Genomic DNA, 57671 nt, shown 5'->3' with positions numbered 1-57671 from the left:
CAACACGTAATCGACGTCCTCGCCGCCTTTCACAGTCCCTTTGATGGTTGCGCTGGATTTGCCTTTTGGGAATTGCACGGGTTTGCTCGCCGCCTCGGCGGTGGCAAGTAGGCTCAACGTTAACACGATGCCGGTGAGCAAGCTGAGTAATTGGGTCATGGTGTACTCCGTTGTTTCAAGTTAGCGACGATTAGGGACAATCAAGCCGGTCGTTGCGGACTATAACATCCGCCGGTAATGTCAATTGGTCACGTTTGTTACCGCTACAAACGGGGATAGCGCCCGAAAACCGTAAGCGCTAGCCACCGGTAACCACCGCTTCGGGGATTTCGTAGCGTTCCTCATTTCCGATTCGAATCAAAAACAAATCGCCGGAGCGCTCGAATATCAACGTCAAATTGTCGTCGTAAAAAGCCGGCTGACCGGAAATGAACTCGATACGCCGCTCGCCGCGGCCGTTACGATTGATCCGGACTTCGGCATTGCCTGCGCCCTTGCGAACAACCCCAAACGGGCAGCGGCCGGTCGGTGGGCCGAGCTCCAACGCACAGGGAATATGGCCGCTAGCGTGAAATGCAAAGAAACTTGGTCATTTAAGTCTCCGCTGGGTTTCGCGTTGCTCTACTCAGCCTACGGCCCTGCGATTGAGCCGAACGTGCTTAATCCGGCGATCAGGAAATTTCGTGTCGTAGCCCGTATTAAGCAACGCGGAACACAGGATCGAATTAAAACCCAACCGGATTGCACGATAGAAATCCGCGCCGGATTCCGAGTCGTCAAATCCCGGATTCCGCTTACGCTCCATCCAGGCTACTTGCTAGGCGGGCCGCGGCTATCCCGTGCATGCAGCAAAGCCGACCACCCGTCGAAACAGCTACGGCTCTGGCCAACCTGTTTGGATTGACTCAGTTGCAAGCATCGGCTGCCGTGTAGACGATGGACTGGTAACGGCCCTCGTTTGTAACGATGGATACGCACGCGCCGCTGTGGTTTTCCCGCCAAAACTGGGTTGGCGTGTCAACCGAGGAGGACGAGCGCGAAAAGTGGTAGCCGCGCCGCGATAACTCCCCTTCAGCCTGTCCGGCACGGGCACCCACCATGTCGGACAAACTGTTTGGCGTTTGTCCGAAGTGGCTGTTGTTTCCGTTGCTGTATTGGTTGTTGTAACGCTGGTTATGCTCGGAATTATGCTGTTGATCGTGATGCCGCCCGTAACGGTTACCCGGGGCATTTTCGCAATCATGCCGGCCTTTCAGATGTATCTTATGAACTTTGTTGTTCTCTTCTTCGAATTCATAACACTCATTTTTTTGCTCGTTAAACCACCAACTGTGCGAACCTTCCCGGCCGTATTCGCCGTATCCGCGATCACGCAATTCGTTTTCCGCTTGATAAACGTTTTTGCCCTTCAAGTCGTAGACCAGGATGGTTTTAAGCTCCTGACCAAGATTGTGGTTATAAGAACTTCCGTTCGAATTATTCGGATTGACAACACAGCCGCTCATGCTGATCAAAGCAGCAGTGGCAGTGACGATTATCAGGGGTTTAAAGCGGCGCAGCATAAGACTCTCCTGGGGTTACGGTGAAGGTAGTAGCGAATTGCCAATCGTTTTCTTGTCGGGTCAAGCTTGGTCGGCAAGGACCATTTCGCCAAGTTTTGAACGACGTTAACAAAGAGTCTAGTCCATGTTCAGAGTCGCCCAAAGTCGAGTTTCTTCCCGTCGGCTAGCGCCGATTTGACCTTTTAGCCGCAGCGGGAAACGCTGATTAAATCTTCCGTGACGACAAGAAAGACTCGCAGCATCTCGGCCTGAATTGGCGCATCAACGACAAAGGCAAACCCGGCAACAACCTGTCGCACAGCCAGCGTAAGCACAACCGGAACTACGCGTCGAGCAGAGCCTGGGTCGAGCCTATTTTCCGGATCATTAAATACCCATCAAGGCACAAGTGCCAATTCGGTTTCCACAAGCGCCCTTACCGGGGCTTGGAGAAAAGGGGGCTCAGGTCAATTGGCTGGAGGGCTTGGTGAATTTGTATCTGCTGGCATATTCCAGTCCAAACCAGCCACCCATTCCGATTGAAAACCGCCACCGGTTCCGATTAAAACTCAGCCATCGATTCGGTATCGTTACGCCAGTTTCGAATGACTGCTTTTAGACGTGGCAAATTGGCACAACCGACCCTTTGCTGCCTACCGCCTAACGTGATTCAATGGCAGCGATTGAATCATTACCTGTCATAGCCGCCTATCATTGATGATATACAGAACTTTCTAATTCCTAGTTGGGCGACATGATTCAACGTATTTGCCTATTGGCGCTGTTCTTCCTAAGTGGGACTCTTGCGGCTCCATGTGCGATCTCGCAGCAGAATCCGCCGGAACCTGAGTCCCGTGCTAAATACCGCAAGTGCGAGATGCAGCAGCGAATTTTTGATGGTTACTGCTGGCTCTCCATGGTCGATCTCATTTCGAATCCCGAATTGTTCGATGGCCAAAAGGTCTTAGTGCAGGGGTACGTCCACAGGGAGTTTGAAGGTAATGGCGTCTACCTTCACAAAGACGATTTTCTATATGGTAACAGTCACAATGCGCTGTGGCTTAATATGGCTGGTGCTATTAATCTCCATAAGTGCCAAGACACCTATGCCACGATAAAGGGAACCTTCAAGGCCGGGCTAGGTGGGCACTTTGATATGTATTCAGGTGTGCTTGACCACATCACAGAATGCACCAAGGTCAAATTACTGCGGTGAGCAGGCAACATGTTGCCCAACCAACGGGTCAACTTGACCGGCAAAAGCTACGCTCCTATCGTCGCTACGCTTTCGCCGGCAAGTTACCCTTATCGTTAGACCTCTATGGACGACTCACTCAATTCTCCAGATCCACGCTACGGTGCTTGGAAGTTCATTCACGAGATTGAGCTTGAGGACATGCGCGCTCATCCGGTTTGGCTTTGGTGTATGCAGCTAGGCTTGCCCGACGAGGACGATGGGCCGATTGGTGGCGACGAGACTTCGATGCGACCACTGCTTGAGTCTGATGTCGTGCCTTTGGACCACATTGCACCACCGCTCATTTTGCTGCGCGTCGATGGCACAGACTTTCACGCGTCCGGGCTTTACGACACCAAGAAGAGGATTATGGAGTCCATCTCGGTATTCGCGCATGGAGATGTCAGCGCGCCAGCACGCGTTCCAGATTTGCCAGAGCCGGTTATTTACGTCGCTGTTCCGTCCATCGGAGGTCGTCGCGACGTTCGGTTTCGTTCAGAGAGCAGGAGTTCAGATGAAGCGACACAAGAGGTCTAACCATGCGCTGCAGCGAACCCGGGGTGAGCGTCGCGGTTGAAATCATTGCGTCCTGTGGGCAGGGTCGCTGAGCTTGGGTCGTTAGGTGCTCTATGTTATGAAGCAGGTACTCCCACATATCGACATTGGGTTTCACGAAAGCGGCAGAGTATTGTTGGTCATCGGAGACTACGATTTATTTGATTTCATCGATGACTATTTGACTGAGAAATGCGATCTCCTGTACGAATCAAGGAGTTCAGCGGAGAGGGTTGGTGGTGAGGTTATCACCATGTACTTTCCGGCTGGTGTTGATGCAGCAGAAGTGGAGAAATGCCTCTCAAAGCTTTCGCCCGAAGAAATTGAAGAGATTTATCAGCTCAATAATCGGTAATCAATCGGTGGCAAATTGAATAACGCACCTAACCCTACGCTCGAGTTCGCCCCCTTTGGGGGCTGGGACGCGCCTTCGGCGCGCCCCTCAGCTACACGTTAAACGAGCAATTTCTATCATAAACCGGCCATTCAGAAATCAACCACGAAGGTCGCAAATTGGCCGATCCAAGGCGTTCAAAATCTGGCTGGGTTTGAATCAAAAGCGATGACGGCGATCCAACCTGAATGCCCGGCTGTTTTGATCGAACGGCCGTACGGCAGATAAACGATTGGCGTAAGGTGGATTCGCGAAACAATCCACCATTGATGTCTTGCGATATACCTGCGCCATTTGATCTTGCACTTGGTTTGGATTTTGGCGGATTGTCGCCACGCTCCGAATCCGTCTATGAACTCCTCCCGTTTTGCAAGCCGATCACTTCGAATTTGCTGGAACGCCGTCGTAGTTTGCTTGATTCCGCCCCTCACGATCTGGCATTTGCCGCGCCAAGCAAGTGCTGCAAGGTTGCACGTAGTTTGGCGGGATTGACCGGCTTGTGCAGCAACGGAAAGCCGCTGGCATCGGCCTCGCGTAAGCGTTCGGGACCGGTATCGCCGGTGACGACCAGCACCTCGAACCGGTAGCCCAGTGTTTCCCGCAAATCACGCGCGAAATCGATCCCGGAAACGCTATCGGCCAGCCGATAGTCGGTAATCAGCAAGTCAACCGCCGAATCCGCCCGCGCCAGCTCATCCAAAGCTTGCGACAAGGATGCCGCCGCCAAAACCCGGCAACCCCAACGCGACAACAGGCCGCTCATGCTCTCCAGCACACTACTATCGTCATCCAGCAACAACACCTGCTTCCCGGCCAGCAGCGTGGTCGCCAGCAGCGGATGGCCGGCCTGAGCCTGAGCCGGGCGCGACGCAGACTTTAGCGCCAACGGCATCCTCAGCGAAAAGCACGAGCCTTTGCCCAGGGCAGAACGCACCTGGAGCGGATGGCCGAGCAGCCGCGCCAGCCGTTTGACGATGGCCAATCCCAACCCCAAACCCTGCCGGCGATTGCGGCCGGCGTTGTGTAGCTGGTGAAATTCGACGAAGACTTCGTTTAACTGGTCCTCGGGTATACCACGTCCGGTATCGATCACCTGAATTTCCAGTTCCGCTCCACGCAGCCGGGTACCGACCAAGACCCGGCCGTTCTCGGTATAGCGCAGGGCATTGCCGATCAGATTGCGCAGCATCCGCTCCAACATCGCCGGATCGGTCACCACCGGGTATCGGCCGGGCCGGAAGTGCACGGTATTACGGTTTTCCTGAGCCAAAGGCTGAAATTCGGCGCGCAGCCGCTCGAACAACTCGGCGAGATCGCAGGCTTGCAGTTCGGGCGTGACTACGCCGGCGTCCAGCTTAGAGACATCCAGCAGGGCGCTCAGCATCGAATTGACGGCGTCGATAGCGTCATCGATCCGATCGATCAAGTGCGCCGTGTTCTCGCCGCGAACCCGCTCCGACAATTCCCCGAAAAACAAACCCAGCGCATGAATCGGTTGACGTAAATCGTGGCTGGCCGCGGCCAGAAACCGGGTTTTGGCGGCATTCGCCCGTTCCGCGTCGCGCCGGGCATTCTCCAGAGCCAACTCGCGCTTGATCAGGTTACTGATGTCGGTAAACGTAATCACCCGGCCGCCGTGACGTAACAGTACCTGCAGAATTTCGTATACCGGGCCGCCGGGCAGATGGTAATGGGCCGGGCCTTGGGCGCTGACCGGCAGCGGCGGATTCGCCGCAGCCAACAACTGCGCCAAGTTCTTGCCGGGTTCGACTTGGCAGCCGACCGCGGCCAAGGTATCGCTGAACCGCGCATTCCACATCCGCAAGCCATCGTTCTCGTCCGACATCGCGATGCCCTGCCCCATGTTTTCCAGCGCGGTTTCCAACAAGGTCGATTTTTCTTCCGATTCCTGGCGCAGCGCGACATTCTCGAAACTCAACTCCAGCGCGTGGTTGAGCATGTTGGAAAATTTTTGTGTGTAGTAGTAGCTTAACAGCGGTAAAAACGAAATCGTGATCGCCGCGGCAACGAAATGTTCGCCGCCGTAATAGAGCAACTCAAAGACAAAAGTCAGGCCGATCGGTATCGACAGCATCAAGACGGCCGGATAGTAAGCAAACCAGCTCATCATCGCGCCTACGGCCTGGATAATCGGCGGCAAGCAGACCAGCAACACATTGGCGGGGTCGTCGATATCCAGAAACAGAACGATACACAGTATCCAGCCCAAGCTGGTCAGCGCGCCGGCCGATAACACCAACATTTTGTACAGCGTGATGTTTGCCGCCAGGCGCTGCTTGCGGGGCCGGTAGTAATGCAAAATCGACCAACGCGATAAATGGGTCAAGGATGAAAACACAAACCATGCCAGCAATTGATTGTGCGGCGCGGTATGCCACAGATCGATCACGATCAGCACCGGGAACGGCAGCATTAACAGCACGGAATTGCTGATCGCGGTCGTCACCCACAACCGCTCCACTTCGATTTCGTTTCGATATTTGGATTCTATGGCAGACATGCGTTTAACCTCGTTTCAATCGCACGGCATTAACCGATTTACCAGCGTTTGCCGGCAGTGGAGGCTAACGATTATCGCAAGCGGATAGTGATATACCAATCAACATACCCAATAATTCGAGGCCGCCGGAGCTTGGTGTATTGATCCGACCTTGCGCTGTTTTTATGTCCCTTCGCCCTGAGCCCTTCGACTGCACTCAAGGCGACCGGTTAAAACATATCAGAGTCGATTCAATGGCGATCGACCTTACCCGGAACGGTCGACTTATTTCGGCGAAGTCGGCCCACCCCCGTCCGGTAACGGGCCGGTATCGCCGTCGCCGTCTCCATCCCATTCCCTGGCACGGGTCGAGCCGGCGAAGAACTGGTAGCGTCTGCGGAACAACATCGCATGAAAATCCTCATCGTCCGCGCCTTCCCAGAAATCCGGCACCGGACGCACCGGTACCGCCGGCGGCGGCGGCACCGGAATGGCTGGCCTGTCGCCGCGCGGGCTGGCACGCAGAAACGGCTCCAGATCGTTGGCTTGCGCCATGCGTTCGCCCATATCCGGCGGGTTATTCGACAAAAAGCGTTTGGCAATCGTTTTCAGGATAGAGGTATGGTCGAAGGTTTTTTTGGCGACGCTGCCGCGCTCGACCCAAGGCGATACTACCAAGGCGGGTACCCTGGGGCCATAGCGGTCCATACCCTCCGTGGTCGCGGCACCGGAAATCAGCGGCGCTGTTGGCGGCGACACGTGATCGAAAAAACCGCCGTGTTCGTCGTAGGTAATGATCAACAAGGTTTTGTCCCAACCCGGCCCGGCCATCAAGGCATTGACCACTTCTCCGATCAAACGCTGGCCGTGGCCGATATCGGTGGGAGGGTGGTCGTCGGCGCCCGGCGGCGCATCGATGAAGTCCGGGTCGATAAACGTCACCGCCGGCAGCGTGCCGTTGCGCGCGGCAGCATAAAAGCCATGCTCCGGATCGCGCGCATCCAATACCCGGTCATTGTCGAACACGTAACGGTCGAACAGCCGGAGAAAACCATAACCGTGTTCGTAATAGCGCCAGGACACACCGGCCGCACTCAGGTGTTCGAAAATGGTTTTATCGTCGGCCAAGCGGGCACCGCCGGAAAATTTGGGATTGCCCACCTCAAACTTATTGGCGGCGTTGCGGCTCAAGCGGCCCGTGACTTGGTAAAAACGGTTCGGAAAGGTTGGCCCCGGATGTGCGCAAAACCAACGGTCGCAAACCATGAACTCCCGCGCCAAGGCATCGAATACCGGCACTTGTGGCGCCTGATAATAGCCCATCACCTTGCCCGAATCGGTGCCTTTGGCGGCAAATTTTTCGGCAAAACTGGTGACGAAACCATCCATACGGCCCTTTGGCGGGTTAGCGTCGTCCCAGTTGACCTGGGTCTTGACGCAGGTAAAACCGTGGCAAGGGTCTTCGATGAACAGCGTACCGGGCAACGGAAAAGACGGGTAATCGACGCCGTTGTACGAATTGGTTTCGTTGCCGTTCAGGCCGTCGATGTCGCTGCGAATCCGGCCGTCGGCGCCGCCTTCTTTACTCAGATAACCCAGCATGTGGTCGAAGGATCGGTTTTCCATCATCAGCACTACGATATGGTCGATGTTGGCCAACCGGCCGGGCGGCAACGGCGGCTGCGGCGTTTCCGGGATCGGCGGGCGCTGTTCGCCGCCCAAATAGTCGATCAACAGCCGGCTGCCGTCGCACCACGCCCCGACCACCGCAGTATCCTTGCCCAGCAACCATTCGCTGAGGTAGCGGTTCAGGCCGGGCTCGTGGCCGCTCGCGGTCCGTCTACCCTTCGCCAGTTGCACCAGTATTGCTGCGCCAATTTCAGTGAACAGTTTTTCGACTTTCTTGATGATCAGACTATCTCCGGGGACCCAATCAAAGTCTATGTCGACACGGATGAATTCCTTGTAAAGCTTCACTCGCAAATCGTCCCGCAGCGAAGCTTTAGCGCCGACCGAACCGGTCGCCTTGAATACCTTGCCTCTGAATTCGACGACTGCCAGCATAAGCCTGCTATCCAGCGCCTTGTATTGAACGCCAAGCAGAGCCTGCTTCACCAAGTCATCGAAGCCGGCGATATTCAATAGCCGTTGCTCGCCATCAAGCATCAGCGGTACGGCAAAATTAAATTTCAGTTTTTTGATGTTGACGTCGGGTAACCATTCGATCTGGATTTCCGGCTCCACGCCTTTGGTCTCGAACTCAACTTCGATGCCGATCTCAGCGGGCGCACCCGGTTGCGGCGAACCCATGGTCAAACGGATGCGATCGGTACCTAAGTCGTTGATCCGAACAAATTTGCCCCCAATACGTTTCTTGGTTAGCAGGCGCCGGGTGCCGTAAACCTCGTCCTCAAAATGCACGAACACCCAGTTTTCGCCGAATTGGCTACCGGAGAGCCGCACTTGAAACAACATGCGTTCCCGCAAATTGACAAACTCGTCGAATTTGCGCTGAAACAATGCCAACGGTAACAGCCGTTGTCGTTTGATGCCGGCATCCCGGTAATTGGGGATACCCATAGCCGCCATCAGCTGCCTTACCGATAGCGGCTTCGGCAATTTGTAGGGTTTCGCCAGTTGCCGAATACTGACGGATGAGCCGGTTATTAATCCGCTACTGCGTAAACTAGGCATGTTCGCCTCCTTAAAGTTGGTTATTGCAAAGCAATCAAAACCGGCACCAAGCCCTTACCGCCTTTCAACGGACGCAAGGCTTTACCGATGACCGCGCCAAAAGCGCTGAGGGCGTCGCCGGCTTTCATCGCATGGCCCGGCGTCGGCGAGGTAGTCAGTAAGTCGCCGACGGCAATGTCGCCGAACTCGGCGTCGACCTTGCAATACACCTTGCCCATCAACGCAATCGGCTTGCGCGGCTTGCCGGTCGGTTGTTTGTCCAGCACGATGCCGGGCCGGTAGTCGCCGGCGCCGGATACCACGCCGGCCACCCGTTTGTCGTAAGCTTGACTGCTGGGATGCAGCGCACCGTCGTCGCCCAACACCATCACGGTGCCGGCCTCGACTTCGCTGTCGCAGATGTCGAAATCCTCGGCGCAGTCGGCGTTCAGTAAACGGATATCGCCTGACACTTCGACGTCGCCGTTGAAGGACGAGGTGTCCGCCAACACGCTAAACCGCGGGACCTTGTTGGGAAAAGCGCCGGTGATCAGAATCTCCGCGGCAGTGCTGCGGCCGTCGCTACCGATACCTTCCAGATAGATGCGGTTATCGTTCAAATTGTTGCCGATCAACAATTGGCCGCCGCCGCTGCCGCTCAAATCGAAAATCAAGGGGCTGCCGGCGATCTTGGCCGCTTTGGCGTTCACGGTAAATTGCGGGATCGGCTGGGTGTAGCGCCCGGTGATCAACAGCTCCGCCGCATGGCCGTTGCCGTCGGAACTGAATCCTTCCAGATAAATTTTGTTGTCGTCGCGGTTGCAGGCAATATGCAACTGCCCACCGCCAATCGGGCTAAGATCGAGCACGATACTGCCGTTGCCCTTCAAGTTGATGCTGTCGCCGTTGGCCGACAATTGGGTGCTGGGATTGCCGTTTAACACCAGATTGCCGGCGACGTCGAGTTTGCCTTGCGGGACCGCGGTACCGATACCGACCCGCTCGGCAGATAGACTAAGGGAACTGCGAGCACCGTTTTGATCGGTTACCGCTTGAGCTTGGTCGCTCAGGGCGTTTTCTAGCTGCAAATTGGTCGCCATGGTTTTACTCCCATAGAAATAGATGGATACAGGCCGGAAACGGCCGAAAACGTTTGGCTAGCGCACTGCCCTTACTGCAACGCAACCAACACCGGCACCAAGCCTTGGCCATCCGCAAACGGCCGCAACGCTTTACCAATGACGGTACCGAAGGCGCGTGCGGCGTCTCCGGCTTTCATCGCATGGCCCGGCGTCGGCGAGGTAGTCAGTAAGTCGCCGACGGCAATGTCGCCGAACTCGGCGTCGACCTTGCAATACACCTTGCCCATCAAGGCAATCGGCTTGCGCGGCTTGCCGGTCGGTTGTTTGTCCAGCACGATGCCGGGCTGGTATTGCCCGGCGCCGGACACCACGCCGGCCACGCGCTTGTCGTAGGCCTGGCTGCTGGGATGCAGTGAGCCGTCGTCACCCAATACCATCACGGTTCCGGCTTCGATATCCGCATCGCAGATGTCGAAGTCCTCGGCGCAATCGGCGTTGAGCAGGCGAATATCGCCGTTGACGGCAATGTTACCGGCCACGTGCAAGGCTTCTTCCGGGGTTTGGGTACCGATGCCGACGTTACCGTTAGCGTTGATCCGCATCCGTTCCATACCGCCTTGCACGTCGTCCACCCGGAATACCAAGCCGTTTTCCAGGTTGCCGGCACGTACGTCGATGAATCCGGACTGGTAGACTTCGCCGATAGGACCGCCGAACAGACGCATGCCTATCTGGCCTTGGTCGGTTATCCCGCCGAAATACAGATTGCCATGCTCGCCAGCTACAGGCGCTGGCAATTGCACATTGCCGGAACCCAGCGTCAGCCGCTGGCTGGCATGGGTTGTACCGATGCCCACATTTCCGGTCGCTTTAACCAATGAAATCCCTCTATCCCACTGCCAGGTGCCATTCGCATCGTCGCCGGTGATATGCAGAAAATCGCCACCGGCATGGGTTCTGGTGTGGAAAATATAGCGATAGCCGTTGGCGTCGGTGCCGGCCACAATGTCCGCGCTGACGTGCAGTTTGGCTTTCGGGTCGGCGGTGCCGATGCCCAACCTATCGCTGGAAATATTAAGAGAACTGCGGTTGCCGTTTTGGTCGGTCACCGCTTGAGAATTCGCGGTTAAAGGATTATCCAATTGCAGATTGGTAGTCATTTCGTTCACCTCTGGTTAAGTTTTAATCTCAAGAGTTTTGTAAAGCGCCGGCATTGCGCGATCTGTCGGGCGATACCGATCGCGACGGCTGTTGCCGAACCACTTGGGCTTTGGCTTCCGCTTGCCGATGGCTGGCGATAGCAAGCGGCGTGTCTTTGGCGGCCTGTTTGAACACGAAAGCCTTGCGGGCCTCGTGGTAGTCGCCACTGCCGTAAAAGTTTTCGAACATTTGGGCTAACTCTGCCTGACGATAAGCCGCCAACGGCTGCTCGGCTTCGTCGCGGCAACGCCGACCGGCTTTGGCGCCCAGTTCTTCCCGCAATAACGCGTCGTTTTCGAGACGGTGGCGTACCAGGTGTTTGACTTGGGCGACAAACAAGGCATGCGAACTATCCAGCACTTGATCGACCATACCCAGTTGCCATGCCTTCCTGGCACTGAGCGGAATACAGGCTGTCGACAAACGCTCCGCCGCCTCCGCCCCCACTCGCCTGGGCAGGAGATAAGTCCAATATTCCGAACCGTATAGTCCGCCCATGTTGCGGTAATGCGGGTTGAACACCACCCCATCCCGCACCCAAACCAGATCGGCGGCTAACGCTAGAATCGCCCCGCCAGCACCGGCGTTGCCGGCCACAGCGGCGATGGTGAGTTTGTCGGGAGTCTGGATGATTTGTCTGACCAGATCGTCGATGGCGTTGATATTCAGCCAGGATTCGTCCGCCGGGTTTTGGGCGGCCTCGATGTGATTGAGGTGAATGCCGTTTGACCAGAAGTCGTCACCGCCCATCAATACGATTGCTTTGACGCTTAGCCCCGCCAGATAGCGATACACTTTCAGCAGTAAACGGCATTGATCGGTACTCATACCGCCGTTGTGGCAAGTAAAGTGCAGAAAGGCCACGTCCCCTTCCAACTCGTACCAGATCTCCTGTAGCGGATATTGTCGGCCCGGCTTCAAGTGATCGATCGTCAGGCGCTTGACCCCGGTTGCGAACCAGCGGGCCATGCCCTGCCGTGGCGCTTGGAGCAGGTCACCCAATGCCATTGCGGCCGGCAACTTAATGCCCTTTCCGTCCGCCCGCTTTGGTTTGAGATGGCCAATCCAGACCGCACCGTCGACGGTGGCCCGGCAAATAGCCTGTTCGGCGATCGCCACGATGCTGCCGGGTTTACCGATGAACTGGTCGTCGGCATGGGCGTTGAACAGGTAAAACGGCTGACCGCACACTTGATCCAGTACGCCGGGACTGCCGTCCGCAGCGCGAATTCTGGACACGATTTCGGCACTGCTGTGCTGTTGCCAGTCGATGGCGCGATCGCTCTGCTTCATCGCCGGGCGCAATCTGCCGGTGACGCTGGGATTGCCGTAATCCAGGGGTTCCGGGCGGAAGCTGGGAGCCTGTATGTAGCTCATGGCTTCCCACAGACACTCGACGGCGGCTTGCGTCACTTCCCGGTTGAACAAGCTGCTTTTGGTGGCCGCGCGCATCGGAAACGTGCGACTGGCCCAAATTGGCCCGGCGTCCATTTCCGCGTCGGCTGACAGCAGGGTTACGCCCCACTCCGGCAAACCTTCCTGAATGGCCCAATCCAGCGAAGACGGGCCGCGGTCGCCTTTTATGCCGGGGTGTACGATCAGACAGGTGTAGCGCTGGTAAATCGTGACCGGAATGCGCCGGGTTAAAAACGGGCAGAGGATAAGTTCGGGATGAAACAGCTCAACCCCCTCCAACAGCCGGGCTTCGTCGCCTAAATGCAATTCGACAGACACGTCATGGCCGGCATCGTTGAGTTCGGTAAAAAAACGCTGGGTCAGGCCTGAGAATGCTGTGGAAACTAATAAGATACGCATGGGATACTCCTGATTACTCTCGTTTCTGGCTGTCGTAGCCCATGACGCACGCCCTTCGAAAACATCAGGGTGAAACGGTATTGATGGGCGGGACAACAAACACGCCCGGCGACGGCATCGCAGCCAAACCGCCGGGCAACATCGCGGTTAACCGCCCTTGCCGATGCCGCGAATCAGCGGCCCGAAGAACTCTACGCAGCCGGCGGTCGGGCATGCGGTTTGCGCCCGATATTCCTGAGTGCGGATCGGCGTCGGCTTGGGTTGCTTGGTGCTGTAACCGCGGCCGGGGGTACCGGCCTGAACCGAGCCGACCCAAAACAGGCCCAGCCCGGCGACAGCAAGCAAACCGCGGATGGAGTGTTGTTTTAACTTAATGTTTTTCATGATAATTCTCCTAACAATATTGGATTAAGCGTTGCGGCGGCGGCCGGCCAAAGCAAGCAGAGCCGAACCGAACAGCCAGAAAGCGCCGGGCAGCGGTACCGCCGCGACGCCGATTTCGCCGGTGGTATACAGCTTGGAAAAATCCCAGCGCAAACCGTTGGCCAAGGTCGCGAAGCGAGTATCGATCCGCGTGAACTTACCGGAGCTGCTGCCCCAGTCGAACAAGTCGAACACATCGCCGGCCTGGGCCGCGAAGTTGTCCCACCACATCAGTTGCAGCACACCGCCGAAATTGAGGTTGCCGGCTACTTGCAATTGATCGAACTGCTGACCGGCTTCGAGACCGCCGATTTCGGCCAGATACAGGTTCTCGCTGCCGAAGCTGGCGCTACCGCTGTTGGCCACCAAGGCCGGCGAATTACCCAAGGACAGGCCGCCTTCGTAATAACTGGTGCCGGTGCCGCTCAACAAGGCACCGTCGCGCACCACCACCTGGCCGAAAAACACGGCGCCGGCATCGCGCCCGACCCGCAATTCGCTGCCGGATTGCAAAGTCACATCGCCCCAGAATGCGGTTTCGCCGTTGCCGGACAGCACGATTCGGCCGGTTTTGGCGTTGGTCACGGCGCCGGTTACGCTATTGGCACCGAAACCGACCTGCAGCAGGCCGCGATTTTCCAGGCCGCCGGCAAAATCGGCGGCGGCATTTTGCAGTTGCAATTGGCCCTGATTGATCAACATACGGTCGGTGTGCAAGCGGGCCAGATTGCCGCTGGCGCCGATCAATTGGATACTGCCGGCGTTGTCGACGCTGCCACCCAGTAAGCGCATCTGCTCGCCGCTACCGACCTGCACCCGGCTGGCGGCATCGATTTGCAAGCCGCCGTCCAACGTACCGGCCCCGGTCAACGCGGCATTTTGCAGACGAGTGCCGCGCTCGGCCGCGGTATAGCCACGATTCAAATCAAACGCCACGCTTTGGCCGGCGCTACCGCTCACGACAAGACTGCGCACGCTGGCATGGGCGCTGCCCAAAATAGTGGCGTTACCGCCCGGATTGACGACAACATCATGCGGTTGGCCGGGCGCGAAACCGAAACTGCCGAAGCCGGCGTAATTCCAGCGCGCGGCATCGTCCCAAGCCCCGTTGCCGTTACCTTGCCATTCCGGATGCAAGGTCAGTACAAAGCCTTCGGCTTCAGCCCCTTCGTGCGAACCGAAGCCGACGATCTGGCCGTAACGGTTGATGCCCAAGGCGTGGTGCAAGGTCCAGCCGTCCGCTGCCAGCCGGTTCAAGTCGTAAATCCGGCCGTTATTCCACAGCACGGCATGCATGGCGTTGTCGGTGGTGCGCGAATAGCCGACGATCTGACTGGTATCGTTGATGTCCGAAGCCCGACTGTCGCCGCCCAGACTGCCCAGGTCTTGCATCCGGCCGTTGGCGTAATGAAAGGCGTGGGGGAGGTACTCATCCGGACTCAACGAACTGTAGCCGACCACCTCGCCGGCGTTGTTGATCGCCGTACCTTCGCTGGTATCGCCGCCCAGGCCGCCAATCGTTTGGCCGACGCCGTCGCGGTACAAGTGGGCAAGCGAGCCTAGCCCGTTCGGACCGGCCACGTAACCGGCGGCGTCACCGCGATTGTTGATCGCATTCACGCCCCTCCCGCCGGTTTTCAGCAACGTACCGTTGCGGTAGATCACGCCGGCAACGCTCCGGTCCCCTACCAAGGTACCTGCGATATCGCCGTGGTCGTTGATCGCCCATGACAGGCTTTTACGGCTATCCGTGCTCAAGCCGGTCATCTCGTTGGCGCCGTCCCGCCGGATAAAGAGTTGATTGGTATACGGATGGTCGGCATCGACATTGACCGAGGCCACGACGTCGCCCCGGTTATTGATCGCGTAAGCTTGTACCGATTTGCCGCCGACGGTGATTTCCTCAGCGCTACCGTTACGGTAAATGTAGGAACGGGTAACGCTTGGTTCCCGGTCCTTACCGGGCAGATTGTTCAACAGCAGGATTTGGCCCTGGTCGTTGATGTCGCGGGCAACGCTGTTGCGATCACCTTGCAGACCGGTACCGGCAAAATCGTAACGGGCCGCGGCGGCGGCCGGAACCGCCGCCAACGATCCGCCGGCCAGCACCGCCGCAACAGCCCAAGGCAGAGGTCTTATCTGAAAAATTGGGAATGACATGGTTATCTCCTGGAACAGTTCGAGTCGGATTCAGCAAGGCCGGCTCAAGCCGCCTGGCCGCCGGCATCCGGATCTTCGTCGCTAGTCCAGGCTACGGTTACCGACTGAGCCGGACCCGTCGCTACCCAGCCAGCGGCCGCATTCGCGCCGCCGATCACTAAAACCGCTAACCAGAAAGCGCGACCAGCCGCGCGTTGTTTACCAACAAGTAATCTGTACATCTGAGTTCCCCCAAAACGAATGAATAAAAACCGGCGGACCTAACAGCCGCAGCCTGGGTCCGTTGGGGGATAAGGTAACAATTGCCGGTTTTAGAAGCGCCCTACGTGGGGAGGGTAGCGGGAGTGAAATATTACCTGGCGGGGGAGGCTGGTTCGGTAACGGGCGTACCGCCAGGGCGTTGTTTTATTGGTCTATGGCAAGCCAGGGCTATTGGCTGATGGAGTTTATTTCCATTTCGCAGATCATTAAGCAAGCGCCGGCGCAATACGGCAGAGCCTATCTTTATTCCGAAACCGACGATAACGATTTGACGTATTTCATCGTTCATCAACTGGAAGTCATCAGAAAAGCCATAACTGCTTTACATCAATATATGGAGAAGAAAGCGGCGGAGATATTCGAGATAGAGCAATGCCTGGAAGGCTCGGCTTTACAAGGAAAATTAAACCACAGGCAGTTGGCGATTCTGAGACATGCCCTGGATCACCCGACGACCATCTACACCATCCAGCAACATCAGGCCGCCCATAAACTCAGCTACCAAACCGCGCGCACCGATTTGCTCAAAATGGCGGACGAATTTCATATCCTGAGCAAGCGCAAATATGGAAATGCCTTCGTTTTTTTAGCCCCCCCGATCTCGAACAGAAACTGACTCAACTGGAAGCACGCTATAAAGCCAAATAAGGGCCATAGCGGATTAAGGTAACATTTGTTCGGAAGCGGGAATAATTTGGGGTGTTTTGAAATTTTTGGGGGTTGCTATCGGCCAAGAGCGGACGTTGGCTGTCGCCAATAGCAGCCAATCGCATTTGAACAAATGATGACGCGATAGTTCGTGAACTAAAACTTTGCTAATCTCAACGCCTTCGACTTTAAGATTGGGATGTCTGCATATGTTCAGGATTATGTTGCTGTTGGTGTTATCGTGTTTTTACAATGTTTCTTTATCCGCCAGCTTTGATTGTAATAAAGCTAAAACCAATATTGAAAAGCTTATATGCGGAACTCAGCAGCTTTCCGAATTAGATTCGAAGCTAGAAGATACCTATTCGAATCAACGGAAAAGATTTAGGCCGGTCGAAGAAAACAGTCAAAAACCAAACAATGCCGACGAAGATCGTTTGGTTGCCGAACAAAAGCATTGGTTAAAACACTCTCGAAACGCTTGCTCGGACGAAGCCTGCTTAAAACAAGCCTACACCGACAGAATCGATGCGCTGGATCCTTTTGCCGATGGCATCATAAGTTGTGAAAACATGCGCAAATTTCCAGAAAGGATTTTTATCGAAGGCGTCGATTTGGGTTCCGGGCACAACTCGCCTATTGAGATCGATTACGGCTGCCCTGAAAGCTTGGCATCATTGCCATTTATGAAAAACCTACTTGATTTGACTGAATCGATACGCCAGGAAGCGTTTGGCCACGGTCACTGTTCCGGTTCGATCATTCATGCGCATTGGCGTTACTACCATTTTGATTTGGCAAAGGCCGGATTTGCTCCGCTGATTTTCCTTGAGCAAGCAAAAATTGATCAAAATCCGGATGACGAGCGTTCGTTTGCCCGACTAAGGCCTGCTATTCTCCATAAAAACCTGCTGGGTTATTTCCAGCAGTGGTCAGAAAAAAGCCTCTATAACTCTCAGATGCACAACCAGTTTTTTTCCGAATTTGACAAGGCATTACCTCAGCTAGCCGCGCATTACAAAAGTTCTTTCAACATGACGGAAACGCAAGCCACAGAGGCTGCTAGGCATGCGCTTATGCGCCTTGTCGACAGAGCCGCCGGAAGTTTCCCAAGCGAAGCCTATATCCCGGAATCCAAACTCGTCACGCTAGTTAGGGAGTCGCAGACCACCCTTGAAGACTTTAAGGCCCAACTGGTTGAAACCACCGATAATGGTCAACCCATCCCCAAACAACAGATATACCAAGCGTTGAAAGCGGCCTTGCTGCATGATCGGCCAAAAGCTTTCATCGCGACTTTGATGGAAAAACTCAGTTCTTCAGATTTGGCTGGTTTCGAGAACGGCTCTGAACCGTTGCTGTCATTAACTATTGGTAATCACGAAAATTTGCGTTTTTTATTGGAAAAACAAATATCGGTTAATGTGGCGAACGATTTTGGCAAGACCGCGTTGTTTTACGCCATTGGCGAAAACGATCACGAAGCGACAGAACTTTTATTAGCTCACAAAGCCGATGTAAACCATTCCTATAAATTGGCGGCAGAACTCCGGAACGGCGATGAATGCGTCTATCCAGACCTTAGCCACACCAAAAGAACGCCGTTGATGCATGCCGCGCAACACGCCGATGTCGACATGCTGAAATTGCTAATCAAGCATGGCGCCAATTTGAACGCTGTCGATGAACGCGGTTTCAATGCATTGGATTTTGCCGTCGTCATGGCAAAGAACAAGGAAAACGAAGCCTACTTAAAGTCGCTCGGTTTGGAGCAAAATTTACCTGCGTATACTCCGGAGGCAACTAGCAATGAAGTGAAACTATCCTCGATTGTTCCCATAGACGGCTACATAAACAAATTAAATATAGCCCCTTTACGGCCTGATATTTTATTGGCTTCCGTAATTCCCTGGGACAAACTGGTTCCCGATGATGTCCACGGTCTCTATTTATTTTCGCTCGCAAATCCGGATCAGCCGAAAGTTATTTCGCATGTTCCAGCAATTTATGCCAATGATTTTGCGGTGAGTCCAGATGGCAAAATACTGTATTTAATCAGCCTATGGTATGACGGAGCACCAGCCGACAAAAAATATGGTCTGTTTATCGTAGATATTTCTAATCCGGAACAGCCAAAACTCATCGAGAGAATCGATGGTTCGTTCATGACCTTGCATTTATCAGGCGACGGTCAATATTTATATCTTCAAGAACGTGACCGCCTTCCTAATAGCTTGTCACGCGGAACCTTGGTGTATAGACTCGGAAAAGACACTCCGAAATTAATTTGTACAAATCCATTCAAACCCGAGGGTGGCGCCGCAATATTCGCCTATTCATTCACTGAGTTTAGCGATGCTCATCAACTCGCAATTTCTTCCAGTTCTAGGGGCTTTTCTCTTTATGATGTTAAAGAACCCTGTAAACCTAAAACGGTATTCGACAATGCATCGTCTGATGAATTTGGACCTAATCTCGTCGGTCTATCCGATAAAACTGTGGTGAGTGGTATTGGTGGGCTTTACAAATATCAAGTTGCCGAACCACCGACTAAACTTTTCGGCTACTCATGGTCATCGGGTTCTCAATATTTCACTGCAAATGAGAGGCTAAATTTACTAGCCGCAGTTTTCGACAAGAATGTTGCAGTATTTAAGAACAAACCAAACGGACGTTTTGCACTGATTGGGCAATATCGATCAGATGAAAAAGGGCTTGGCGATGTGCATATTTCGGATGCTGGTCGGATATATATCGGCGGCAAGGGTAATTTGAGAGTCGGAAGCGTACTGTCCTTGCTTTAATTCAACACAAAGAATGTCAAACGCGGCGGAATTGTAGGTCTTTGTTGATTGTCCGCATAGGGTCGACTCAGGCCTTCCAGCACTAGATTAAACGCAACGCCCTCAACGTGTCTAGCGGATGGATTATTCAGCCGGCCCAGCTAACAATCGTTCCACATGCCGATAACTCAACCCGGAAATGCCGGATTTCTGCATCGATTGTTTCAGCGAATAAGCCAGCGCCGAGGCGAGGACGCGGGAATAGTACGGCAGGGTTTCCAGATACACCGGCAAGGCGGCGTCGATGGTTTCGGCTTGTTGCAGTTGTTGTTCGAGTTGGCGGCGGCGGTCGGCGATTTCTTCGAGGAAGGCGTTGTCATTGGCGCAGGCGTCGGATAGCTCCAGCGTCCAACTTAAATCCGCTTGTAATTCGCAAGCGCCAATGAAGCGGCCGGATTGGGCCGGCGGCCATTGCTCCGGCGCGATCAACGACAGCCGATACTGGTTATCCTTGAAGTACAGCCAATAGGTTTGCCCGGCGGTCGGTTTGAAGCGAATCTGGCTGTTTAACACGAACAGCGAGGTGAACAAGTCGCTGCTGATTTGTTGAAGGTTCTTGGCGGGTACGACCAGTTGCTGCTTGGCTTGTTGCAAGCTGTCCAATAGCGCGACCAAGCCCTTGCCCTGGGGATTTGCCGATTTGTTGATTGAACTCGTCATGCCAAGTGTCCGCTAATCTGCCGAAAGTTTTGCGCGACGCCGGCTACGCGCCGACCGCCGCGGCATCATCGTACCAAAATAGCGGGGTGTCAGTTCCCGATGTGTTCAATACCAAAACACAGGGTATCTGGAAAACGCTGGCGAGATAAGAACGTGCCGGCCCGGATTGCGCGGGCCGGCAGCAAATGGAGACGGCGGCCGCAAAGGCCGCCGATTGCGTCAGGCCGCCAGCCGCCGTTTTTTGGCGAACGACAAACCGGCCGCGCCGGCCAGGAATAAAGTCCAAGCCGCCGGCAGCGGCACCGGCGCGGTTTCCAGGATCAATTGCGGTACTGGATCGGTGCTGTTCTGCGCGCCCGAGAAGTAATAAGGCACCAGCAAATTGCCGTTACCGTCGTCTTGGCTGACGAGGGGATCGATGGCCCCGCCCAACGCGAATTTGCCGCCCAGCTTGGCGTTCAAGTCAGCCAGCGCCCCCGCCAAATCGATGGTCAGAATCGAACCGGTGGTGATGGTGGAGGCCTTCAGATCGGTCTGGCCGTAAAGGGTGCCGTCGTTCATGTCATCGAAGGCCGCCAGATTTTCCGCCGCGCTGGAATTGCCGTTGGTCAGCACATCGACGCCGGTCGAAACCGCGGAAATTTTGTAGTGATCGGTTTCGTTCGGCGATCTGGCGTCACTGGGCGAAAAGATTTTCAAGGTCGCGCCGACGATCTTGCCGGTGATTTGGCTCAAGTCGTAAACAAAATAGTGACGGATGGTAATCTGGGTCGTCGTGTCGGAAAAAGGACTGCCCAGGTCGTAGCGCGGCAAATTATCCGGCGTGGTATGGGAAACAATAGTAGTGGCACCGCTGACAGTTTTTTCGAAGATGCCGAAGTTGGCGGCGTCGACCGTCACCAGGGCGGCGCTGGCGTTGGAACTGATCGCCGGCAACAGCAGCACGGCCAGTAGCGAAGATTTAACAAGATTCATCGTATTCACCTGAGTTTGGAAATGGACTAAAACATGTTGGCCGCATCCTTGGGGGGGGCAGATCAACATCAACAACCGCCAAACCGCAAGGGTCCGGCGGCATGCAACAGCACGACCTGGATGCGCCGAAGCTGTCGGTACTTGCAGTAGCGCGGAAACCGCGAGCGAATCGCGGTTTCCGAACTGCGGTTAACCGGGGGCGTGCTTTGAGTTGTGCTTCGACGCATCAGCCCGGTTACTGGGCGGATACTGTAATCGGTCCGGCGCTGCGCTTCCCCCTCCCCAGAGAGGGTATTTGCAGGTGAATATTTCACAAACGGCAAAATGTGCTACGGCCGGGTTTCCACACCGTCAGCCTTTCAGCCGTTTGGAGGATGAGCCAATCTGGGGGTAAGACTTGGCTTGTTGCGGTTTAGAACGACATCTCGATTCCGACCCAATACGCTCTGGGCGCACCGGGCCCGATGAAGGTGCTGCTCAGCCAATCCCTGGAGTTGTAATTCCAGCCACTCGGACCGATGGCACCGCGCTCCGACGGCGAAAACGGATTGGTACCCAGCCGCCCGGCCGTCGCATATTGCCGATCGAACAAGTTATTGATCATGCCGAACACTTTGACCGTCTTACTGACTTGGTACTGGGTTTTCAAATTAAAGATGGCAAAGCCGGAGACGCTGCCGGCATCTTTGTATTGGCGGCCTCTGACCAGGATCGAATTACCCAGTTGGTCGGTGGTGTAGTAATACTGGTAGGCGCCTTGCTGATGGTCGTTGTTTTCGTTACCGCGCACGAAGGAGGCGGTGTGCGCCACCATGTTGATGCCGAACTGCCATTGCTCGGTTACATGAAAATTCAGCGAAGCGTTGATGTTGTGCAACGGTACGCCGGGCATACGGTCACCGGGGTTTACTTCGATCATGTCCTGCAAGGCCACAATCGGCCGCCCGCTCGAATCGTACAATTGCTGCCCGAAATCGGCATTGACATCGCGCTGAGCAGCGCTGCTGTTGTGCGGACTCAGCATGAACAGATGCGACTGGAAGGTAGCGTCGGTATAGCCGTAGTTCAGCGAGAAATCGACGATGCCGGCCTTGCCGGAAAAACCGAACTCGATCCCCTGCCGCCGGGTCTCGCCGATGGTGTCGAAAAAGCTGCGGTCGGCGGTAATGCCGACCAGATAAATGTCGTTGCTGACATCGGTGCGGTAGACGCCGGCATTCCAATTCCAATCGCCGAAGACTTTGCCGCGCACCCCAAATTCGTAAGAACTCGCGAAAATCTGCGGCAGAAACGGATCGCCGGACAAGGCGGTCGGCAAGGTGCAAGAGCCGCCGATTGTCGCCAAACTTTTCGGTATTGATTGCGAGTTGGGGTCGCCCGGATCTTGCGGCACCATGGTGCCGTCGTAAGCGCAGCCCAGTTCCACAGTGGACGGCGTCCGCGTGCCCCGGCTCCAGTTAAAGAACGGATTCAAGTCCTTGTAAGGTACATCCTGGTTTTTGAACGGCAGATAACTAAAGCCGGCCGACGGGTTGAACGAGGTGTAGTCGAAGCTTTCCGAAGTTGGGGTTTCGCTATATTGGCCCAGGCCGTAGTACGGGTTTTGCGAGTTATAAACGTCATTTAACCAGCGTTCGTCGTTGTAGTTGGGTGTATCCCCACACGAGGCCAGATCGCTGCCGTTGCACAAAATGACCGTCGGCCGGTATTGATTGAGGTCTTTGATATCGCTCAAACTTTCGAAACCGGCACGGGTACGGGCCCGCATCCGGTTTTTGACGTTGGTGCGATTGAAGCGACCGGAAACGCTCAGGTGCAGATTATCCACCGGTGAAAACGTCTCGCTGAAATAGCCGCTGAGGGTGCGGGACACGCCGCTGAAGGAGTTGTTGTTGATGTCCTGCTGGCTGGCGGTGTAAATCGGATCGATGTTGGCCGGGTCCAGATACACCCGGTGGCTGGCGTCGATCAAACCAAGGCGCTGGCTGGTGTCGAAATCGGTCGAGGCATAATCGATAGAGCCGCCGAACATGAATTTATGCCGCTTGTTGTTCCAGTTCAATTGCAGCGAGGCGCCGTCGGTGATCTGGCCGATGTCGGTTTTGCTCAATACCCCGATCGGGGTGCCCGGCATGTAACCGGTCGGCGAGTAAATCGGGTCGGGATTGATTGGATCGGTGTTGTCGCCCGCGGCACCGTTGCGCGGGCCGGACACCCTCTCGTAACGCACGGTGCTGCAGCCGGTGCTCAAATTCAAAGGATCCAACGGATACAGATTATTACTGTCCTCTACCGTCAAGTTCTTTTTGTTTATGCTCGTCGGATCCAGGGTACTGGTGCCGGTAAACGGATCGTAGATAAAAAGACCGTAATCGATAATGCCGTCACGATTAGCATCCTGATAGCGGCACACCGGCTCGCCGGTCAGTGTGCCGTTAGCCTGTAAGACTTGGTCTGTTCCCGCGCCCCCGACATCCATTTCCGAAAATCCTTCGTAAATATCGCCGGCAACCGATTTACGGTTGCTGTCGCGGCGGTAAATTTGCCCGGTGACACTCCACTCGTCGTTCAAAAACAGTTCGCCGCCCAAGGTGTATTGCTGGAGCTGATTTTGGGTGCTGTCCGGCGAAGTAAACACCGAGGCCGGCTCCTGCCGGTACAAATCGGTCGGAATCAAGCCGTTTCCCAACAGGTTGTTGCCCACCACCAAGGTGCTGAAACGCAGATTGTAATTGTCGCCGCGCACATCGAAACGAGCGAAACCCTGGTTGACCTGGGACGGCGAATTGTCTCGCCAACCTTCTTCGTCGAATCCGGTAAAGGACACGAAAGCGGCGACGGTACCGTTGTTCCAACCGGCGGTCAGCTCGCCCTTCTTCCGGTCCCACGATCCGCCGGTAAACCGCAAGTTGACGCCGCTATCGTCAAAACCGTTTTTGGTGCGTAGCGACAAGGCGCCGCCCAGCGTATTCAATCCGAACAACGGATTGGAACCCGGAAATACGTCCATGCTGGACAAGGCGTTCATCGGGATCAAATCCCAATTGACGATATCGCCGAAGGGTTCGTTCACCCTGACGCCGTCGATAAACACCGACAGGCCTTGCGGCGTACCCAATTGCGGCGACGCCGAAAAACCGCGGTAGCTGATATCCATCTGGAACGGGTTGCCCTGGTAATCGTTGACGTTAACCGATTGCAAATGGCTGTTCATCAAGTCGCCCATGCTGGTGGCCAGGGATTCCTTGATGTCTTTGGCGGAGATCGACTGAATGTTGCCGGCGATTTGCTCTTTTTCCAGTTGCAAACCTTCGAGCGGGCTGATCTTGGCGGTGGGTTTGCCTTCGACGATGACACTATCCAATTCGTTGGCTTCGACTTCGCGCTCTGCCGCCGGACATTGGCGGGCACCAAACATCAGGATCAGCGCTAGGAGCGACCAAGAGAACGTAGTTCGGCATCCGCAGACTGAGTGCGGTGAATAGCGATCGGAAAGCGACAACATGGGAAAGGTCAGTGGTTGGTAAGTTGGCCTCGTGCGAGGATGGCTCTAACGAAAACTGCGCGATTCTAATCGGCAACCTCGTCGAGGGATACAGGAAAAATTCCTTATATTTCAATAATTTTTTAGGATTTTTTCCTGCGCTTTATGCAGCAATATGCCTGCTAGAATGAAAAACAGGTCTCGGTAGCGAAGACCGAATTCTTCGACTCGTCAGCACGCTTATGAATATTTACAAGACGGTGTTATCCGGCGCCGGTATCGCTTCAGTAGCCATGATTTTCGGCGGCGCCCTGCAATGGTCGACCGGCGACCAAAACTCGCTCGCTCCCCCTAAGCTATTGATTGGCAATGGTGCAAAGCCGATTCGGCCACAACCAAACGCCGCAATGGCCAATACATCGAGCAATGCCGACTTGGCATTGGCCGATACCGACCCGAAAACCCTATCGCCTAACGAGCCAAATCCGGCTCCCGCGGGGAAATTACCTGGTGTGTTTCGCGGCGACTGGGGGGAAACCCCGATCTATGCCGCCAATGACCGGGTCAACTACGCCGGCTCGGCCTATTTGAGCCTACAAGCCGAGAATCAAAACCAAGTGCCGGACAGCAGCCCTAACTACTGGCGCTGGTTAAAGACCTTCAAGGCCGCCGACCTGGAAACTTGCCGAACCGCAAAGGCCGGCGATGATCTGACCCGTTGCGACTATAGCGAGAACACGAGCCTAAAGGATCGAAATTTAGCCGGCGCCGTGCTGTTCAAAGCCCGTTTGGGCGGCGAATTGGGCCGCGCTGATTTGAGCGGCGCCGATTTATCCGGCGCGGCAGTGATCGGTTCGCTGGTCATCGGCGCCGAAACCCGGGTGGCCGGCGCCAATCTGTCCAGCTTGCAATCGGACGGCAACAACCCGCTGATCGCCGAATCGGCCAATCTGAAACAAACCAACTTCAGCCAAGCCAATTTGTCCGGCGCCAAACTGGCCGGCGCCGACATGTCCCAGGCGCAATTGGCCCACGCCACCATGACCGGCGCGGAACTCAGCGGCACCCAATTGGCAAACGCCGACATGCGTAACAGCAACCTCAGCTACGCCAATTTAGCCGGCGCCGCACTGACCGACACCCGGTTGCGGGAAGCTAATCTGTCCGACGCCAATTTAAACGATGCCTTACTTGCCGATGCCGATCTGCAACAGGCCAACTTAGCGGGGGCGGAACTCGGTGGTAGCGATCTGTCCGGCGCGGATTTACGCGGCGCCGACCTCTCGGCGGCCAAAGGCAGCGAGCGGGCCATTATCGATAGCCGCACCCAATTTCTGTCCGCCATCTGTCCGGATGGCGTGACGGTCGACGGAACCCAGGTAACCACCTGCGTTGGACACGGCTTCTAGCCGATTCCAATGCTCAAGGACGAGCAAACCCTCCTCAATAGCAACGACACACAATTTATCGAACTAAGGAGAAACCATGAAACACACATCACTTGCGGCAGCAATGCTCGCCGCCTTTGCCGTCTCCGGATCGGCCATGGCCACCGGCCTGGTAACGCTACCGGCCACCGGCTTTGCCGTCCCCGGCGGCACTTCGGCCTACGCGACCTGCAACCTGACCGGCGACTTCGGCTCTTTGGAGTCGACTCCGCCAACGTTTTCGCCCAACGGCGGCGCCAACAACACCTGCGCGGTGCCCAGCAATAATCCGCCGGTCAGCGGTTACTCTCTGGTCGTCAGCACCCCGCGCAATATCCGCATCAACAACATCACCATCGGTACCGTAACCGACCAAGTCTGGCGTAACGCCGCCGGAACCAGTTGCGTTTACGCCGCTAAAATCCGCCTGAACAACGTCGACTACAACCCGTCGTCAGCCGGCACCCAGTATTTCGAAGTCAACGATTTCAAACGCGCCGGCTTTCGCAATCGCGGCCCGGTTTCCGCCGGCTACAATTTCGTCACCCGCGGCGGCTCGGCATCGGATGAAGTCTTATTCCGCGTCGGCTTGACCTCTACCTCGGTCGCCCACGTCGCCGGCAGCACGGTAGCGCAACCCTTGACCTCGGTCGCCCCCATCAGCGACAACTGGGTGGACTTTACCTCGGACGTCAATTTCATGGACCCGGACGGCTCATCAATGCGTGATTCGTCTTGGTTTTACGTGCAAAGCGGCTGTACTTCGGCAACGCCGACCGCCGTGACCGGCGCGTTGCGCTTCCGTCAAACCGGTCAGGAAGGCCAACCCGTTGTGGAAATCAGCGTGGACGGTTTCGCGCCGGCCGGTGCCAATACCAATCAATAATTAACCAATTCTCCGGAATCGATCGGACGCTTCGTCCGACAGTAAACCGGCGCAACCGCGCGAGCAGCATAAGCTTGCGGTTGCCCCGGCACCTTAAGCTCAGGCAACTCAAATCAAATAGCTGCGGTTGGACCGGAGCCGCGAATATTCAGATCATCTGTAAGCCCTTGCGGCGAAGCCCCATTCAAAGCCCGGACAGTTCCGTCACCACTACCTGCGCCCGGCAAACCAGCGCATCGCGTTCGGTTGCGGCAAAACGGTCCAGGTTGCGATAGACCATGCTCAGGCGTGGATTGCGCTGTAACTGGTCGCGGTGGCGGATGAAAAAATGCCAGTACAGCGCGTTGAATGGACAGGCGCGCTCGCCGCTGCGGGCTTTTTTATCGTAATGACAACCCTTGCAATAGTCGCTCATCCGGTCGATGTAGGCCGCGCTGGAGACGTAAGGCTTGGTGGCTAGCAAGCCGCCGTCGGCGAATTGGCTCATGCCCAGCGTGTTGGGCAGTTCCACCCATTCGAAGGCGTCGATATACACACCCAGATACCAGCGATGCACCGCCTCGGGCGCCAAGCCGGCCAGCAATGCGAAATTGCCGATTACCATCAGCCGTTGGATGTGGTGGGCGTAAGCGTATTGCAGCGACTGGCCGATGCAGGCCGCCAGACAGTTCATCCGGGTTTCGCCGGTCCAGAACCAGGACGGCAGCGGCCGGGTATGATCGAAATGGTTGAGTTGCGCGTACTCGGGCATCTTGGCCCAGTACACGCCGCGCACATATTCGCGCCAACCGATGATTTGCCGAATGAAACCTTCGACGGCCGCCAGCGGCGCTTGGCCCTGGCGATAGGCTGCTTCGGCTCGCTCGACCACTTCGCGCGGGCTGAGCATTTTAGTGTTCAACGCAAACGACAGCAGCGAATGAAACAGCCGCCAACTGCGCCGGCTCATCGCGTCCTGAAAATCGCCGAACTGGGCCAAGCCATCGCTGATAAACGCGTCGAGTTGCTGTAACGCTTCCGCCCGATTCAGCGGCCAGCGAAAGTCTTCGGCGTCGGCCGCGCCGAAACTGTTGACGCCGGCAACGACGATCTGTTGCCACAGCGCGGTATGGTCATGCCGCGGCCGGTTGTCGTAAGCCACCGCCGGCACGCCGGGCCAGGCCTTGCGGTTATCGCGGTCGAAATTCCATTGCCCGCCCAGCGGCCGTTGCCTGTCGTCGAGCAATATGCCGTGTTTGACCCGCATCCGCCGGTAGAATTTTTCCAGCAACCAATGCGGCTGGGCGCCGAAGCATTGGGCGGCTTCGTCGCGCTCGGTGTAGAAATGTTCGCTGTCGCAGGCCCGGCTGACGATAGCCAGGTTTTGGCAATAGTCCTTTAACTGCCGATCCAGCCGCCATTCGTCGGGCAACTGGTATTCGAAGCGCTGCGCTTGAAAGCGGTCGATCAAGCAATCCAGATTGGCGGGCAGCGCTTGCCGGTTGCCGGCATCGTCGATTTTCAGGTAATGCACGCGATGGCCTTGAGCGGCCAATTGCCCGGCAAAGTCGCGCATCGCCGCAAAAATACCGACGATTTTTTGGGCATGGTGCAGCACGTAATCGGTTTCCTGGCGGATTTCCATCAGCGTGTAAATCACGTTCGGGTCGCTATCGACCAACCAGCTATGCAGCGGATTGAGCTGGTCGCCGAGGATCAAGCGCACTGTGGTCATGGCGCGGTTACCGCAGGCCGTTGGCGGCGACAGCGTTCCGAGCAATATTTCACGGCATCCCAGTCTTTTGCCCATTTCTTGCGCCAGGCAAACGGCCGGTTACAGACCGGGCAGACTTTCGACGGCAGCGAAGCCTTGCGATGCATCAAAACTCCAATTCGGTTTGCATCCAGCCGCTGGCGGCTCGAGCTTTTCGACGCGGCGCCGGCCGCTGGCGCGAACCGTGTTTGGCGACGATGGCGGCCTTGGCGGCTTTGACTTCGGCCTTGCCACGCACGGCATAAAGTCTGGCTTTGGCTTGTCGGGTGGCGATTTCCAGATCGACCGGCGGTTCGGCAATATCGACGCCGACCTTGACCCCGCATTGCTGTTGCAGTCTGGCCGGCATCCGCCAAGGTTCGAACAGCCATGCCTGTGGCACCCGCCGCATGGCCGGCAGCCAATGCCTAACGAAGTGGCCGTGCGGGTCGTGGTCGCGAGCTTGTTTGATCGGGTTATAGACGCGGGTGGCGTTGATGCCGGTGGTGCCCGCCTGCATTTGCATTTGGCTCCAGTGAATGCCAGGCTCGTAATCCAGAAATTGCCCAGCAAGCCAATGGCCGACCGGCTGCCAGTGCAGCCACAGCGGATAGCTGGCCACCGAAACCAGCATGGCCCGCATCCGGAAATTCAGCCAACCGGTCTGCTTCAACATCGCCACGCAGGCATCCACCAGCGGCCAGCCGGTGCGGCCGTCGATCAGGGCTTGAAAATGATGCGGATTCCAATCGGCTTCGCGCAGACCGTCGTAGCCGCGATGCATATTTCTGAATTCCAGCTCCGGCTCGCTTTCCAGTTTCTGGATGAAATGGCAATGCCAGTAAAGACGGCTGACGAAAGCCGTCAGACCGGCCCGGCGCGGGTCGCCTTGCGGCAAGGCAGCGATCTGGCGGCGGCTGGCTTGCACCACTTCCCGCAGACTCAGGCAACCGAAGACCAGATACGGCGACAGCCGCGAGCAGGCAGTTGGTGCCGATAATGGCGAGGAGATGCCGCCGCGATATCCGCGGCTGCGTTCGAACAGAAAATCGCGCAAGGTTTCGATGCCCTGGCGGCGCCCGCCCTGTTGCCGCTGCGGCGGATCGGATTGGGTCAGGCCGAAGGTCTGTGGCTCGGGCAACGTCATCGGTAGCGCCGGTTGCAGCCATTGGTCGGTCGTCGGTGCTGCGAGACAATTCGCGGCCATAAGTTTTTCCCACTCGGCCTGCCACAGATCGCGATCCTGCAGGCGGCGCACGACGCCGAATTGGGGATATTCGTGCCAGGGCAAACGCCGAGTCCGGCACCAGCGCTGCACGGCCAAGTCGCGCTGAAAGCTGAGCCAGTTGCCGGTTTCCTGATGCGAATATAAGGCCGCGAATGGCGCCTGCCGCCACAGCCGTTCCAGTACATCGACCGCTTCGCCGATTTCAACCCGCAAGCCGCCACCGCGTTTTCGCAGCGCCAAATCCAGGTCTAACAGACTTTCCCGCAGAAAAAGGTAATGTTGGCTTGCCGCATCGGCCGCGGCCCACAGGCTGGGTTCGATGATGTACAGACACTGGATCGGACCATGGCGGCAAGCTTGCCACAGCGGCGCGTGGTCGTGCAGGCGCAGATCCCGCTTGAACCAAACCAGGCTATAGCGCATCGCTCAATGCCAGCCCTGACGCCAGGTAGCGGTGTCCTGCAAAGCCCGCCACGGCAGTAGTTGGATGCGCTTGCTGTGCACCGCTTCCAGCTCGATCAACTCCAACGGCAACGTCGGATCGTCGGGCCATAGCACTTTACTGACGATGAAATGCTTTTCCTTATTTTGCGGCGCGACGGCGGTCCATTTGCTGAGCAGCAATTTACGCGGATTGAGTTTGGGCGGTTTGGTTGGGTTCATGACTGGCGAGATGCGGGCGTTTAGTCTGCGAGCTTACCAGTCGATCCGGATTTGGCGAGATTTTGCAGCCAAGGTGCGAATCGAATGCGCAACGGGGCTCCCGCGTTCGCGGGAGCGAGGGTGGGGTTCGATCATTTGTAGCTTGGTAGTTATAACCAACTACCAAGCCCAATCAATTCCCCGGCTGCAAGGTTACTTCGACTTCGCGGGTCTGGCCGTTGTTGACCAGCTGCACTTTGACGACATCGCCGATTTTCTGTTCGTCCAGGCGGGCGAACAATTTGGACAAGGAGTCGACCGGCTTGCCGTTGATCGCGACGATGATGTCGCCGGGGATTATCCCGTTCGGCGTGAGTTCGACGCCGCGCAAGCCGGCCTTATCCGCCGCCGAACCGGGTTGTACGCGCAACACCGCGACGCCGGCCGTGCCGGTCAAAGCGGCCAGCCGTTCGTTCATCTGTTGATCGATTTCGATGCCCAGGGCCGGACGAATGTATTTGCCCTGTTTGATCAATTCCGGCACCACCCGCATCACCGTATCCACCGGCACCGCGAAACCGATGCCGGCCGAGGCGCCGCTGGGGCTATAGATTGCGGTATTGATGCCGATCAGGCGGCCGGCGGAATCCAGCAACGGACCGCCGGAATTGCCGGGATTGATCGCCGCGTCGGTTTGAATCAAATGCTCGACGGCCGGACCTTCCTGGCCGCCCAACGAACGGTCCAGCGCCGATACCAGACCGCTGGTCAAGGTCCAGTCCAGACCGAACGGGTTGCCGATTGCGAACACTTTTTGCCCGACCTTCAAATCGCTGCTGGTACCGATCGGCACCGGCGGCGGCCGTTTGAAGCCGACACCGATCTTCAACACAGCAATATCGTGCACCTGGCTGGCGCCGACCAGTGCGGCTTTGTAATCGCGGCCGTCGGCCAGTTTGACGGTGGCTTCGTTGGCGCCGGCGATGACGTGGAAGTTGGTCACCACGTGGCCGGCTTCGTCCCAGATAAAGCCGGAGCCGGTACCCTTGGGTACCGAAAATACGTTACGGGTCCAGGCGTCGCGCACCAGCGCGGCGGTGCTGATGTAAACCACCGAATCGCGGGATTTTTCGAATAGCTCGATGGTGCTTTTCTCGTCGGCCGCCAAATCGCCGCGCGCCGCCACGGTTCGGATCGATGCCGGTTCCGGCGCCGAAAGTCCTGGGCGCCAATTCCAAACGGCTAGTAGTACGGCGGCGACTGCGCCAACCGCGAGCACGCGCTTGACGAAGGGATCGGCAGAATGGGTTTGCTTGGGATCGTTCATGGCGGCCTCCGGCTATTGGGTTCTGATGCCGGCGACATGGTAGCGCGTTTAGCGATTTTCAAGCGCAGACTACCTAAAAGCGGCAGCACAACGCCTGAGGTTTAGGCGTCCCACTGCAATCGGAAACACGCCTCGTCTTCAGCGTATTGGCGAAAACCCAATTTGGTATAGAACGGCAGGACGGGGTTGGCTTTGATGACATTGAGCCTGACCGGCAATGCCTTTTGCCTGGCTATATGTTGTATGTGGATAAGGATTTTTCGGCCGAGTCCTTGGCGTCGATATTCCGACTCGAGCATGATCATCGCCAGCCGGAGATGGTCGCTACATTCGTTCAACACGAACCCGCCGATACGGTGTTCGCCCCGCCAAATGACCTGCCAATCGCTGGGCTTGAGGTTTTGGTTAAAACCGCTTTTCTGAAAGTCTTCGTCCCAACCCCAGGTAGCTTCGATGTAAAGCTGCATAGATTGGCGGTACAGCCCGAACAGCCATTCGGCATCGGCCGGGAGGCCATCGCTCAATAACAGGTCTTTTATGTGTTCGGGAGATTCGGACATGGGTTTATCGTCAGACCCGATTCGGAAACGACACTTCCAGCACCACGCAGCCAAGGTCGGTTTTGAACGGACCGTGCAATTCGCCGGGCGGTCGGCTGGCGTAGTGGCCGGCTTCCAGCCACAGGTCAAAAGCCGCGTCGTACAAACGGCCGCTGACAATGAACACTTCTTCCGGGTAGTCGTGGGTCTTGCCGCCGAATTCGGCAGTGTCGGCCCCCGGCAGGAAGCGGGTCAGACGGGTGTATTCACCGGTTTCCGGATCGAAGCTCAGCGTTAATTGATCCGCCTGGCCTTCCAGACCCGGAATCGGCTGCCAGCCGTCCTGCTTGGCGGGAAATAACGGATTCCAATAAGTGCAAGTCGTTTTCGGCATGATCGGTTAGGCCAATTCGTACAAAATTGCGGCGCATAAGGTCAATCCCAGCCAGTGGTAACCGCCGACCACCAGTGCGTACAGCCCCGGTTTCGGCATATTCGGCGAGATGGCATTGACTGCGGTAAGCGCGGCGCCGTAGCCGGCACCGATCACAAACCCGATTTTTAACGCATCCGTCAACGATGCCGGCCGGATTAAATCGAACAGGATTGCAGTAGCAAAAGCCGCAATCAGGCAGCCCAGCCATGGTCCCAGGTAGTAGATCGCCGACGGCCGCCAGCGTTGCGGACGGCAAAAGCCGACCGCCCGGTCCCAGTATTTGCCGAACAGCGGCGTGAACCAAAGCCCGCCCAACATGAAGTAGGCGGTTCCGGCAATTAACGTGGCAGACAATGTCATACGCAAGCTATGTGGGGTGGGCGGTCAAGCGTTGCAACACGTCGATATCAAACGGAAGCAACCGGGCGAAAGCATGCCGACTTGCGTCGGCATGGCAATATCGGGGTATCAATAATAGACCACAGACGCCGAGCAACTCAGGTCGATGTATCGGGACGCATTGACCACACCTTTGGGCGGTTCGCCGGTAAACGGCGTGGCAACCCGGGTCAGGATCAACTGGCTGACGAAATGCTGCGGAGCGTCGCCCAAGTTGATTTGCGGAATCACCACGGAGGCGTGGTCGATGCGCAAATCAGGAATGTGTTCCAACGTGACTTCCCACAACTCGCCGATCAGCGTGGATTCGACCGTGATGTCGGCCTCTTTGAAGCTATAGTTTTTCTTGCCTAGATCCAGATTGAGTACAGTCGCCGCCGGGAAAATGCCGACTTCCGCCTTGCTGCCTATGCTCAGAGTCAGGTTGGCGCCGCGGCCGGAACATTCGTAAAAATTAGGTTGCTGTACGGCATGCGCAGCACTGGTCAAGCCGCCCGATAGCAACGCGCCGACGATCATCGATGTGTGTTTCAGTTTCATACTCTACTCCAAAGACTAACGATGAAAATATAAGGCCGCCATTCATGGCGATCCTGTTGTTGCCGAGTGTAATCGCTAGATTCTAGCGAATTTACTCAGTTCTTTTACGATAGCCGCAAATCCCTGCCGCCAACACCCTACAGACTTAGGGGGCAGGATCTAGCGCGGATTCCGCTGCACCGTTTTTGTCAGTTTCAGAAACGACCGCACCGCCGAAGCCAAGGCGCGGTGGCAAGGTCTTTTCACGACGGCAGCCCGGTGCCAAAATTTAAAAAGGGTCCGGACGATCTTCGTTACCTAATACCGCCCGAACCAGAAAGTGCGGCGCGGTCTAATCACCGTCCACCGCATCGCGCAATGCCAAAAGATGAGCTTGGTCTTCGCCCGCTAAACCGCCGGCGGCCAACGCATCGGCGCCGGCGAACGACCTGGCGAAATATGCGATACCAATGCACCTCAGGGTCCAGCCACGACAAACCTTGAATTCGCGGAAATCAGGGTTGAAACGTCGAGACCGGCGCTTCGCCAGTCTCCGTTTCGGTCGATAGCAAGATTAACCGGGATACGCTAACGTTTCGCCCTACCTGCGGGGGGTGTTTTTCAAATAATTGGTAGGCTAGACGCCGATTGCCGAGGAACTAAATGCCAAGCGAGAAGGTCGGAAACTCGCCCGAAGCCGCTGTAATGACTCAGAGGTGACTGATATGAAAAACAACAACACACTAAAAACAGCGGGGCTGACCGTTTTATGCGGACTATGGCTGATGCCGGCTTGGGCCGAACACAGCGAACATACCGTCGCGAAAACCCAGGCCCCACCGGTAGAAGAAGTCGAACACGAATTCTACGATTACCACGCCGGCATCACCTACCCCGGCACCTTGCAAAATTATCTATTTCGCCATTTGGAAAAAACCCAGCCGCCGGGCGAGCGAGCATATCCGGAGCTGGAATACCATGACCGTTAACGGTTGACCGCCCCGATCAAGCGCGGCTGAATTTGAGCCGGTTCCCAATCCGGCAGCAGGAGGCTGATGAAATATTTGTTTGATCCCCTTCTCGCGGCGGTTTCGGGTACCGATCGCGCGAAGCGACCCACAATCCCGCCGCTTGGGCGTCTCAATGATTGGAAAAGTTCAGGCGGGACAATGACATTTGGCCCTGAACGGGCGGCCGGTTGCTGCAGAGAAAACGCTGCTGCCGTCGATTAAACCGAACGAGTAGCAAGGCGTGGGAAGCTTACGGACACAAAAAAGCCCAGATTTACTGGGCTTCGTTGACTTGGAGAGATTGGCCGAGACTGCCTGAAACATCATTCAATATTGGATTTGAATATCGAATAACGTTTTATATTATTGTTTTTTATTACCTTTATTCAATGTGTCTTTGCTTTTGGTGCCCGCATTGGTGCCCACTTTTTGCGGGCTTAGCTGGGACAAAGCGGGAATGCAACACAAAAAGCCAGTGTTGCCCGGCAAGATCGTTACATTATCGCACTGACTGAAAGCGCCACGCATGCCGATTTCAGCCACTAAGAAGACCTGAAAACATGCCGGTATATTGTTTGACCAGCTCGGCATCCGCTTTTTCCAGCTCTTCCGGTCTAACTTCCTCGTCAGGACAGCCGGCCATGCTCTTGATGGCCTTAATATCGACCTTAGCCAGCTTGCAGACTTCGACTATCGCCGCTTCCAGCGCCACGCATTTCGCCAGGAACCGCAAGGCCGGGGCTTCGGCTTGCTGATTGCCTTGGTCGGCATAGTCGCAAGCGATCAGCATCAGCGTTCGATTTTTCCAATACTCGATTCCATATTGCCCGACGAGCGCCGTTAGGGCATGAATGCGCTGTGTGTAATCCGCATGGGTGGCGATGTAATGCTTTCGCTCCACTTGCTCCAGAATCGCATCAGCTTCGCTTTCGTCCAGCCTTGCAGCGGCTTCCATGACTAGCGCCGCTTGTTCGTTCGGGGTCAGCCTGGCATAGAGTTTATTCACTTGGGCGGGCTTCATGGTCTGGCCTCCAATAGTTTTTCAAGCCGCTGTAAACGGTCGGCCATTTCCTGCAATTCGATTAGCTTGCCTTGCTCGGCTAAGGCTCGAATCAGCATGGCACCGACATCGGGCGCAACAGAGCCGCTTAGTGTGGCAGTAACGACATTGCCGCCAGTCTCCGGCAAGGTGGCGCCGGTTTCGATAACTACCGGCAAGGCTTGCGGCCTAAGTGGCGGGCATATCCTATCCAGTAGCACTTTAGCGGCCTGTACATCGCCTTCCTTGGCTAATTCGACCAACTTTCTTACAACGTCCGGCATATCCTCGGCAATCGCTTTCCTGAGCAATGTCGCCGGGGTTTTGTCCTTGGGTCGGCCTGCCGGGTTTCCGCTCTGGCCGGGTTTGAATCTAGGTGATGGCATGCTGTTTAATTCCTGTATGTTTCAGCGGATTTTGCAGCCATTTCGGGCCGCCCGCATGTTCTCGCCTGATTGCCGCCTGTTTTTCGTGCTGAATCGAGCCGGGGCATGTGGTAAACAATAGGTACATCCCGCATAGTGAACACTGACGGCCATTTTTCGATAAGCTAAGTTATTGATTGTTGGCGTTTTGCGTTCATATTATGAACACCTGTTCACTATACGGCATGACTTGTTCACCATACGGCATGCAGCGTTCATATAGTGAACAAGCAAATCAATTTTCCGGCTGCCAGTTTCGCCATTCATCGGTCGGCTTGTGGTCGTTGAATTCCCGAAACGTCAGCCGCCAGCGTCGTGCTAGTTGCTTGCTGAAATGACCTTCCAGCATTAGCTTGATAAAACCGTGACTTTCCAGTTCTCGAAAGGCTTCGTGCGCCTTGCCACGGCAACAACCAATACGTTTCTGGGCCTCGCTGATGCTGTAGGCGATAGGTTCATACATGCGCCAATGGGTTTGCATCAGGATTAGCAACTTAACCGCATTGCCGCTTAAATCCATATAAGCGGCAGAGCGAATCATGTCTACTTCCTGTGCGATATAAGCCTTTTTCTTTAGCTTTGTCGCCATTACCTACCCTTAAATCAAGGCCGTATTAAGCCATTTTGAAAACCTTACAAACCTTTGTTTGAACTGGTTTACAGGGTTAAAATGGCGTTGCTGTTGTTTGATATTCGCCGCCTTTGCATTGCCGTGCAGGGCGGTTTTTCGTTGGCTAGTCATAGCTAAAGCCCTCTAACGCAATAGCTGTGCGCTTTGCTCTCGATATGCGCTTGGCAATCTCGGCTTTGGCTTTCTGCTTCTCGATTTCCAGGCATTCGGTCAGGTTTGGCAATAGATCGCAAACGGTCGGAATGCCAAGACCTAACCCCAGCGGATAAAGCTCGACCTCGCCACGCAAGCGATAAGCGGCGTTCTTGCGATCCGTTTCGATTATCAAGCCAAGCGCCCGAAGATCGGCCACAGGCTTACGGGTTTCGCTCCGTGTTGACTTCAGCGACTCGATTGCATGGCAATTACCATCTGCGAGCCTCGATAACAGCTCAAAATGCCGCTGCGGCACTAGCAAACTGCGCTTAATATCGTTGGGTGGCGTGTAATTGATTTTCCTTGCGGATTTATCGCCAATCAGCTTTTTTTGCAGGTCTCTAGCCGCCAGTGGCGAAGTCGATCCGCTGTTTGCTTCGTAAACTTCTGAGCCGTCTACAATCCGCTGGATTTTGTAATGAGTTAGATCATTGCTGTTTGCTTCTGTAGCTGTCATGGTGTCGTCTCCTTTCAGACGTGGGGTTAAGCGATATTGCTTCTGGATGCTTCCAGTTCAATAACCAAAGCTTTTATTTCCGCTTCGGATTTGCCGGCTATGCGTGCGTTGATGATGGCTTGGACTTCATGCGCCGGCCATGCAACACGGTCGCCGCCGATACTAACTGGCTTAGTAAATAAGCCTTTGCTGATTTTTCTATAGAGGGTTGATCTTGAATCGCCAGTTACTTGCGAAACAATTGGCCGGCGATATAGTGGATTGATAACGGGTAATGCTTGAACCATGTTTTCTTAACCTCGTGATTCTGGTTAAGCCGCTGCGGGACTCGCTGCGACATGGTTTTATTTTGGCGGCATAAAAATTTCTTAATTTAAGCAGAATTTAGAAAGGATTTTCCTTTTACTTTTCAAGTATTTGTCGTGATTTTTCTTTGCTTAAAATTATTGCAAGCTTCTTAGCTTCCTTTTCAATTTTGCTTTTAGCTCTCCACTCTGATAAGCCCTTTCCCATTGGCTCAAGTATTTTTTTCAAAGCATCAATATCTTTTGTAAATCCATTCTCTTTTTTTACCGCCACCACTAATTGCGGAAGTTTCTTTCTCATATCATCTGACAGCTTAGGAGGCCTACCGGAATTCTGTTTTGGCTTATTTCTTAACAGTTCGTTTTCTACACGGAGTTTTATATTTTCATCCTCGAGCTGCCGAATTATGTTGATGTAAGAATCAATTAAATATCTAGCTTCATTTGGAGGAGAGTTTTTTGCTTTAATTAAAGCCCTGGCTAATCTTAAATTTGCGTCATCATCAAGACTCACAAACACCTCGTCAAAGTACAAACCGTCCGAAAGGATTAACCGGAAACGGGGGACGAATCCCGCTTGTCGCCTGGCCGGGCTATCCGGTTAAATTGGGTTATACCGCTGCTTTTCGTAATGGCGTCACATTCCAGGCTTTGCCCTTTTCGCAGGCTTCCAGGAAGTTAGCTAGCTTTTGCAAAGCGGCTTTGCGCTCGTCAAAGTAGTCGTGCCGGTTATAGATTCCCTCAACACCTTTGATTTTGTGATTTAAGCAACGCTCGGCAATGTGAGAATCGACACCCAGCGCCGCCAAGTGGGTGCGGGCGGTACGTCTAAAGTCGTGGATCGTGAACGGCTCGACGCCGGGCATGTTGGCTTTGACCTTGGACAGCGCCACGTTCAAGGTGTTTTCGTGGATGTACGGCAAACGCCGGTCTTGATATTGCCGGGCAGGGAATAGATAAACACCATCGGACAGCCGAATAACATCCCGCAACAGTTCAACGGCCTGCTTCGGCAAGGGGATGATGATTTCGGCCTTGGTTTTGGTGTCGCTGGTGGTCAGCCGCCAAGTGGCGTTATCCAGGTCGAATTGATCGACTCTAGCCGTTACCAGTTCGCCTTTTCTCACACACAGCATTAACAGCAGCTTGAAGGCGTATTCATTCAACGACGCAAAGCCTTTGGTTTTACGCATGGCCTCGAACAGAATCACCAGCTCTTCACGGGATAGCGCCCGTGTTCTGGCCTCTTCCTTGCCGCCAGCGTCGGACAAGTCGAACGCCGACGCCGGGTTAAACTGGATGATGTGGCGTTTGATGGCATAGTCGAACATCCTCTTAGTCCAGCGCAACACGTCATTGGCAATAGTCGGCGCCCCACGCTCAACGATAGCTTCCAGCATGTTGGATATGTCCATCGGTTTGACATCCTCGACCGGAATTTTGCCGATGTTGGGCTTAATGTCCTTCTCGATCCTCGCCCTAACAATGTTGGGATGCTTCCAGCGGCCTAGGATGGTTTTTTCGAAATACTCTTCCGCCAGTTCCGCCACGGTAAAGGCGTTTTTTTTGGCCTCGGCCTTTTTTACCGCTTCGGCTTTGCGCTCCTGCTTTTCGGCGGCCACGTCATAACCCAGCGCCACACGTGCCCGCAGCTCTTTGGCCGTGCTGCGGGCTTTGGCAAGGGATAATTCAGCATAGCTACCCAGCAGCATGACTTTTCGCTGCCCGGCGAAGCGATACCTAAAGCGCCAAATCGGAGTTGCGAACTCCTTTCGGTAACTCAGAAACAAGCCGCCGCCGTCGCCTCGTTGTTCGAAGCGTTCATCGTTTCTGATCCATGCCTTGATTTGAATATCAGTTAGCTCACTCATATTGGCCTCCAGTAGATGGGCACCAACAAAAAACACCATTTTTTGTACTTGGTGCCCGGCTTGGTGCCCGTCTATTATGCGCTGTTTTGGGATTGCCTGGGAAGCTTACGGACACAAAAAATCCCAGATTTACTGGGCTTCGTTGACTTGGAGAGATTGGCCGAGACTGCCTGAAACATCATTCAATATTCTGGATTTGCTCGCGCATCTGCTCGATCAGCACTTTCAAATCGATCGAGATCTGGGTCATTTCCCGGTCGGCGGATTTGGAGCCGAGGGTGTTAGCTTCCCGATTCATTTCCTGCATCAGAAAATCCAGGCGCCGACCGGTGGGTTCGGGCTGTTTTAACGCGCGCTGCACTTCCAGGACGTGAGTTTCCAGACGGTCCAATTCCTCGGCCACATCGAACTTTTGCGCCAGCAGCACCAGCTCCTGCTCCAGCCGGTCGAAATTGGGCTCGGCCACCATTTCCTGCACCCGAGCCGTCAATTTATTGCGTAAGTTGTTCAATACCTCGGGCATCCGTTTATGCGCCGCTTCGACCAACACCAACACCTTCTGGCAGCGGTCTTCCAGCAATTGCGCCAGTTGCGCCCCCTCTCGAACCCGAGTCTCCAGCATTTTGTCCAGAGTTTCCTCCAGCAGCTGGACAATTTTGTCGTGCAGCGCGTCCTTGTCGGTCTCCTGCTCTTGCTGAACACCGGGAAAAGCCAACACATCGAGCGCGGAAAAAGCTTGCGGCTTGCTCATTTCGGCTTCGATAACGGCGGTAGCCGCCAACAGACGCCGCACGTTTTCCCGATTCACATTGAAGCTGGCTTCGCCGGTCTGTTTCTTGTAACTCAATGCACATTCGATTTTGCCGCGTTTCAGCTTTTCGGCTATCAAGCGGCGAACGTCGGCTTCGGCAAATCGCAAGCGCTCGGGCAATTTGACGCTGACGTCGCTGTAACGGTGGTTAACCGAACGCAATTCGCACAAGATAGTCAGGTTGTCGGCGCTCATTTCGCCGTCCGCGAACGCGGTCATGCTTCTAATCATTTTTCACCTATAATCTTCACGCTTTACCCGCGCAGCTTTCCTTATGGCCGAATATTACGATCCGGAAACCTACCCGAAACAATGGAACTACCTGCAATCGGGAACCATTATAGATCAGTACATGATCGAGCGGGAATTGGCGCACGGCGGCTTCAGTTCGGTCTATCTGGCCCGGCAAATGTCCGACCAGACGCAGGTGGCGATCAAGGAATACCTGCCGCGCAAGCTGGCGCACCGCACCTGGAATAACCTGGTGGCGCCGAATAGCGAAGAAGCCAAGGCGTTATTCATGCGCGGCCGGGCGCTGTTTTTCGAGGAAGCCAAAGTTCTGGCGATGCTGAAGCACCACAACATCGTCGACGTAATCAACTTCTTCCAGGCCAACGATACCGTGTATATGGTCATGACCTACGACTACGGCGTCACGCTGGATAAAATCCTACACCGCAAAAGCCTGCCGATTACCGAAGAATTCCTGTTGACGGTATTCCCATTGTTGCTGAACGGTATCGACGCGGTTCATCAAAAAGGCTTGGTGCATCTGGATATCAAACCCGCCAACATTCTGATCCGCGCCGAAAACGATCCGCTGCTGCTGGATTTCGGCGCGATCCGCAAAATCACGCTGGACCCGCAGCGCAACCGGGCCAAAGTGCTGACCAACGGGTATTCGCCGATCGAACAATACGACAGCAACGGCAATCTCGGCCCCTGGTCCGACATTTACGCCGTCGGTGCCAGCATGCGCGCCTGCCTGGACTACAAAATCCCGATACCGTCGCCGGACCGCGCCAAGCAGGACAATTTGCCGCCGGCCGTCAAAGCCCACAAGCGCCGCTTCCCGGAATATCTGTTAAAAGCGATCGATTGGGCCATGGCGATTTTTCCGGAAAACCGGCCGCAAACCGTCGCCGAATTGCAGCAGGCGCTGAGCCCCCAATAGTTAAAAATCGGCCCGGCAAAGCCAGTATAATGCCGCAACTTTTGATACAGCCGAGAACAATATGAGACCAAGCGGACGCAATCCGGACCAATTACGCGAAATTCGTTTTACCTGCCATTACACCAAACACGCCGAAGGCTCGGTGTTGGTGGAATTCGGCGACACCCGGGTCTTATGCACCGCCAGCGTCGACAATAGCGTCCCTCGTTTCCTAAAAGGCAAAGGCGAGGGTTGGGTCACCGCCGAATACGGTATGCTGCCGCGCTCGACCCACAGCCGGATGGACCGCGAAGCCGGCCGCGGCAAACAAGGCGGCAGAACCCTGGAAATCCAGCGTCTGATCGGCCGCTCCCTGCGCGCCGCGATCGACTTGAAGGCGCTCGGCGAAAATACCATCACCATCGATTGCGACGTGATTCAAGCCGACGGCGGCACCCGCACCGCGTCAATCACCGGCGGTTTCGTTGCCTTGTCGATTGCAATCGACCACCTGCTGAAAACCCACAAAATCAAGAAAAACCCGCTGCACGGCCAAGTCGCTTCGGTATCGGTGGGCATTTACAACGGGGTACCGGTGTTGGACCTGGACTATGCCGAAGACCACCAGGCCGAGACCGACATGAACGTGGTTATGAACGAAGCCGGCCACTTCATCGAAGTCCAGGGTACGGCCGAAGGGCATGCCTTCAGAAAGGACGAACTGAATGCGATGCTGGAACTGGCGGAACACGGCATCAAACAATTACTGGAAAAACAACAAGCGGCGTTGGAAGAGGCGAAGAAACCCGCGCCGAAACCGATCGCATTCTAAACCGATGAGTTCGATCGTACTGGCTAGCGGCAATCCGGGCAAAATTCGGGAAATCCAGGCCATTCTGCAAAGCGACAAGATTCTGCCGCAATCGCAATTTAACGTCGCCGAACCCGAGGAAACCGGCTCCACCTTCATCGAAAACGCGATCATCAAGGCCCGCAATGCCGCCGCGCATTGCCGGCTGCCGGCGATTGCCGACGATTCCGGCATTGTCGTCGACGCACTCAACGGCGCGCCCGGCGTGATTTCCGCCCGCTATGCCGGCATCGGCGCCGACGACCGAGCCAATCTGGAAAAACTGCTGGCGGAAATGCGCGATGTGCCGGACGCCTTGCGCAGCGCCCGCTTTATTTGCGTGATGGTTTACCTGCGCCACGCTGCGGACCCGACTCCGCTGATCGCCCAGGGCGTCTGGGAAGGCAAGATCCTGCCTGCTGCGGTCGGCGAAAACGGCTTCGGCTACGATCCAATTTTCTGGCTGGACCAATTCCAATGCTCCTCGGCGCAACTGCCGCCGGAAACCAAAAATGCGGTGAGCCACCGCGGCCAGGCCTTACGCGCACTGGCCCGGCAGTTAAATCCGTGAACCGGCTGGAACCGATTGCCCGCCGCTTCGCCGGCGGCCGGACCATCCACGCGATCAAGCCGCTCGGTAACGGCCTGATCAACGATACCTTCCTGGTCGAAGCTGATGGCGACAACTTCGTCTTGCAAGCCATCAACGACCGGGTGTTTCCGCATCCGGAACTTATCGCAGAAAATCTAACCGCATTGAACCGCCACCTCGGCCGACAAACCGCAGTCGAGGTTCGTTTACGCATCCCCCGACTGCTGCCGGCTGCAGACGACGCGCAAATGCGCGACCGCGACAGCGGCCGGGTCTGGCGGGCACTGGAATGGATCACGCCATCCGAAAGCCGGGAACGGCTCGCCAATCTCACCGAAGCCGGCGAAGTCGGCGCCGCACTCGGCCATTTTCATAGCTTGTGCAGCACCCTGGCCGCCGAAACCCTGCACGACACCCTGCCCGGCTTCCACATCACCCCCGAATATTTTCGCCAGTATCAGGCGGCGTTAGCCCAAGCACCGCACGTGCCGAGCGATCCCGACTTTGCAAGCTGCCGCCGTTTCATCGCCGATTTCGGCGCGGGCATCCATGAACTGGAACAGGCCAGACAGCGCGGTGAATTGGTGGATCGAGTGATACACGGCGATCCGAAATTGAACAACTTTCTGTTCGAGCCGGACAGCGACCGGATTATCGGTTTGGTCGATCTAGATACCGTGAAACCCGGTCTGGTGCATTACGACATCGGCGACTGCCTGCGCTCCTGTTGCCAGATTCCGGACACCAACGGCTTCGATCTGCAGCGTTGCAGCGCGGTTCTCGAACACTATCTGGCCGAAGCCGGCCATTTTTTCACGGCGGCTGATTACCGCTATCTGTATCCGGCGATCCGTCTGATTCCGTTCGAACTGGGTTTGCGCTTCTTCACCGATTATTTGCAGGGTAACCGCTACTTCAAAGTGGACGACGCCGGCCAAAATCTGCGCCGGGCGCTGGCCCAATTCGAGCTGGTGCGAGATATCGAACGCCAACGCGACGCCATAGAGAAACTGATAGCAAAATTGACTCCGACAACCGCTAGCTAACGCCGCCCGCCCCGACACGGGCGGGCTGACGCATCAATGGCCGGCAGACGGCGTAATGTCTTCCAGCGGGATGCCTTGAATCTCGACTTGAATGCCCCGGTCCGGCGCCGCCAACATGAAATCGCCTATCGTCTCTAAGATATCCAGATCGACGAATTGCGCCTTGTAACCGTCGATCAGCAGTTCGCAGTCATTTGGGACCTCCTGCAGGCATTTGCGCAATAGGGCCTTATTCAAAAACGATACATCCTTATGCAAGCGCAGCAGGTAATGCTGGCCGTGCTGAGTCAAGGTAATCGCCGCGTGAAAATTGGCGCGTAGCACGAAGAAAAATCCGCAGCCCATGCCTATCGCAATGCCCACCAGCAGATCGGTTAACAAAATCGCGGCAACGGTAATCACAAACGGCAGGAATTGGTTCCAGCCCTTACGGTAAAACTCGACGAACATGGCCGGTTTGGCCAATTTGTAACCGGTTTGCAGCAAAATCGCCGCTAGACAGGCCAGCGGAATCATGTTCAGGTACTTGGCGAAAAACAGCACGCTGACCATCAACAGCAGACCGTGGAAGAAGCAGGACAGCCGGGTCTGACCGCCGGCGTTGATATTGGCCGAACTGCGCACGATCACGGCCGTAATCGGCAAACCGCCGATCATCCCGCTCACCATATTGCCCAAGCCCTGCGCCTTCAGCTCGCGGTTGGTCGGCGCCAATCGTTTGTGCGGATCCAGCTTATCGACCGCCTCGATACTCAATAAGGTTTCCAGGCTGGCGATAATCGCAATGGTCACCGCAATCGAATAAACTTTCGGATTGCCGAAATAGCTGAAGTCCGGCAACCGCAACTGGTTGACAAAATTGGCGGTAGTGCCCAGTTCCGGCAAGGACACCAGATGCTTATCGCCGATCGCCAATTCCGGGAAGTATTGCAGCGCCACGGCATTGAAACCGACACCCCAAATCACAGCCAACAACGGCCCCGGCACGAGCTTCAAACCCTTGAAGCGTTTGATGAGCGCGCTGTCCCAAACGATCAGGATCAACAACGCGACCACGCTAACCAGCGTCACGCCGGGCGTAATGCCCTCCAAGGCCTCCGACAATTCGAAAAAACTCGATTCGGCGGTCTCTTGCATGTAGCTTTCGTCGCCTTCGAAACTGGTGTCGTAGCCGGTGGCGTGCGGTGTCTGTTTGATGATCAAAATCAGACCGATTGCCGCCAGCATGCCTTTGATCACCGCCGCCGGAAAAAACGCGCCGATGACTCCGGCTTTCAAGAAGCCCAATACAATCTGCAGGCCACCGGCCAGTACCACACTCAACAGGAAGCCGCCGAAGCCGCCTAAGGTTTCGATGGCTTCGAAGACGATCACGGTCAGGCCGGCCGCCGGACCGGACACGCTCAGTTGCGAGCCGCTAGCCCAGGACACCAGCAAGCCGCCGACCAATCCGGCGATGATCCCGGAAAACAGCGGTGCACCGGAGGCCAGGGCCACCCCCAAGCAGAGCGGTAACGCCACCAAAAAAACCACGATGCCGGCCGGCAGATCCTGGTGCAAATGTTTCAGGTAATAACTCAAATGCGTTGTCATTGGTTTCAATCCGTCGTTAATAGTGGGCAGGCCGCTTAATCCGCATAGCGGTAAATCGGATTGATTTGGGTGTTATGGTCGAGCTTGATCAATTCCTGGATCAAACCGTCGTTCAGCCCGTATACCCAACCGTGCAAGGTGGGCTTGTGGCCGTGGCGCCAGGCGGATTGGATGATCGAGGTATGCGCCAGCCGGTAAACCTGTTCGACGATGTTCAGCTCGATCATACGGTTCACTTTGTCTTCGGGCGACACCGTTTCCAATTCTTCCTCGTGCAAACGATACACATCCTTGATGTGCATCAGCCATTTGTTGGTGATCACCAATTCGGATTTTTGCGGCTGCAATGCCGCCTTGACGCCGCCGCAACCGTAATGGCCGCAGACGATCACGTGTTTGACTTTCAACACGTTGACCGCATATTGCAAAACGCTCAGGCAATTGAAGTCGGTAACGATGACTTGGTTGGCAATATTGCGATGGACGAATATTTCGCCGGGTTGCGCATTGACGATGGTCTCGGCCGGTACCCGGCTGTCGGAACAACCGATCCACAAAAAATCCGGCTTTTGCTCTTTGGCCAATTGACCGAAAAAATCCGGGTCTTTGCTACTGATTTCTTCGGACCAAGCTTTGTTTTCTAATAATAATTTCGCGGGAGTGTGCATATTTATCGTCCTTTTAGGGGTAATCCCAGTGGCGTAACGTATTTTTGAGCTCCCGGCCTGAAACCGCCGGGCTTGGGTCAATATTATATCGATTCGAAACTATATGCCAATCAATTTTCCGGGCCGGTCCCAGCCTTCGCCGCCAGCCTTCAAATCGAGTCGGCCGCATCCGCAGTGGCGGCTCGTGCCGGCGCCAGCCCGGAAACCGCTCGCACCGCTTCCGCTTCGGCCACGGCCTGCTGCCGCATCAACAAGCTGCTTTCCGGCCAGACCAATACGCTTTTTGGACTGAGTCCGACCAGCAACACTAGCACGGCCGGGACCAACAACAGCAAAAGCTCGCGCCGGGTCAGATCCGGGCAGTTGCGAGCCGTGGCGTTAGTCGGCCCGAACAAGGCTTTCCTGACGAAACCGAGCATGTAGGCGGCACTCAACACGGCGCCGAACAAAGCCACCATCGCCAACGCCGGGTAAGCCTGCAAGGTGCCGATCAGAACCAGCAATTCCGCCGGAAAACCATTGGTACCCGGTACGCCCAGGCTAGCCAGCGTAAACAGGAAGAACAAACAAGCCAGACGCGGCGCCGGTTTGGCCAAGCCACCCAGATGCACCAGCTCGCAACTGCCCAAGCGCTGTTGCAGCATGCCGGCCATCAGCATCAGGCTGCCGGCGACCAGCGTAAAATTCAGCAATTGCAGTAACGCCCCTTGCTGCCCCTGATAATTGAATGCCGCCAAACCCATCAGCACCAAGCCGACGTGACTTATGCTGGAATAGGCCAGCAACCGGCGTAAGTTGGTTTGCTGCAACGCGATCAGGGCGGCGTATACCAAGGTAACGGCGCCGACGATCGCCACTAGCCAGCGATGCTCCAGCGCCGCTTGCGGCGCCAACGGCAAGGCAAAGCGGAGAATGCCGTACAAGCCCAGCTTCAACCCGACCAGCAAGGCCGTGAGAAACGCCGGCCCTTCCATCGCCATGGTCGGCAGCCAGGTATGAAACGGTACCAACGGCGCTTTCACCGCGAAACCGAGCATCAGCAAAAAAAACACCAGCTCCTGGGTCGCGGCATCCATCGGCGTGTTCAGTAACACCGGCAAACTGAAGACCAGACCGCCCGGCACGTCGCCGCCGGTGTAATGGGCGTGGTTCAAGGCCAGCGTCGCGATCGCGAACAACAGCGGTACGCCGCCGAACAGCATATACAAAGTGTATTTCAGCGCAGCCTGGCGCCGTTCGGCACCGATCCCCCATAAACCGGCCAGGAAGAAAATCGGCGGCAGCGTTAACTCCCAAAACAGGAAAAACAGCGCCATATCCAGTGCGACGAACACGCCGATGGTGGCACTCTCCAAGATCAGCACCAGCGCCAACTGAAATCGGTGCAGCCGGGCTGCCGCATTCCAGCCGGCCAGTAGCGCCATCAAGGTCAACAAGGCCGTCATCGGCAGGAACAACAGCGAGATACCGTCCACTCCGACCGCGTAATAGGCGTTCAGGCTGGGTATCCACAAATGGTGTTCCTGCCATTGATAGCCGCCATCGCTCGGGTCGAAGCCGAAGACGACGCCCAAGGTCAACAATAGCTCGACCCCCGCCACGACCAAGGCCAGCCGCTTCGCCCGGCCGCCATCGCGGACGCAGGCTAGCGCCAATGCGCCGAGCAAGGGCCAGAGCAGGCATAGCGTCAGCAGCGGCAAAGCCTCATTCATGGTGGGTCTCGTTGATATGGTGGCTGTGGTGGGCCGGATAATGCTCGCCGATTTCCCGCGCTTCCTGGTCGATGTATTTCAGCCACGGCGTCGTATAAAAACCGGTACCGATCAACAAGCCGCACACCGTCACGGCGATGATGCGTTCCTTCAATACCGGATGGTGAACGCTGCCGTAAGGCTGCACGAAGCGTTTCGGGTGAGCGATGAACAGACGTTGAAACGCCCACAACAAGAATGCCGCCCCCAACACGTTGCCCAACAGAATTGCGATCGCGATCCACCAGCCGTGTTCTTCGATGGTACCCTCGATCAACAAATGAGCGGCGTCGAATCCCGGCGTGCCCGGCATCACCATCGTACTCAGCGCCGAGATCAGAAACAGCAAAGCCAAGGTCGAATTGGTCTCGAACAGCCCGCCCAGGCGCGGCAGGAACGAGGTCCGGGTCCGCTCGTAAATCAGACCGATGCAGAACAACATGCCGGCGGTAGCCAGGCCGTAAGCCACCGACAACAAAATACTGCCCTCCAACGCGAAATCGTTGAACGAAAACACGCCGATCGCCAGCATGCCGGTATGGCTGATTACCGCGAACGCGATTAAGCGGCGCATGTTGATTTGCATCAAGGCCAGCAAGGCCCCGTAAAAAATCCCGATCAAACCCAGCGTGACGACGAAATGGGTCCATTGCTCGGCGGCACCCGGTGTCAGCGGTAAGATGAAACGGATCAGCGCATAGATGCCCAGCTTCAGCCCGTGCAGAAAAATCGCCGCGCTGGCTGCGGTACCGTGTTCGCCCAAGACCGGCAACCAGGCGTGGAACGGAAACAGCGGCATCCGCACCGCAAAACCAAAAAACAGCAGCAGAAAGATCAAGGTTTCGTTCGGAATCGCCAGGTTATGGTGTTTCAGTGCCAACCAATCGAAACTCAAATCCATACCGTTGCCGGCCAGCCCGAAACTGAGCAACAGAAAGCCGGCCAGACTCATCGCCAGACCGGACAACCAATATTGCAGCAAGGTTTTGACGGCCTGGTTGCGCAAGCGGCCGGTACCGGCAACCATCGTCAGCAAGGCCACCGGCACCAGTTCCAACAAGCTCCAGCACCAGAATTGCAGCGTGTTCAGCGCCGCAAACGCCCCGATCAGGATGCCTTGGTAAGCCAGCAGACAGGCGACGAATAAACGGTCGTTGCGGTGGCGGGTGATCAGGGTGTAGACCAGCGCCAACGCACCCAACACCGCCGTCAACGGAATAAACAGGATATTGGTGCCGTCAACGCCGACCCGGTAACCCAGGCCGTCGATTTTCTCGGCCAGATGGATGCCGGGCGCTTCGGCATCGAACACCCACAGCAGGTAAATGCTCAACAACACGTTCGCCACCGCGCCGGTCAAGGCCGTCGGCCACAGCCGCCAGCTTTTCAAACCCAACACTGCGCCGCAGGTCAAAAGCGGCAGCGCGGTCAATACGCTCAGCACCGGAAACGCCGCGGCCGCCTGCCAGTAAACGATATCGGTTGTCATCGGTACCCCAAAGCCACCATCAACGTAATCAACACGAACAGCGCCAGATAACGGGCGCGTAGCAACAACTGTTCGAACCGGTTCGCCGCCTGCCCCAGCCGGCGCCCGACCCGAATCGACTCGCCGCCGATGCCGCGCAAGATGAAATGGTATTCAAACCAGTTCAGCAAGCCCGAAGTCCATTGCGCCAGCTTGCCGGCCAGGCCGCTGCCCTGGGCAAAGCTGTCTTCGGCACTACTCAGATTGGCACCCATCTTTTGCTCTTCCCGCTGCGCCAACGACGACATTGCCCTGATCGCCGGTGCCGGCGAGCCCATCAACGGGTCCAGAATCCGCTCTTCGATGTAACGGGCATCCTTGGCCAGTTGCAGGATTGGCTTCACTAACAGCCAATCCACCGCCGGCTCCAGCCAGCCGCGCTGCAACGAGGCGATAAAGGCCCAACGGCAGTCGGCGAGCGCCGCCGACACCGGTTCGATCGGCCGGCCATGGGTGTTATGCAAAATCGACGGCGTCGTCAGAAACAGATAGCAACGCACCACGGCATGCGCCGCCAAATGCCAGGCGGCCAAGGTCCACCAGCCTAAGCCGCATTCGAGGAACATCAAGCCCAGTTGCACCGATGCGGCGAAGATTTGCGAGCTTTTGATGTCGGTCTGGCTCAAGCCTACCCAATAGCCGTAAATGGCGGTCATCGCCCCGATCGCCGCCAGCAAGGCCATTGCCGCCGGCGCCTGCTCGAATAAGGGCCGCAGTTGCAGGGTCAGAAATACCCCGGCATGCACCATTGCGCCGCCGTAAAAGATCGCGCTGGACGGGGTCGGCCCTTCCATCGCCCGCGCCAGCCAGGGCGAGAACGGAATCTGCGCCGATTTGGCGAAGGCGGCGACGGCAAAGCTCAAGGCCAGCAAGGTAGCGTCGCCGCGGTCCAGGTCGGCCGCGCCGGTATTCAAGGTTTGCCAGTCGGCAGATTCCAGCCAGGCCAGCATCAAGCCGATGCCCAGCAAAAAGCCGCCGTCGCCGACCCGGTTGGTGATAAACACGCGGGTGGCATTGTGCGCCGCCACCGGCCGCTCGTAGGCGTAGGCGATCAGCAGATAAGAACAGACCCCGGCGATTTCCCAGCCGACAAAGGTGAACACCGCGTTGCCCGACAACACCAGCAACAGCATTGCCGCGGCAAACAGGCTCAGAATAAAGAAGAAGCGATGAAAGCCCGGCTCGCGGTGCAGATAATTGCGGGAAAAGCGGGCCACGGCCAGCAACAGCGCCCCGAATAACGCCGCCAACGCCATATTCAGGCCGCCCGCCTGCAACGAAAAGCCTATCGCCAACTTGCCGCTGGTCAGCCAACTACCGTAGACCTGCAACCCGCTCGGGCTGCCGGCCAGCTCCAGCCCGAGCAAACCCAGCGCCAGCGCAGCCGCCAAGCCGATCGCCCAGGCCGCCAAACCGGCGCTGATGCGCTCGCCGGCTACGCCGCTCAGCAGATTAAAAAAATGCAGGCCGCCAATCGATAAGGCGGCAAGCAGCGGTAACAACGGAATCAAAAATGCGTATCCGGCCATAGTCGTTATTCCCTTGCGATCTCCGGTTGCCGAACCAGGATCGGCGCCACGGCCTGGGTCTGCCCAACGTAGCAGGCTGCCGAATCATCGCGCAGCGGCAGTTCGCGGTCCTCCGGCTGCCAGGGCAGAAAACCTTCGCGGCGATCGAACACGAAAATCCGGCCATCGTCCGGGTCGAGCGCGTTCAAATGCACCCAGCCGCCGCCGACCAACTCCTGTAACACCGGTTGCCGGGTATAAATCCGCGCCAAAATCTCGGTGTTGGCTTCAACCACGATTTGCAGGCGCATCGCCTCGTGAATCTCCACCATCTGCAACGGCAAACCGGTGCGCAAATCGCTAAACGCGCCTTCCATGACACCAAACAAACCGGTGACGTTATGCGGAATCTTGGTGCCGCAACCGAGGCGGTCGTTGTTGACGGTCGAGAAGTAATATTCCAGATTGATGCCGGCGCCGACCGGCCCGGCGGTCAGCAAAATATTCTCCAGAATCGTGCCGTCGCCGTCCTGAGTGGGATCGTAGGAAATCAAAAACAGGCGGCGGTCGAAGAACACGCCCTGGGTCGCCGCACGCCGGCCGATAAAGGCGGCGGCGTTGGTGGCATGGCCGAATTCCGGCCGCACCTGGCTCAAGTCGGCGGCGCGGCGCTGGACGTGGCGGAACGCGGCCACAGGCGAAACCGGATAACCCGATGAGGCGAAGCGCCGGCAGCGTTCGGCCGCGGCCCGCCGGTCGGCCTCGGCCAGATCGGCTTGCAAGCGGCTGAAATCGGCGGCCAGCGCAGCCGGCACCAGATCCGCGTCGTACCAATCAATCGCATCGCTGCAAGTATCGTGCTGGCCGCCGACGAACCAGGTATCATCCGGAATCGCAATGCCCTGCCCGGCCAGCAAGGCGCGCACTTGCGGCCGATTGGCCATCGCCGCGAATACTCTGGCATTCGGGCCGCCGCGGCGGCCGCCGCAAGCGCCGCAATCGTGGGCAGCCTCGTGCGGATTGTTTTGGCTGGTAGAACCGTGGCCCAAAATGGCGACGATCCGGGCAAAACCGTAGCTGAGTCCGGTGGTGCGCAAGAATTGGCCGACCCGTTGCGCCTGTTCCTGGTCGCTGAAACCGGGTTTTGCTGCGGCCGGCGTTGCGGCATCGGCGGTAAACTGCAAGCGGGTCGGTGCCGCCGGCACCAGCCGCGCCTGCCAAGCCTGTTCCAGGCGGTATTGCAGGTCCGGCCACACGGTCTTGCCCAACAGCCCGGCCAACTTCAGCGGCGCAAACAGGTATATCAGCGGATAAGCCCGCAACAGATGCCGGCGTAAGGTTTGATGCAACCAGTCGCTGATGATTTGCGCCCGGTTCAAGCCGGCACGGTGGTCGGCCAGCAAATCCTCGCGGCTGGGTAGGCAAACCTCCGCTACCCGATGCGCCGGCGTCACCACCACCGGACACAACGGCGTCGGATGATGGTCGTCCAACCCCTGATAGTCCATCGCCACGCCGAAAAATCCGGCAGCACCCAGGGTTTCGATGGCCGGATTCCACTCTTCCAAATGGCGGCGGAAACTTTCCTCGCGCTCGTCCATGCAGAAAAATACCTGGGCTTGCGGCCGCCGCTGGCGCCGCAGCCAGCGGCCGCGGCCGTGATTGGCGTGCAAGGCTTGTAACAAATCCTGGCGATAATGCCGCTCGTAAGCATCCAGCCAGACCGAAGCCCGTTGTTGCTCGTCAAATTCGGCGACCGGCGTCAACCAGGCCAGCAGTTGGCTTTTTTCCAGAGCCGACACCGCATCGGGCCCCAACCCTAAATTCCGACAAAGTGAAAATAGTCGCCAACCCTGGTCGTGGGCGGTGAGTCTGCCGTCGGCTGCCGCCAACGGGCTTTGCCGCCAACTCAGAATCCGTTGCGCCAGTGTTTGCCAGGCTTGCCGGGCGCTATCGGCCGCAGATACCAATTGCTGAGCGGCCTGAGCCAGGTACTCCGGCAACTCGCCGGCGAACAGCGCCCGACGGACGCCGAATTCGGCTTGATGTTTTTCGAAATAGGCCTGCAGCCGGTCGAATTGAGCCGGACCATGCCACAGGCTGCGGCACAACGGCTGAGCGTAAAGCCGATCCAACACCAGGCGGATGGCCAGATAATCGGCAAGCCGTACCGGAACCGGCCGCCCTTCGCGGTAATCCGGGTGCTGCTGGCGCCAGTTGATCAACCCGGACCAGCCCGGCAATTCCAGCGCCAGCCGCTGCAAATAGCCTTCCCAGCGATCCGCCGGCAAGGCCATGGCCTGCAATTGCTGGACGATGGCGTCCGTCGCATCTTCCGGCAAGCGTGCCGTAACGCTGCGCCACTCCGCCAGATCGTGAAACAAGGGCAGCGCATCGTAGTCCAGCGCCTGCCGCCAGGCCTCATACAATCCCAATTCCTGGCGTCCCGGCAAACGCCAGGCCGCCAAACCTTCGTCCAGCAACGATGCGCACAAACGAATCAACTGCGGCCGCACCAGTTCCAAAATGTCCTTGCCCGCCAAAGCCAGCAGCACACCGCGCCAGGTCAAAGTGACGCCGACCCGGTCGAACCAGAGCGCCGGGTTATCGGCATCGTCCGCTTGCGGCAATTCATTGTCGAATGGCGCGGCAGATAGATCCAGCAAATCCTCGGGATGCAATTCTGCCGCCGGCAATGCCAACTTCGCCGAAACCGCCTGCCACACCTCGCGCAGCGGCCGGCCGCCGGCCGTCGCGACATCGAATTCGGCGGATTCGCCGAGCCGCCAGGCCAGTTGCTGCGGGCTAATGGCCTGTAAATCGTGCAGTAACACGGCCCGGTAAAGTTCGCGCCGGGCAATACCGGCGCTACCGGCCAGCGGTTCGGCCAATGCACTGCCGAACCGATGCTGCAATGCCGCATCGAGATCGCGGTCGGTAATGCGTTGTTGCCGGTAAAACTCGCGGAACTTGTCGGCCGGCAGATAGCAATCGATTCCGGTCAGCGCGGTGAACTCGGCCAACGCCTGCTCGAACGGCAAATGCTGAAAGCCGTGCAAGGTGTTGTGGTGGACGAAATCGTGGATCGGCGCCTGGCCCGGCAAAACGTGGTCCAAATGTGCGATCGCATGACGAACAATGTCGCGCAGATCGCCAGCCTCGCAAACCGATGCCGCCATCAAATTGCTCCCCGACCTGCCAAGCCAAGACATAGCGGCCGCATCACAGCAACCTCTCGCCGATCACGGCCAGCATCCGCCCGACCGACGCGGCCGACAATTCGATCAACGGTGCCGGCAGCAAGCCGAACACGACGATACAGCCAACCAGTACCGCCGACGCCGCCAGCTCCGGCGGCGTCAAATCGGCGATGTCGCGCATCTGCGGCTTGACCGGCCCGGTGAACAGCAGGCCGATGGTGCGCATGGCATAGGCCGCGCTGATCAATAGGCTCAGGCTGAAAAATGCCATCCAGCCGCCCCATTGCTGGAAGCCGCCGATCAGCATGTGCAATTCGGCGACAAAGCCGATCGAGCCCGGTAAGCCCATTGCCGCCAGCAGCGCCAGCGTCGCCAACCCGGCGAAGCGCGGCATGACCTGCACCAGCGAACTGTAATCCTGGATATTGCGGGTGTGGGTGCGTTCGTACAGCAAACCGACCAGTAAGAACAGGGCGCCGGCGATCAGGCCGTGCGCAGTCATTTGCAGAATCGCGCCGATGAAGCCGGTCTGGTTCAATGTGGCGATGCCGAGCAACACCACGCCCATGTGGCTCAACGAGGAATAGGCCACCATGGCTTTCATGTCCGGCTGGCGCCAAGCCAGCAGACCGCCGTAAATCATGCCGAACAGGGCCAGAAACATCAGCAAGGGTTGAATCAGTTGCGCGGCGACCGGCAACATCACCACCGAGCGCAACAGGCCGTAGGCGCCCATCTTCAATAAAATCCCGGACAACAAAATACTGACCGCGCTCGGCGCTTCGACGTGCGCCAACGGCAACCAGCCGTGCAACGGAAAAATCGGCATTTTCACGCCGAAACCGATCAGAAAGCCCAACAACACCAGCACCTGTTCGACGGCCGGCATGTTCTGCGCCGCCTGGCCCATCGACGCCATCAACGAGCCCTGATTTTGCAAATCGTACTGGCTGATCGCCAACAGACTCAGCAGCATGAATACCGAGCCGCCCATTGTGTACAGCACGAAGTTCAAACTGGCGGCGTGACGGCGTTTGCCGCCCCAACGGTCGATCAGAAAAAACAGCGGGATTAAGGTCACTTCCCAGAAAATATAGAACAAGGCCCAGTCCTGGGCCATGAACACGCCGAGCATGCCGAACTCCAGCAGCAGGATGCAGATGTGGTAACCCTTGACGCCGTCGGCCAGACTGAAGGATGCGATCAGCGAGATCGAAGTCAACAAGGCCGCCAGGATCAGCATCGGCAGCGACAGGCCGTCGATGCCTAGCGCGTAGGCGCTACCGAGTTTGGGATTCAGCGGGTAGAATTCTGTCAGTTGCAAAGCCGGATCGGCGGCGTCGTAGTGCGCCAATAGCATGCAGGCCAGCATTAGAGCCACGCCGGCAAACAGATTCGCCGTCAGGCGGACTGCTTGGGTTTGATGGGCGGGGATTAGCACCAGCAATAGCGCCCCGGCAGCGGGGGTCCAAAGCAGCGTGCTGAGTATGACCATTGTTTATGGGATATAGAGTCGAAAACGCAGGGCATTCTACCGGCAATTGGTTGAAAAAAGCCATTTTTAAAAGCGGATTGGTTGAAATGAACCAGAAAAACCAGCCAGCGGGTAGCATCTGCTCCGCGCCGCCGATACTGCGGCCTAAATCGACTTAACCCGGAAACCTTTTTCTCGCAATTCAAACCCGGCGACACACTATGAACTTCGCTTCCGACAACTGGGCCGGCGCTCACCCTGCCATCGCCCAACATTTACTGACCGCCGGCGCCGGATTCGCCGCACCTTACGGCACCAGCGAGCTGGACCGCAACATCGAACGCCGTTTCTGCGAATTGTTCGAACGCGAGGTCGCAGTCTTTTTCGTCGGCACCGGCACCGCCGCCAATGCGCTGGCCTTGGCCGCAATCAATCGTCCCGGCGGCGTCTCGTTTTGCCACCGCGAAGCGCACATGCTGGAAGACGAATGCGGCGCCCCGGAGTTTTTCACCCACGGCGCCCGGCTGGCGCCGGTCGACGGCGATTTGGGCAAGATTGATCCGGCCAAGCTGGCCGCCGAAATCGGCCGCTTTCCGCCCGGCTTCATCCACGCCGGTCAGCCGATGGCGGTCTCGCTCACCCAGGCCACCGAAATCGGCACGCTGTACCGGCCCGATGAAATCGCCGCCATCGCTGCCATCGCCCGCCAACACCGGCTGCCTTTGCACATGGACGGCGCCCGCTTCGCCAACGCGTTGGCCGCGCTGCAATTGACGCCGGCGCAAATGACCTGGCATCTCGGCGTGGATATCGTCTCGTTCGGCGCCACCAAAAATGGCTGCTGGTGTGCCGAGGCTTTGGTGTTCATAGACCCGGACACGGCCAAAGATTTGCCGTTCATCCGCAAACGCGCCGCGCAACTGTTCTCCAAAAGCCGCTTCATTGCCGCCCAATTCGAAGCGTATCTGCAGGACGGCCTGTGGCTGGAGCTGGCCGGCCACGCCAACGCAATGGCAGCCCGACTGCAGCAAGGCATTGTCACCTGCCGCCGCGCCCGGCTGGCTTGGCCGGCGGAGGCTAACGAAGTGTTTGCGGTACTGGAGCGGAGCGACGCCGACCGGCTGCGCGCCGCCGGCGCCGTGTTTTACCCGTGGAATCCGCCGCACGCCAATCCCGGCCTGCTCAATAAAAACGAGGTGTTGCTGCGTCTGGTTGCCAGCTTTGCCACGACCGCCGACGAAGTGGACCGGTTTGTCGAGTTGTTGCAATGAGCCGCCGCGTGCTCCAACGCAATCAGCAAATTGATATTGATTCGATATAAAATAAGCAAACCGGATATGCCGACCAATATCGATTTTTTGCAGCAGGAGAACCACCATGCAAATCCATGTTTACGACACTTACGTCACCGCCGACGACGGCCGCTTGATGCACTTCGATGTGTTCACCGCGGCACGCGACGACCAGCAAGCGATTGACTACGCCAAACAATGGCTGGCGTCGATCGGCGAAGCGGACGCGGCGGTTAGCAGCAAGGAATGCCGTTTCTGCCACAGCCAGAACGCTCCGGCCGACGTGATCGACAGCATCAAACGCGACGGCTTTTATATCTACAAAATGGAAGGCTGCCCGGCTTAGCCGGAAGGTACTTTAGGGGGTTGAAGCGCAGAGGAATCCGCGCGGCTTGAGCGTTTTGCCAGGGAGATGTCCGATGATTTCCTCTTCCCACGCTTTGCGCCGATCATTATCCGCAACCGCCGTCATGCCCGCAGGACGCGGGCATCCAGTGCCTTGGCCGGTCGCTTCAAGCCATTCTTTTGGCTTCGCGGCCCAAGGCTCCAGTCCGCGTAGGGCAATGGGATGGACTCCTCCCTCCTAGCGGCATCGGGTGCCAGAGGGATAGACTAAAGCTATCCGACAAGCGGAAGGAGGAGTCCGAGATGAATGTTAAACGTATAGGAATTGATTTGGCAAAACA

At 56.7% G+C, this 57671-nt stretch carries 52 protein-coding genes and 1 pseudogene (1 of these 53 running past the window's edge); 15 read left to right on the top strand and 38 right to left on the bottom strand.

What is annotated here, in order from left to right:
• From AC0IM9_RS12295 to AC0IM9_RS12285, 3 genes are all read right to left on the bottom strand, one after another.
• Positions 1–159: the 5' end (the start) of a hypothetical protein gene (locus AC0IM9_RS12295; RefSeq protein ID WP_482804190.1), read on the bottom strand. 495 nt of this gene lie to the left of the window's left edge; only the first 159 of its 654 coding nucleotides appear in the window; its start codon is at positions 157–159; its stop codon lies beyond the left edge, outside the window.
• A gap of 139 nt (positions 160–298) precedes the next feature.
• A complete protein-coding gene (locus AC0IM9_RS12290) occupies positions 299–544 on the bottom strand; it encodes a hypothetical protein (RefSeq protein WP_482804189.1) in 246 nt (81 codons plus the stop codon).
• A 361-nt stretch (positions 545–905) separates the two neighbouring features.
• The gene (locus tag AC0IM9_RS12285; RefSeq protein ID WP_482804188.1) at positions 906–1562 is read right to left on the bottom strand and encodes a hypothetical protein; all 657 of its coding nucleotides are present in this window, start codon (positions 1560–1562) and stop codon (positions 906–908) included.
• Between the two features lie 218 nt (positions 1563–1780).
• Here AC0IM9_RS12285 and AC0IM9_RS12280 point away from each other — a divergent pair.
• The 4 genes and pseudogenes from AC0IM9_RS12280 to AC0IM9_RS12265 form a co-directional block, all read left to right on the top strand.
• Positions 1781–2046: pseudogene (locus AC0IM9_RS12280) on the top strand (IS5/IS1182 family transposase); the annotation flags it as partial.
• A gap of 249 nt (positions 2047–2295) precedes the next feature.
• Positions 2296–2757, top strand: a complete 462-nt coding sequence (locus tag AC0IM9_RS12275) for a hypothetical protein (protein WP_482804187.1) — start codon at positions 2296–2298, stop codon at positions 2755–2757.
• Positions 2758–2862: 105 nt separating this feature from the next.
• Positions 2863–3315: a hypothetical protein gene (locus AC0IM9_RS12270; protein ID WP_482804186.1), complete on the top strand. Its 453-nt coding sequence runs from the start codon at positions 2863–2865 to the stop codon at positions 3313–3315.
• 97 nt (positions 3316–3412) lie between these two features.
• The gene (locus tag AC0IM9_RS12265; RefSeq protein ID WP_482804185.1) at positions 3413–3688 is read left to right on the top strand and encodes a hypothetical protein; all 276 of its coding nucleotides are present in this window, start codon (positions 3413–3415) and stop codon (positions 3686–3688) included.
• 466 nt (positions 3689–4154) lie between these two features.
• Here the strand turns inward: AC0IM9_RS12265 and AC0IM9_RS12260 are convergent, their stop codons facing one another.
• The 7 genes from AC0IM9_RS12260 to AC0IM9_RS12230 form a co-directional block, all read right to left on the bottom strand.
• On the bottom strand, positions 4155–6248 hold the full coding sequence (locus tag AC0IM9_RS12260; protein ID WP_482804184.1) for an ATP-binding response regulator: 2094 nt from the start codon (positions 6246–6248) through the stop codon (positions 4155–4157).
• Positions 6249–6512: 264 nt separating this feature from the next.
• Positions 6513–8921 (bottom strand): phospholipase C, encoded by a 2409-nt coding sequence (locus AC0IM9_RS12255; RefSeq protein ID WP_482804183.1) that lies wholly within the window; start codon positions 8919–8921, stop codon positions 6513–6515.
• 20 nt (positions 8922–8941) lie between these two features.
• Positions 8942–10000 carry a hypothetical protein gene (locus AC0IM9_RS12250; RefSeq protein WP_482804182.1) on the bottom strand — a complete coding sequence of 353 codons (1059 nt, stop codon included), beginning with the start codon at positions 9998–10000 and terminating at the stop codon, positions 8942–8944.
• Between the two features lie 71 nt (positions 10001–10071).
• Positions 10072–11142, bottom strand: a complete 1071-nt coding sequence (locus AC0IM9_RS12245; protein ID WP_482804181.1) for a hypothetical protein — start codon at positions 11140–11142, stop codon at positions 10072–10074.
• 28 nt (positions 11143–11170) lie between these two features.
• Entirely contained in the window at positions 11171–12997 is a 1827-nt protein-coding gene (locus AC0IM9_RS12240; protein WP_482804180.1) for a hydrogenase maturation protein, read from the bottom strand.
• Positions 12998–13144: 147 nt separating this feature from the next.
• Positions 13145–13381 (bottom strand): hypothetical protein, encoded by a 237-nt coding sequence (locus AC0IM9_RS12235; protein WP_278209690.1) that lies wholly within the window; start codon positions 13379–13381, stop codon positions 13145–13147.
• Positions 13382–13405: 24 nt separating this feature from the next.
• Positions 13406–15580: a hypothetical protein gene (locus AC0IM9_RS12230; protein ID WP_482804179.1), complete on the bottom strand. Its 2175-nt coding sequence runs from the start codon at positions 15578–15580 to the stop codon at positions 13406–13408.
• A gap of 439 nt (positions 15581–16019) precedes the next feature.
• Between AC0IM9_RS12230 and AC0IM9_RS12225 the strand changes: the two genes are divergently transcribed.
• Together AC0IM9_RS12225 and AC0IM9_RS12220 are read left to right on the top strand one after the other, a co-directional pair.
• Positions 16020–16457, top strand: a complete 438-nt coding sequence (locus AC0IM9_RS12225; RefSeq protein WP_482804178.1) for a hypothetical protein — start codon at positions 16020–16022, stop codon at positions 16455–16457.
• Between the two features lie 253 nt (positions 16458–16710).
• On the top strand, positions 16711–19293 hold the full coding sequence (locus AC0IM9_RS12220; protein WP_482804177.1) for an ankyrin repeat domain-containing protein: 2583 nt from the start codon (positions 16711–16713) through the stop codon (positions 19291–19293).
• Between the two features lie 123 nt (positions 19294–19416).
• Here AC0IM9_RS12220 and AC0IM9_RS12215 read toward each other — a convergent pair whose 3' ends face one another.
• The 3 genes from AC0IM9_RS12215 to AC0IM9_RS12205 form a co-directional block, all read right to left on the bottom strand.
• The gene (locus AC0IM9_RS12215; RefSeq protein WP_140912112.1) at positions 19417–19992 is read right to left on the bottom strand and encodes a DUF2452 domain-containing protein; all 576 of its coding nucleotides are present in this window, start codon (positions 19990–19992) and stop codon (positions 19417–19419) included.
• A 219-nt stretch (positions 19993–20211) separates the two neighbouring features.
• Positions 20212–20967 carry a hypothetical protein gene (locus AC0IM9_RS12210; RefSeq protein ID WP_482804176.1) on the bottom strand — a complete coding sequence of 252 codons (756 nt, stop codon included), beginning with the start codon at positions 20965–20967 and terminating at the stop codon, positions 20212–20214.
• A gap of 412 nt (positions 20968–21379) precedes the next feature.
• Positions 21380–24385, bottom strand: a complete 3006-nt coding sequence (locus AC0IM9_RS12205) for a TonB-dependent receptor (protein ID WP_482804175.1) — start codon at positions 24383–24385, stop codon at positions 21380–21382.
• A gap of 308 nt (positions 24386–24693) precedes the next feature.
• Between AC0IM9_RS12205 and AC0IM9_RS12200 the strand changes: the two genes are divergently transcribed.
• Positions 24694–25860, top strand: coding sequence for a pentapeptide repeat-containing protein (locus AC0IM9_RS12200; protein ID WP_482804174.1), 1167 nt, complete (start codon positions 24694–24696; stop codon positions 25858–25860).
• Between the two features lie 76 nt (positions 25861–25936).
• Complete coding sequence (locus AC0IM9_RS12195; protein ID WP_140912108.1) at positions 25937–26764, top strand: hypothetical protein; 828 nt, start codon at positions 25937–25939, stop codon at positions 26762–26764.
• Positions 26765–26948: 184 nt separating this feature from the next.
• On the opposite strand, the gene AC0IM9_RS12190 is transcribed toward AC0IM9_RS12195, so the two are convergent.
• From AC0IM9_RS12190 to AC0IM9_RS12150, 9 genes are all read right to left on the bottom strand, one after another.
• Positions 26949–28478, bottom strand: a complete 1530-nt coding sequence (locus AC0IM9_RS12190; RefSeq protein ID WP_482804173.1) for a cryptochrome/photolyase family protein — start codon at positions 28476–28478, stop codon at positions 26949–26951.
• The gene (locus tag AC0IM9_RS12185) at positions 28475–28624 is read right to left on the bottom strand and encodes a DUF2256 domain-containing protein (protein WP_445372331.1); all 150 of its coding nucleotides are present in this window, start codon (positions 28622–28624) and stop codon (positions 28475–28477) included. The genes AC0IM9_RS12190 and AC0IM9_RS12185 overlap by 4 nt, the downstream gene beginning before the upstream one ends.
• Positions 28624–30147 (bottom strand): cryptochrome/deoxyribodipyrimidine photo-lyase family protein, encoded by a 1524-nt coding sequence (locus tag AC0IM9_RS12180; protein WP_482804172.1) that lies wholly within the window; start codon positions 30145–30147, stop codon positions 28624–28626. Before AC0IM9_RS12180 ends, AC0IM9_RS12185 begins: the two co-directional genes overlap by 1 nt.
• 3 nt (positions 30148–30150) lie before the next feature.
• A complete protein-coding gene (locus AC0IM9_RS12175; protein ID WP_445372329.1) occupies positions 30151–30387 on the bottom strand; it encodes a TIGR02450 family Trp-rich protein in 237 nt (78 codons plus the stop codon).
• 172 nt (positions 30388–30559) lie between these two features.
• Positions 30560–31693, bottom strand: a complete 1134-nt coding sequence (locus tag AC0IM9_RS12170) for a S1C family serine protease (protein ID WP_445372328.1) — start codon at positions 31691–31693, stop codon at positions 30560–30562.
• A 101-nt stretch (positions 31694–31794) separates the two neighbouring features.
• A complete protein-coding gene (locus AC0IM9_RS12165; protein WP_445372327.1) occupies positions 31795–32253 on the bottom strand; it encodes a GNAT family N-acetyltransferase in 459 nt (152 codons plus the stop codon).
• 10 nt (positions 32254–32263) lie between these two features.
• On the bottom strand, positions 32264–32626 hold the full coding sequence (locus AC0IM9_RS12160) for a cupin domain-containing protein (RefSeq protein WP_140912103.1): 363 nt from the start codon (positions 32624–32626) through the stop codon (positions 32264–32266).
• 6 nt (positions 32627–32632) lie between these two features.
• Positions 32633–33028 (bottom strand): DUF1761 domain-containing protein, encoded by a 396-nt coding sequence (locus AC0IM9_RS12155; protein ID WP_482804171.1) that lies wholly within the window; start codon positions 33026–33028, stop codon positions 32633–32635.
• Positions 33029–33136: 108 nt separating this feature from the next.
• A complete protein-coding gene (locus tag AC0IM9_RS12150; RefSeq protein WP_482804170.1) occupies positions 33137–33607 on the bottom strand; it encodes a hypothetical protein in 471 nt (156 codons plus the stop codon).
• A 704-nt stretch (positions 33608–34311) separates the two neighbouring features.
• On the opposite strand from AC0IM9_RS12150, the gene AC0IM9_RS12145 reads away from it, so the two are divergent.
• Positions 34312–34575 (top strand): hypothetical protein, encoded by a 264-nt coding sequence (locus AC0IM9_RS12145; RefSeq protein ID WP_482804169.1) that lies wholly within the window; start codon positions 34312–34314, stop codon positions 34573–34575.
• Between the two features lie 384 nt (positions 34576–34959).
• Here the strand turns inward: AC0IM9_RS12145 and AC0IM9_RS12140 are convergent, their stop codons facing one another.
• The 9 genes from AC0IM9_RS12140 to AC0IM9_RS12100 form a co-directional block, all read right to left on the bottom strand.
• Positions 34960–35139: a hypothetical protein gene (locus AC0IM9_RS12140; RefSeq protein ID WP_482804168.1), complete on the bottom strand. Its 180-nt coding sequence runs from the start codon at positions 35137–35139 to the stop codon at positions 34960–34962.
• On the bottom strand, positions 35132–35617 hold the full coding sequence (locus AC0IM9_RS12135) for a hypothetical protein (RefSeq protein WP_482804167.1): 486 nt from the start codon (positions 35615–35617) through the stop codon (positions 35132–35134). The genes AC0IM9_RS12140 and AC0IM9_RS12135 overlap by 8 nt, the downstream gene beginning before the upstream one ends.
• On the bottom strand, positions 35614–36021 hold the full coding sequence (locus AC0IM9_RS12130; RefSeq protein ID WP_482804166.1) for a DUF5681 domain-containing protein: 408 nt from the start codon (positions 36019–36021) through the stop codon (positions 35614–35616). Before AC0IM9_RS12130 ends, AC0IM9_RS12135 begins: the two co-directional genes overlap by 4 nt.
• A 274-nt stretch (positions 36022–36295) precedes the next feature.
• On the bottom strand, positions 36296–36649 hold the full coding sequence (locus tag AC0IM9_RS12125; protein WP_482804165.1) for a hypothetical protein: 354 nt from the start codon (positions 36647–36649) through the stop codon (positions 36296–36298).
• A gap of 145 nt (positions 36650–36794) precedes the next feature.
• Positions 36795–37343, bottom strand: coding sequence for a hypothetical protein (locus AC0IM9_RS12120; RefSeq protein ID WP_482804164.1), 549 nt, complete (start codon positions 37341–37343; stop codon positions 36795–36797).
• A gap of 26 nt (positions 37344–37369) precedes the next feature.
• The gene (locus AC0IM9_RS12115; RefSeq protein ID WP_482804163.1) at positions 37370–37630 is read right to left on the bottom strand and encodes a helix-turn-helix transcriptional regulator; all 261 of its coding nucleotides are present in this window, start codon (positions 37628–37630) and stop codon (positions 37370–37372) included.
• A 115-nt stretch (positions 37631–37745) separates the two neighbouring features.
• Entirely contained in the window at positions 37746–38162 is a 417-nt protein-coding gene (locus AC0IM9_RS12110; protein WP_482804162.1) for a hypothetical protein, read from the bottom strand.
• Between the two features lie 97 nt (positions 38163–38259).
• A complete protein-coding gene (locus AC0IM9_RS12105) occupies positions 38260–39519 on the bottom strand; it encodes a tyrosine-type recombinase/integrase (RefSeq protein ID WP_482804161.1) in 1260 nt (419 codons plus the stop codon).
• Positions 39520–39697: 178 nt separating this feature from the next.
• The gene (locus tag AC0IM9_RS12100; protein WP_505331598.1) at positions 39698–40549 is read right to left on the bottom strand and encodes a YicC/YloC family endoribonuclease; all 852 of its coding nucleotides are present in this window, start codon (positions 40547–40549) and stop codon (positions 39698–39700) included.
• Positions 40550–40604: 55 nt separating this feature from the next.
• On the opposite strand from AC0IM9_RS12100, the gene AC0IM9_RS12095 reads away from it, so the two are divergent.
• The 4 genes from AC0IM9_RS12095 to AC0IM9_RS12080 all read left to right on the top strand — a co-directional run bounded on the left by AC0IM9_RS12095 (position 40605) and on the right by AC0IM9_RS12080 (position 43971).
• On the top strand, positions 40605–41504 hold the full coding sequence (locus AC0IM9_RS12095; RefSeq protein ID WP_140912098.1) for a serine/threonine protein kinase: 900 nt from the start codon (positions 40605–40607) through the stop codon (positions 41502–41504).
• 61 nt (positions 41505–41565) lie between these two features.
• A complete protein-coding gene (gene rph, locus AC0IM9_RS12090) occupies positions 41566–42315 on the top strand; it encodes a ribonuclease PH (RefSeq protein WP_140912097.1) in 750 nt (249 codons plus the stop codon).
• A 4-nt stretch (positions 42316–42319) separates the two neighbouring features.
• Entirely contained in the window at positions 42320–42904 is a 585-nt protein-coding gene (rdgB, locus tag AC0IM9_RS12085; RefSeq protein WP_140912096.1) for an RdgB/HAM1 family non-canonical purine NTP pyrophosphatase, read from the top strand.
• On the top strand, positions 42901–43971 hold the full coding sequence (locus tag AC0IM9_RS12080) for a phosphotransferase enzyme family protein (protein ID WP_482804160.1): 1071 nt from the start codon (positions 42901–42903) through the stop codon (positions 43969–43971). Before rdgB ends, AC0IM9_RS12080 begins: the two co-directional genes overlap by 4 nt.
• A gap of 33 nt (positions 43972–44004) precedes the next feature.
• Here the strand turns inward: AC0IM9_RS12080 and AC0IM9_RS12075 are convergent, their stop codons facing one another.
• The 7 genes from AC0IM9_RS12075 to AC0IM9_RS12045 form a co-directional block, all read right to left on the bottom strand.
• Positions 44005–45564, bottom strand: coding sequence for a SulP family inorganic anion transporter (locus AC0IM9_RS12075; RefSeq protein WP_445372321.1), 1560 nt, complete (start codon positions 45562–45564; stop codon positions 44005–44007).
• A gap of 35 nt (positions 45565–45599) precedes the next feature.
• Complete coding sequence (gene can, locus AC0IM9_RS12070) at positions 45600–46232, bottom strand: carbonate dehydratase (protein ID WP_445372320.1); 633 nt, start codon at positions 46230–46232, stop codon at positions 45600–45602.
• Between the two features lie 149 nt (positions 46233–46381).
• The gene (locus AC0IM9_RS12065) at positions 46382–47944 is read right to left on the bottom strand and encodes a complex I subunit 4 family protein (protein WP_482804159.1); all 1563 of its coding nucleotides are present in this window, start codon (positions 47942–47944) and stop codon (positions 46382–46384) included.
• Positions 47937–49472, bottom strand: coding sequence for a complex I subunit 4 family protein (locus AC0IM9_RS12060; RefSeq protein WP_140912091.1), 1536 nt, complete (start codon positions 49470–49472; stop codon positions 47937–47939). Before AC0IM9_RS12060 ends, AC0IM9_RS12065 begins: the two co-directional genes overlap by 8 nt.
• Positions 49469–51040 carry a proton-conducting transporter transmembrane domain-containing protein gene (locus AC0IM9_RS12055; protein ID WP_482804158.1) on the bottom strand — a complete coding sequence of 524 codons (1572 nt, stop codon included), beginning with the start codon at positions 51038–51040 and terminating at the stop codon, positions 49469–49471. The genes AC0IM9_RS12060 and AC0IM9_RS12055 overlap by 4 nt, the downstream gene beginning before the upstream one ends.
• Before the next feature lie 5 nt (positions 51041–51045).
• Complete coding sequence (locus AC0IM9_RS12050) at positions 51046–54198, bottom strand: DUF2309 domain-containing protein (RefSeq protein WP_482804157.1); 3153 nt, start codon at positions 54196–54198, stop codon at positions 51046–51048.
• Positions 54199–54241: 43 nt separating this feature from the next.
• Positions 54242–55714 (bottom strand): complex I subunit 4 family protein, encoded by a 1473-nt coding sequence (locus tag AC0IM9_RS12045; protein WP_482804156.1) that lies wholly within the window; start codon positions 55712–55714, stop codon positions 54242–54244.
• 200 nt (positions 55715–55914) lie between these two features.
• On the opposite strand from AC0IM9_RS12045, the gene AC0IM9_RS12040 reads away from it, so the two are divergent.
• Together AC0IM9_RS12040 and AC0IM9_RS12035 are read left to right on the top strand one after the other, a co-directional pair.
• Positions 55915–56964 carry a threonine aldolase family protein gene (locus AC0IM9_RS12040; protein WP_482804155.1) on the top strand — a complete coding sequence of 350 codons (1050 nt, stop codon included), beginning with the start codon at positions 55915–55917 and terminating at the stop codon, positions 56962–56964.
• Positions 56965–57070: 106 nt separating this feature from the next.
• On the top strand, positions 57071–57331 hold the full coding sequence (locus AC0IM9_RS12035) for a DUF2024 family protein (RefSeq protein WP_482804154.1): 261 nt from the start codon (positions 57071–57073) through the stop codon (positions 57329–57331).
• The last annotated feature ends 340 nt before the right edge of the window (positions 57332–57671 follow it).

The sequence above is a fragment of the Methylomonas sp. Uni0011 genome (genome assembly GCF_056850255.1).
The sequence above is the reverse complement of the archived record's forward strand: the minus strand, read 5'-3'. Positions and strand labels throughout refer to the sequence as shown.

Coding starts and splice junctions, on each gene's coding strand:
- AC0IM9_RS12075 (WP_445372321.1), bottom strand. CDS start 45,564: ATGACAACGCATTTGAGTTATTACCTGAAACATTTGCACCAGGATCTG.
- AC0IM9_RS12225 (WP_482804178.1), top strand. CDS start 16,020: ATGGAGTTTATTTCCATTTCGCAGATCATTAAGCAAGCGCCGGCGCAA.
- AC0IM9_RS12135 (WP_482804167.1), bottom strand. CDS start 35,617: ATGAAGCCCGCCCAAGTGAATAAACTCTATGCCAGGCTGACCCCGAAC.
- AC0IM9_RS12285 (WP_482804188.1), bottom strand. CDS start 1,562: ATGCTGCGCCGCTTTAAACCCCTGATAATCGTCACTGCCACTGCTGCT.
- AC0IM9_RS12200 (WP_482804174.1), top strand. CDS start 24,694: ATGAATATTTACAAGACGGTGTTATCCGGCGCCGGTATCGCTTCAGTA.
- AC0IM9_RS12215 (WP_140912112.1), bottom strand. CDS start 19,992: ATGACGAGTTCAATCAACAAATCGGCAAATCCCCAGGGCAAGGGCTTG.
- AC0IM9_RS12250 (WP_482804182.1), bottom strand. CDS start 10,000: ATGGCGACCAATTTGCAGCTAGAAAACGCCCTGAGCGACCAAGCTCAA.
- AC0IM9_RS12235 (WP_278209690.1), bottom strand. CDS start 13,381: ATGAAAAACATTAAGTTAAAACAACACTCCATCCGCGGTTTGCTTGCT.
- AC0IM9_RS12145 (WP_482804169.1), top strand. CDS start 34,312: ATGAAAAACAACAACACACTAAAAACAGCGGGGCTGACCGTTTTATGC.
- AC0IM9_RS12130 (WP_482804166.1), bottom strand. CDS start 36,021: ATGCCATCACCTAGATTCAAACCCGGCCAGAGCGGAAACCCGGCAGGC.
- AC0IM9_RS12105 (WP_482804161.1), bottom strand. CDS start 39,519: ATGAGTGAGCTAACTGATATTCAAATCAAGGCATGGATCAGAAACGAT.
- AC0IM9_RS12160 (WP_140912103.1), bottom strand. CDS start 32,626: ATGCCGAAAACGACTTGCACTTATTGGAATCCGTTATTTCCCGCCAAG.
- AC0IM9_RS12260 (WP_482804184.1), bottom strand. CDS start 6,248: ATGTCTGCCATAGAATCCAAATATCGAAACGAAATCGAAGTGGAGCGG.
- AC0IM9_RS12245 (WP_482804181.1), bottom strand. CDS start 11,142: ATGACTACCAATCTGCAATTGGATAATCCTTTAACCGCGAATTCTCAA.
- AC0IM9_RS12195 (WP_140912108.1), top strand. CDS start 25,937: ATGAAACACACATCACTTGCGGCAGCAATGCTCGCCGCCTTTGCCGTC.
- rph (WP_140912097.1), top strand. CDS start 41,566: ATGAGACCAAGCGGACGCAATCCGGACCAATTACGCGAAATTCGTTTT.
- AC0IM9_RS12065 (WP_482804159.1), bottom strand. CDS start 47,944: ATGAATGAGGCTTTGCCGCTGCTGACGCTATGCCTGCTCTGGCCCTTG.
- AC0IM9_RS12115 (WP_482804163.1), bottom strand. CDS start 37,630: ATGGTTCAAGCATTACCCGTTATCAATCCACTATATCGCCGGCCAATT.
- AC0IM9_RS12120 (WP_482804164.1), bottom strand. CDS start 37,343: ATGACAGCTACAGAAGCAAACAGCAATGATCTAACTCATTACAAAATC.
- AC0IM9_RS12185 (WP_445372331.1), bottom strand. CDS start 28,624: ATGCATCGCAAGGCTTCGCTGCCGTCGAAAGTCTGCCCGGTCTGTAAC.
- AC0IM9_RS12060 (WP_140912091.1), bottom strand. CDS start 49,472: ATGACAACCGATATCGTTTACTGGCAGGCGGCCGCGGCGTTTCCGGTG.
- can (WP_445372320.1), bottom strand. CDS start 46,232: ATGCACACTCCCGCGAAATTATTATTAGAAAACAAAGCTTGGTCCGAA.
- AC0IM9_RS12150 (WP_482804170.1), bottom strand. CDS start 33,607: ATGAAACTGAAACACACATCGATGATCGTCGGCGCGTTGCTATCGGGC.
- AC0IM9_RS12275 (WP_482804187.1), top strand. CDS start 2,296: ATGATTCAACGTATTTGCCTATTGGCGCTGTTCTTCCTAAGTGGGACT.
- AC0IM9_RS12230 (WP_482804179.1), bottom strand. CDS start 15,580: ATGTCATTCCCAATTTTTCAGATAAGACCTCTGCCTTGGGCTGTTGCG.
- AC0IM9_RS12035 (WP_482804154.1), top strand. CDS start 57,071: ATGCAAATCCATGTTTACGACACTTACGTCACCGCCGACGACGGCCGC.
- AC0IM9_RS12040 (WP_482804155.1), top strand. CDS start 55,915: ATGAACTTCGCTTCCGACAACTGGGCCGGCGCTCACCCTGCCATCGCC.
- AC0IM9_RS12240 (WP_482804180.1), bottom strand. CDS start 12,997: ATGCGTATCTTATTAGTTTCCACAGCATTCTCAGGCCTGACCCAGCGT.
- AC0IM9_RS12255 (WP_482804183.1), bottom strand. CDS start 8,921: ATGCCTAGTTTACGCAGTAGCGGATTAATAACCGGCTCATCCGTCAGT.
- AC0IM9_RS12100 (WP_505331598.1), bottom strand. CDS start 40,549: ATGACCGCGTTCGCGGACGGCGAAATGAGCGCCGACAACCTGACTATC.
- AC0IM9_RS12055 (WP_482804158.1), bottom strand. CDS start 51,040: ATGGCCGGATACGCATTTTTGATTCCGTTGTTACCGCTGCTTGCCGCC.
- AC0IM9_RS12125 (WP_482804165.1), bottom strand. CDS start 36,649: ATGGCGACAAAGCTAAAGAAAAAGGCTTATATCGCACAGGAAGTAGAC.
- AC0IM9_RS12050 (WP_482804157.1), bottom strand. CDS start 54,198: ATGGCGGCATCGGTTTGCGAGGCTGGCGATCTGCGCGACATTGTTCGT.
- AC0IM9_RS12155 (WP_482804171.1), bottom strand. CDS start 33,028: ATGACATTGTCTGCCACGTTAATTGCCGGAACCGCCTACTTCATGTTG.
- AC0IM9_RS12095 (WP_140912098.1), top strand. CDS start 40,605: ATGGCCGAATATTACGATCCGGAAACCTACCCGAAACAATGGAACTAC.
- AC0IM9_RS12205 (WP_482804175.1), bottom strand. CDS start 24,385: ATGTTTGGTGCCCGCCAATGTCCGGCGGCAGAGCGCGAAGTCGAAGCC.
- AC0IM9_RS12045 (WP_482804156.1), bottom strand. CDS start 55,714: ATGGTCATACTCAGCACGCTGCTTTGGACCCCCGCTGCCGGGGCGCTA.
- AC0IM9_RS12210 (WP_482804176.1), bottom strand. CDS start 20,967: ATGAATCTTGTTAAATCTTCGCTACTGGCCGTGCTGCTGTTGCCGGCG.
- AC0IM9_RS12170 (WP_445372328.1), bottom strand. CDS start 31,693: ATGAACGATCCCAAGCAAACCCATTCTGCCGATCCCTTCGTCAAGCGC.
- AC0IM9_RS12220 (WP_482804177.1), top strand. CDS start 16,711: ATGTTGCTGTTGGTGTTATCGTGTTTTTACAATGTTTCTTTATCCGCC.
- AC0IM9_RS12175 (WP_445372329.1), bottom strand. CDS start 30,387: ATGAACCCAACCAAACCGCCCAAACTCAATCCGCGTAAATTGCTGCTC.
- AC0IM9_RS12165 (WP_445372327.1), bottom strand. CDS start 32,253: ATGTCCGAATCTCCCGAACACATAAAAGACCTGTTATTGAGCGATGGC.
- AC0IM9_RS12265 (WP_482804185.1), top strand. CDS start 3,413: ATGAAGCAGGTACTCCCACATATCGACATTGGGTTTCACGAAAGCGGC.
- AC0IM9_RS12270 (WP_482804186.1), top strand. CDS start 2,863: ATGGACGACTCACTCAATTCTCCAGATCCACGCTACGGTGCTTGGAAG.
- AC0IM9_RS12180 (WP_482804172.1), bottom strand. CDS start 30,147: ATGCGCTATAGCCTGGTTTGGTTCAAGCGGGATCTGCGCCTGCACGAC.
- rdgB (WP_140912096.1), top strand. CDS start 42,320: ATGAGTTCGATCGTACTGGCTAGCGGCAATCCGGGCAAAATTCGGGAA.
- AC0IM9_RS12190 (WP_482804173.1), bottom strand. CDS start 28,478: ATGACCACAGTGCGCTTGATCCTCGGCGACCAGCTCAATCCGCTGCAT.